The organism is Mesorhizobium sp. M0522, assembly GCF_040321085.1.
Classification (GTDB): Bacteria; Pseudomonadota; Alphaproteobacteria; order Rhizobiales; family Rhizobiaceae; genus Mesorhizobium.
This window is the reverse complement of sequence record NZ_JAMYQW010000001.1, coordinates 120,783-177,607: the sequence shown is the minus strand read 5'-3', so window position 1 is coordinate 177,607 and position 56,825 is coordinate 120,783. Positions and strand designations below refer to the sequence as shown.

At 63.3% G+C, this 56,825-nt stretch carries 51 protein-coding genes, 1 tRNA gene and 1 pseudogene (2 of these 53 cut by a window edge); 27 read left to right on the top strand and 26 right to left on the bottom strand.

From position 1 onward, the window contains the following. Nucleotides 1-820: the 5' portion of a threonine/serine dehydratase gene (locus NKI58_RS00855; RefSeq protein ID WP_352824343.1), read on the bottom strand. It extends 122 nt beyond the left edge of the window; only the first 820 of its 942 coding nucleotides appear in the window; its start codon is at nt 818-820; the stop codon falls past the left edge of the window. Nucleotides 821-883: 63 nt separating this feature from the next. Between NKI58_RS00855 and NKI58_RS00850 the strand changes: the two genes are divergently transcribed. Continuing rightward, entirely contained in the window at nt 884-1,186 is a 303-nt protein-coding gene (locus tag NKI58_RS00850) for an ArsR/SmtB family transcription factor (RefSeq protein ID WP_352467561.1), read from the top strand. A 10-nt stretch (nt 1,187-1,196) separates the two neighbouring features. On the opposite strand, the gene lysA is transcribed toward NKI58_RS00850, so the two are convergent. The 3 genes from lysA to argH form a co-directional block, all read right to left on the bottom strand. Beyond that, nucleotides 1,197-2,465, bottom strand: coding sequence for a diaminopimelate decarboxylase (lysA, locus tag NKI58_RS00845; RefSeq protein ID WP_352783363.1), 1,269 nt, complete (start codon nt 2,463-2,465; stop codon nt 1,197-1,199). A gap of 15 nt (nt 2,466-2,480) precedes the next feature. Further along, nucleotides 2,481-2,687, bottom strand: a complete 207-nt coding sequence (locus NKI58_RS00840; RefSeq protein WP_023677931.1) for a hypothetical protein — start codon at nt 2,685-2,687, stop codon at nt 2,481-2,483. Between the two features lie 71 nt (nt 2,688-2,758). Further along, on the bottom strand, nt 2,759-4,159 hold the full coding sequence (gene argH, locus NKI58_RS00835; RefSeq protein WP_023677932.1) for an argininosuccinate lyase: 1,401 nt from the start codon (nt 4,157-4,159) through the stop codon (nt 2,759-2,761). 35 nt (nt 4,160-4,194) lie between these two features. Here argH and tlpA point away from each other — a divergent pair, with 35 nt between their 5' ends. Continuing rightward, nucleotides 4,195-4,878, top strand: a complete 684-nt coding sequence (gene tlpA / locus NKI58_RS00830; RefSeq protein WP_023677933.1) for a thiol:disulfide interchange protein TlpA — start codon at nt 4,195-4,197, stop codon at nt 4,876-4,878. Between the two features lie 2 nt (nt 4,879-4,880). Here the strand turns inward: tlpA and NKI58_RS00825 are convergent, their stop codons facing one another. Further along, complete coding sequence (locus NKI58_RS00825) at nt 4,881-7,313, bottom strand: bifunctional diguanylate cyclase/phosphodiesterase (RefSeq protein WP_023677934.1); 2,433 nt, start codon at nt 7,311-7,313, stop codon at nt 4,881-4,883. 295 nt (nt 7,314-7,608) lie between these two features. On the opposite strand from NKI58_RS00825, the gene ugpB reads away from it, so the two are divergent. The 4 genes from ugpB to ugpC all read left to right on the top strand — a co-directional run bounded on the left by ugpB (nt 7,609) and on the right by ugpC (nt 11,817). Next, the gene (gene ugpB / locus NKI58_RS00820) at nt 7,609-8,919 is read left to right on the top strand and encodes a sn-glycerol-3-phosphate ABC transporter substrate-binding protein UgpB (RefSeq protein WP_352471403.1); all 1,311 of its coding nucleotides are present in this window, start codon (nt 7,609-7,611) and stop codon (nt 8,917-8,919) included. Nucleotides 8,920-9,000: 81 nt separating this feature from the next. Then, nucleotides 9,001-9,885, top strand: coding sequence for a sn-glycerol-3-phosphate ABC transporter permease UgpA (gene ugpA / locus NKI58_RS00815; protein ID WP_023677936.1), 885 nt, complete (start codon nt 9,001-9,003; stop codon nt 9,883-9,885). Between the two features lie 8 nt (nt 9,886-9,893). Further along, nucleotides 9,894-10,742 carry a sn-glycerol-3-phosphate ABC transporter permease UgpE gene (gene ugpE, locus NKI58_RS00810; RefSeq protein ID WP_352570555.1) on the top strand — a complete coding sequence of 283 codons (849 nt, stop codon included), beginning with the start codon at nt 9,894-9,896 and terminating at the stop codon, nt 10,740-10,742. 7 nt (nt 10,743-10,749) lie between these two features. Further along, nucleotides 10,750-11,817 (top strand): sn-glycerol-3-phosphate ABC transporter ATP-binding protein UgpC, encoded by a 1,068-nt coding sequence (ugpC, locus tag NKI58_RS00805; protein WP_352452447.1) that lies wholly within the window; start codon nt 10,750-10,752, stop codon nt 11,815-11,817. Between the two features lie 22 nt (nt 11,818-11,839). On the opposite strand, the gene NKI58_RS00800 is transcribed toward ugpC, so the two are convergent. The 3 genes from NKI58_RS00800 to NKI58_RS00790 all read right to left on the bottom strand — a co-directional run bounded on the left by NKI58_RS00800 (nt 11,840) and on the right by NKI58_RS00790 (nt 15,679). After that, nucleotides 11,840-12,922 (bottom strand): ABC transporter ATP-binding protein, encoded by a 1,083-nt coding sequence (locus NKI58_RS00800; protein WP_352577204.1) that lies wholly within the window; start codon nt 12,920-12,922, stop codon nt 11,840-11,842. Next, complete coding sequence (locus NKI58_RS00795) at nt 12,919-14,502, bottom strand: ABC transporter permease (RefSeq protein WP_352577202.1); 1,584 nt, start codon at nt 14,500-14,502, stop codon at nt 12,919-12,921. The genes NKI58_RS00800 and NKI58_RS00795 overlap by 4 nt, the downstream gene beginning before the upstream one ends. Before the next feature lie 169 nt (nt 14,503-14,671). Next, nucleotides 14,672-15,679 carry an iron ABC transporter substrate-binding protein gene (locus NKI58_RS00790; RefSeq protein ID WP_352577252.1) on the bottom strand — a complete coding sequence of 336 codons (1,008 nt, stop codon included), beginning with the start codon at nt 15,677-15,679 and terminating at the stop codon, nt 14,672-14,674. A gap of 202 nt (nt 15,680-15,881) precedes the next feature. On the opposite strand from NKI58_RS00790, the gene NKI58_RS00785 reads away from it, so the two are divergent. Both NKI58_RS00785 and NKI58_RS00780 read left to right on the top strand, forming a co-directional pair. After that, nucleotides 15,882-16,424: a sigma-70 family RNA polymerase sigma factor gene (locus NKI58_RS00785; RefSeq protein ID WP_352570551.1), complete on the top strand. Its 543-nt coding sequence runs from the start codon at nt 15,882-15,884 to the stop codon at nt 16,422-16,424. A gap of 1 nt (nt 16,425) precedes the next feature. Then, nucleotides 16,426-17,064, top strand: coding sequence for an NrsF family protein (locus tag NKI58_RS00780; RefSeq protein ID WP_352593919.1), 639 nt, complete (start codon nt 16,426-16,428; stop codon nt 17,062-17,064). A gap of 8 nt (nt 17,065-17,072) precedes the next feature. On the opposite strand, the gene NKI58_RS00775 is transcribed toward NKI58_RS00780, so the two are convergent. From NKI58_RS00775 to NKI58_RS00745, 7 genes are all read right to left on the bottom strand, one after another. After that, nucleotides 17,073-17,951 carry a 3-hydroxybutyryl-CoA dehydrogenase gene (locus tag NKI58_RS00775; protein ID WP_023721073.1) on the bottom strand — a complete coding sequence of 293 codons (879 nt, stop codon included), beginning with the start codon at nt 17,949-17,951 and terminating at the stop codon, nt 17,073-17,075. 114 nt (nt 17,952-18,065) lie between these two features. Further along, nucleotides 18,066-18,995: an electron transfer flavoprotein subunit alpha/FixB family protein gene (locus NKI58_RS00770; RefSeq protein ID WP_023677946.1), complete on the bottom strand. Its 930-nt coding sequence runs from the start codon at nt 18,993-18,995 to the stop codon at nt 18,066-18,068. Nucleotides 18,996-19,150: 155 nt separating this feature from the next. Then, on the bottom strand, nt 19,151-19,900 hold the full coding sequence (locus NKI58_RS00765; RefSeq protein ID WP_023677947.1) for an electron transfer flavoprotein subunit beta/FixA family protein: 750 nt from the start codon (nt 19,898-19,900) through the stop codon (nt 19,151-19,153). A gap of 208 nt (nt 19,901-20,108) precedes the next feature. Then, a complete protein-coding gene (locus tag NKI58_RS00760; protein ID WP_352570548.1) occupies nt 20,109-20,912 on the bottom strand; it encodes a rhomboid family intramembrane serine protease in 804 nt (267 codons plus the stop codon). A 25-nt stretch (nt 20,913-20,937) separates the two neighbouring features. Next, nucleotides 20,938-21,519, bottom strand: coding sequence for a cob(I)yrinic acid a,c-diamide adenosyltransferase (locus NKI58_RS00755; protein WP_352783373.1), 582 nt, complete (start codon nt 21,517-21,519; stop codon nt 20,938-20,940). Between the two features lie 29 nt (nt 21,520-21,548). Beyond that, nucleotides 21,549-21,740 carry a twin transmembrane helix small protein gene (locus NKI58_RS00750; protein ID WP_023677950.1) on the bottom strand — a complete coding sequence of 64 codons (192 nt, stop codon included), beginning with the start codon at nt 21,738-21,740 and terminating at the stop codon, nt 21,549-21,551. Nucleotides 21,741-21,763: 23 nt separating this feature from the next. Beyond that, nucleotides 21,764-22,630, bottom strand: coding sequence for an SDR family oxidoreductase (locus NKI58_RS00745; protein ID WP_352783375.1), 867 nt, complete (start codon nt 22,628-22,630; stop codon nt 21,764-21,766). 57 nt (nt 22,631-22,687) lie between these two features. Here NKI58_RS00745 and NKI58_RS00740 point away from each other — a divergent pair, with 57 nt between their 5' ends. Then, nucleotides 22,688-23,542 carry a YihY/virulence factor BrkB family protein gene (locus tag NKI58_RS00740; protein WP_031212039.1) on the top strand — a complete coding sequence of 285 codons (855 nt, stop codon included), beginning with the start codon at nt 22,688-22,690 and terminating at the stop codon, nt 23,540-23,542. On the opposite strand, the gene NKI58_RS00735 is transcribed toward NKI58_RS00740, so the two are convergent. Together NKI58_RS00735 and gluQRS are read right to left on the bottom strand one after the other, a co-directional pair. Further along, on the bottom strand, nt 23,509-24,399 hold the full coding sequence (locus NKI58_RS00735; RefSeq protein ID WP_352783378.1) for a DMT family transporter: 891 nt from the start codon (nt 24,397-24,399) through the stop codon (nt 23,509-23,511). The two genes, NKI58_RS00740 and NKI58_RS00735, sit on opposite strands and share 34 nt — an antisense overlap. A 149-nt stretch (nt 24,400-24,548) precedes the next feature. Then, complete coding sequence (gene gluQRS / locus NKI58_RS00730) at nt 24,549-25,424, bottom strand: tRNA glutamyl-Q(34) synthetase GluQRS (RefSeq protein ID WP_352783381.1); 876 nt, start codon at nt 25,422-25,424, stop codon at nt 24,549-24,551. Nucleotides 25,425-25,546: 122 nt separating this feature from the next. Between gluQRS and NKI58_RS00725 the strand changes: the two genes are divergently transcribed. Together NKI58_RS00725 and NKI58_RS00720 are read left to right on the top strand one after the other, a co-directional pair. Further along, on the top strand, nt 25,547-26,188 hold the full coding sequence (locus tag NKI58_RS00725; RefSeq protein WP_352634004.1) for a DNA-3-methyladenine glycosylase family protein: 642 nt from the start codon (nt 25,547-25,549) through the stop codon (nt 26,186-26,188). A 129-nt stretch (nt 26,189-26,317) separates the two neighbouring features. Further along, entirely contained in the window at nt 26,318-26,875 is a 558-nt protein-coding gene (locus NKI58_RS00720; RefSeq protein WP_023677956.1) for an HNH endonuclease, read from the top strand. Nucleotides 26,876-27,026: 151 nt separating this feature from the next. Here the strand turns inward: NKI58_RS00720 and NKI58_RS00715 are convergent, their stop codons facing one another. Further along, on the bottom strand, nt 27,027-27,545 hold the full coding sequence (locus NKI58_RS00715; RefSeq protein WP_352783383.1) for a disulfide bond formation protein B: 519 nt from the start codon (nt 27,543-27,545) through the stop codon (nt 27,027-27,029). A gap of 29 nt (nt 27,546-27,574) precedes the next feature. Beyond that, nucleotides 27,575-28,162 carry a YqaA family protein gene (locus NKI58_RS00710; protein WP_023677958.1) on the bottom strand — a complete coding sequence of 196 codons (588 nt, stop codon included), beginning with the start codon at nt 28,160-28,162 and terminating at the stop codon, nt 27,575-27,577. A 455-nt stretch (nt 28,163-28,617) separates the two neighbouring features. Between NKI58_RS00710 and NKI58_RS00705 the strand changes: the two genes are divergently transcribed. The 9 genes and pseudogenes from NKI58_RS00705 (at nt 28,618) to NKI58_RS00665 (ending at nt 38,317) form a co-directional block, all read left to right on the top strand. After that, nucleotides 28,618-28,702 (top strand) — tRNA-Leu (locus tag NKI58_RS00705). Between the two features lie 646 nt (nt 28,703-29,348). Further along, nucleotides 29,349-30,788 carry an NAD(P)-binding domain-containing protein gene (locus NKI58_RS00700; protein WP_352637657.1) on the top strand — a complete coding sequence of 480 codons (1,440 nt, stop codon included), beginning with the start codon at nt 29,349-29,351 and terminating at the stop codon, nt 30,786-30,788. A 24-nt stretch (nt 30,789-30,812) separates the two neighbouring features. Continuing rightward, entirely contained in the window at nt 30,813-31,988 is a 1,176-nt protein-coding gene (locus NKI58_RS00695; RefSeq protein ID WP_352637659.1) for an acyl-CoA dehydrogenase family protein, read from the top strand. Between the two features lie 13 nt (nt 31,989-32,001). After that, the gene (locus NKI58_RS00690) at nt 32,002-33,357 is read left to right on the top strand and encodes an LLM class flavin-dependent oxidoreductase (protein WP_352783386.1); all 1,356 of its coding nucleotides are present in this window, start codon (nt 32,002-32,004) and stop codon (nt 33,355-33,357) included. Between the two features lie 7 nt (nt 33,358-33,364). Then, complete coding sequence (locus tag NKI58_RS00685) at nt 33,365-33,706, top strand: DUF3088 domain-containing protein (protein ID WP_352783388.1); 342 nt, start codon at nt 33,365-33,367, stop codon at nt 33,704-33,706. A 4-nt stretch (nt 33,707-33,710) separates the two neighbouring features. Further along, nucleotides 33,711-34,892 carry an acyl-CoA dehydrogenase family protein gene (locus tag NKI58_RS00680; RefSeq protein ID WP_352783391.1) on the top strand — a complete coding sequence of 394 codons (1,182 nt, stop codon included), beginning with the start codon at nt 33,711-33,713 and terminating at the stop codon, nt 34,890-34,892. Then, nucleotides 34,889-36,244 (top strand): LLM class flavin-dependent oxidoreductase, encoded by a 1,356-nt coding sequence (locus NKI58_RS00675; protein WP_352783394.1) that lies wholly within the window; start codon nt 34,889-34,891, stop codon nt 36,242-36,244. Before NKI58_RS00680 ends, NKI58_RS00675 begins: the two co-directional genes overlap by 4 nt. Nucleotides 36,245-36,318: 74 nt before the next feature. Further along, a pseudogene (locus NKI58_RS00670) lies at nt 36,319-37,394 on the top strand (LLM class flavin-dependent oxidoreductase). Nucleotides 37,395-37,456: 62 nt separating this feature from the next. Then, nucleotides 37,457-38,317 carry an NADPH-dependent oxidoreductase gene (locus tag NKI58_RS00665; protein ID WP_352783397.1) on the top strand — a complete coding sequence of 287 codons (861 nt, stop codon included), beginning with the start codon at nt 37,457-37,459 and terminating at the stop codon, nt 38,315-38,317. 31 nt (nt 38,318-38,348) lie between these two features. Here the strand turns inward: NKI58_RS00665 and gcvA are convergent, their stop codons facing one another. Next, nucleotides 38,349-39,359 carry a transcriptional regulator GcvA gene (gene gcvA / locus NKI58_RS00660; RefSeq protein ID WP_352783399.1) on the bottom strand — a complete coding sequence of 337 codons (1,011 nt, stop codon included), beginning with the start codon at nt 39,357-39,359 and terminating at the stop codon, nt 38,349-38,351. Between the two features lie 342 nt (nt 39,360-39,701). Here gcvA and NKI58_RS00655 point away from each other — a divergent pair, with 342 nt between their 5' ends. Both NKI58_RS00655 and NKI58_RS00650 read left to right on the top strand, forming a co-directional pair. Further along, nucleotides 39,702-41,297: an ABC transporter substrate-binding protein gene (locus tag NKI58_RS00655; protein ID WP_352783401.1), complete on the top strand. Its 1,596-nt coding sequence runs from the start codon at nt 39,702-39,704 to the stop codon at nt 41,295-41,297. Between the two features lie 94 nt (nt 41,298-41,391). Next, nucleotides 41,392-42,987, top strand: a complete 1,596-nt coding sequence (locus tag NKI58_RS00650) for an ABC transporter substrate-binding protein (protein WP_352783404.1) — start codon at nt 41,392-41,394, stop codon at nt 42,985-42,987. Between the two features lie 84 nt (nt 42,988-43,071). Here NKI58_RS00650 and NKI58_RS00645 read toward each other — a convergent pair whose 3' ends face one another. Continuing rightward, entirely contained in the window at nt 43,072-44,511 is a 1,440-nt protein-coding gene (locus NKI58_RS00645; RefSeq protein ID WP_352647904.1) for an FAD/NAD(P)-binding protein, read from the bottom strand. Nucleotides 44,512-44,692: 181 nt separating this feature from the next. Between NKI58_RS00645 and NKI58_RS00640 the strand changes: the two genes are divergently transcribed. Next, on the top strand, nt 44,693-46,054 hold the full coding sequence (locus NKI58_RS00640; RefSeq protein ID WP_352684487.1) for an LLM class flavin-dependent oxidoreductase: 1,362 nt from the start codon (nt 44,693-44,695) through the stop codon (nt 46,052-46,054). Then, a complete protein-coding gene (locus NKI58_RS00635) occupies nt 46,051-47,142 on the top strand; it encodes a rhodanese-like domain-containing protein (RefSeq protein WP_352783407.1) in 1,092 nt (363 codons plus the stop codon). Before NKI58_RS00640 ends, NKI58_RS00635 begins: the two co-directional genes overlap by 4 nt. A gap of 35 nt (nt 47,143-47,177) precedes the next feature. Here NKI58_RS00635 and NKI58_RS00630 read toward each other — a convergent pair whose 3' ends face one another. Genes NKI58_RS00630 through NKI58_RS00610 form a run of 5 tightly spaced genes read right to left on the bottom strand, consistent with a single transcriptional unit; the run spans nt 47,178 to nt 53,584 of the window. Then, nucleotides 47,178-48,440, bottom strand: coding sequence for an FAD-dependent oxidoreductase (locus tag NKI58_RS00630; protein ID WP_352783410.1), 1,263 nt, complete (start codon nt 48,438-48,440; stop codon nt 47,178-47,180). A 5-nt stretch (nt 48,441-48,445) separates the two neighbouring features. Continuing rightward, entirely contained in the window at nt 48,446-49,666 is a 1,221-nt protein-coding gene (locus tag NKI58_RS00625; RefSeq protein WP_352647909.1) for an acyl-CoA dehydrogenase family protein, read from the bottom strand. Nucleotides 49,667-49,682: 16 nt separating this feature from the next. Then, nucleotides 49,683-50,720 carry an ABC transporter substrate-binding protein gene (locus NKI58_RS00620; RefSeq protein WP_352647912.1) on the bottom strand — a complete coding sequence of 346 codons (1,038 nt, stop codon included), beginning with the start codon at nt 50,718-50,720 and terminating at the stop codon, nt 49,683-49,685. A gap of 9 nt (nt 50,721-50,729) precedes the next feature. Next, nucleotides 50,730-51,914: an LLM class flavin-dependent oxidoreductase gene (locus NKI58_RS00615; protein ID WP_352783412.1), complete on the bottom strand. Its 1,185-nt coding sequence runs from the start codon at nt 51,912-51,914 to the stop codon at nt 50,730-50,732. A 59-nt stretch (nt 51,915-51,973) separates the two neighbouring features. Then, entirely contained in the window at nt 51,974-53,584 is a 1,611-nt protein-coding gene (locus tag NKI58_RS00610) for an ABC transporter substrate-binding protein (RefSeq protein WP_352783414.1), read from the bottom strand. Between the two features lie 312 nt (nt 53,585-53,896). On the opposite strand from NKI58_RS00610, the gene NKI58_RS00605 reads away from it, so the two are divergent. The 3 genes in view from NKI58_RS00605 to NKI58_RS00595 are tightly spaced (at most 2 nt apart) and all read left to right on the top strand, a layout consistent with a single transcriptional unit that may run on beyond the window. Next, the gene (locus tag NKI58_RS00605; RefSeq protein ID WP_352647919.1) at nt 53,897-54,883 is read left to right on the top strand and encodes an ABC transporter permease; all 987 of its coding nucleotides are present in this window, start codon (nt 53,897-53,899) and stop codon (nt 54,881-54,883) included. Beyond that, nucleotides 54,883-55,881: an ABC transporter permease gene (locus NKI58_RS00600; RefSeq protein WP_352621988.1), complete on the top strand. Its 999-nt coding sequence runs from the start codon at nt 54,883-54,885 to the stop codon at nt 55,879-55,881. The genes NKI58_RS00605 and NKI58_RS00600 overlap by 1 nt, the downstream gene beginning before the upstream one ends. Nucleotides 55,882-55,883: 2 nt before the next feature. After that, a protein-coding gene (locus NKI58_RS00595) for an ABC transporter ATP-binding protein (protein ID WP_352647922.1) crosses the window boundary here: on the top strand, nt 55,884-56,825 show its 5' portion. The gene runs 57 nt beyond the window's last position; only the first 942 of its 999 coding nucleotides appear in the window; the start codon lies at nt 55,884-55,886; its stop codon lies beyond the right edge, outside the window.

The window sequence follows — 56,825 nt, the reverse complement described above, 5'->3', positions numbered from 1 at the left end:
TGATTCGCACGCGGTCCCACAGCGCCGCCTGGGCGGCGATAATGTCGTCGTCGCTGACCAGGATCGAGCGCTCGACGAATGCCTCGGCGATAGGAAACATCATTTCGCCGACACGCTTTGGCGCGAGCGAATCGGCGGCGATGCCCTCCGCCGGCGCGTCGACGGGTCGGCCCGCCTCGAAGGCGCGATGAAGCGTCGGCGCACCCTCCGGTTCGACGGCGATGATCCTGATGCGGCCGGAAAACCAGGCGGCGATGCCGCCTATCAGGCCGCCGCCACCGACGGCGACCAGCAGGGTGTCGAGCTTCGGCAAGTCGGCCTCGATCTCGAGGCCGAGCGTGCCTTGCCCGACAAGCGTCTCCTCCTGGTTGAAGGCGTGGATCTGGAGCGCGCCGGATTTTTCGGCGAAGCTCTCGCTGGCGGCCAGCGCCTCGGCATAACGGGCGCCGCCGACGATCAGCTCGGCGCCGTAGCCGCGGATGCGGTCCAGCTTGGCCTGCGGGCTCACTTCGGGAACAAAGATGGTCGCCTTGTGGCCGAGCTGCATGGCGGCATAGGCGACGGCGGCACCGTGGTTGCCGCCCGATGCGGCGACGACGCCGGCCGCAGGAACCGGCCGTTCGAGGAGATTGGTGAACGCACCACGTGCCTTGAACGAGCCGGAATGCTGCAAGCACTCAAGCTTCAGGTCGACAGGCAGAGGCGGGCGGCCGAAATCGGCCATGTCGACGCGCAGCACCGGCGTGTGGCGCACGAAGGGCCGGATGCGGGGTTCTATCGCTGCAATGCGCTCGCGTGTGATCGTGTGGCCGTGCAGCATGATTTCACTCCCAGAGTTGACATTCAGAGTTGACATTACTTAGTAACTTGGCAAAGTGCCTAAATGCAAGAGGTCGATGTCTTCAAAGCAATCGCCAACGAGCGCAGGCTGCAGATCCTCGATTGGCTGAAGGACCCACGCGCGCATTTTCCGCCGCAGGCGGACGGCGATCTGGTCGAGGACGGCGTCTGCGCGCTGCTGATCGCGGAAAAGCTGGGGATCACCCAGGCGACGCTCAGCGAGCATATGCGCGTGCTCACCCAGGCAGGGCTTTTGCGCAGCAAGCGCATCAAGCAGTGGATATTCTATCGCCGGAATGAGGACAGAATCGCCGAGACCAGGGCGCTCATTCAGCACCGGCTGTAGCTGCAGAGTTCTACTCCAACCAGTCCGGCACCGAGTCCAGTCCGATCAGCTCGTCATAGGTCTGGCGCGGGCGCACAACGTGGAAGCGGTCGCCGTCGACCAGCACTTCCGGTACCAGCAGCCTGGTATTGTAGGTGCCGGCCTGAACGGCGCCATAGGCGCCGGCGGTGGAGACAGCGATCAGGTCGCCGGATTTCAGCCGGGGCAGGTCACGGTCGAGCCCGAGATAGTCGCCGGTCTCGCAAACCGGGCCGACGACGTCGACCTTCATGCGTGGTGCTGCGGCCGGCTGCTGCGCCACCGGCCTGATGTCGTGGAAAGCGTCGTAAAGCGTCGGCCGGATCAGGTCGTTCATCGCGGCGTCGACGACGAGGAAGTTCTTGGCGTCGCCCTCCTTCACGAAGATCACCTGCGAGACCAGGATGCCGGCATTGCCGACGATCAGCCGGCCTGGCTCGAACATCACTTTCAGCCCAAGTTTGGCAACATGCTTCCTGACGATCTGGGCATAGGCATCGGGCAAAGGCGGCGGGTTGTTGTCGACGCGGTAGGGAATGCCAAGGCCGCCGCCGACATCGATGTGCTCGATGGCATGACCGTCGGAGCGCAAGGCGCCGACCAGCTCCACCAGCAGCGCAAAGGCGTCGTCGAAGGGCTGCAATTCGGTGATCTGGCTGCCGATATGGGTGTCTATGCCGGTGACCTTGATGCCCGGCAGCTCAGCCGCGCGCGCATAGACCTTCCGCGCATGCTGCCACGGAATGCCGAACTTGTTCTCGGCCTTCCCAGTCGAAATCTTCTTGTGCGTCCTGGCGTCGACATCCGGATTGATGCGCAGCGAGATCGGCGCGATCTTGCCCAGCGCGGTGGCGCGGGCCGACAGCAGCTCCAGCTCCGGTTCGGATTCGACGTTGAAACAGAGAATGCCGGCCGAGAGCGCAAAATCCATTTCGCGCGCGGTCTTGCCGACGCCCGAAAACAGGATCTTGCTTGCCGGGATGCCGGCCGCCAAAGCGCGGCGCAATTCGCCCTCCGAGACCACGTCGGCGCCGGCGCCGAGCCCTGCCAGCACCCTCAGCACGGCCTGGTTGGAATTCGCCTTCATGGCATAGCAGACGAGAGCATCGAGCCCGGCAAAGGCCTCGGTGAAGACGCGAAAATGCCTGGTCAGCGTCGCCGTCGAATAACAGTAGAACGGCGTGCCGACGCTGGCGGCGATGTCTGATATCGCCACGTCCTCGGCATGCAGCGCGCCGTCGCGGTAGTCGAAATGGTTCACGAGATTGGTCCGAAATCAGAGCAGCGGGTCGAGGATGAATTTCTTGTCCTCGACAGGTTTTTCCGGCTCCGGCGGCAAAGGTTGCTTGGCCTTCTCGGCGTCCTTGCGGGCCTGCACGGCTGCCGCGTACGGCGTGTCGAGCGCAGCCTTCCTGCCGCAGGCCGCAACGGTGGCCATTGCCGCCAGCAGCGTCAGCGTCACCAAAATCCTGCTTCCGGTCATCGTGCCATCCGTCCAAAACTGTTGCCCGCAGCCGCTTCTAGCCGAGTTTTGCGGCCATTGCACCCCGCGTCTTACGCCTTGGCGAGCCGCTTTTTCCAGTAGCGGATCTGCTTGCGCACCTCGGACGGCGCGGTGCCGCCGAAGCTCGTGCGGCTCTTTACAGAATTCTGCACGGCAAGAACCGAAAACACGTCGGCGCTGATACCGGGGTGAATGGACTGCAGATCCTCCAGCGAAAGCCTGTCGAGCCCGATCTTCCTGTCCTCGGCCAGCGCCACCGCCCGGCCAGTGATATGGTGCGCCTCGCGGAACGGCAGCCCGAGCGTGCGCACCAGCCAGTCGGCGAGGTCGGTCGCAGTCGAATAGCCGGCGCCGGCCGCCTTTTTCATCGCGGCAGTGTTCACCGTCATGTCGCGCACCATGCCGGTCATTGCCGCCAGCATCAGGTCGAGCGTCTCGGCCGCGTCGAAGACGGATTCCTTGTCTTCCTGCATGTCCTTGCCATAGGTCAGCGGCATGCCCTTCATCACCGTCAGCAGGCCGACGAGGTGCCCGGTGACGCGGCCGGTCTTGCCGCGCACCAGTTCGGCAGCGTCCGGGTTCTTCTTCTGCGGCATGATCGACGAACCCGTCGAGAAACTATCCGACAGCCTGACGAAGCCGAATTGCGGCGTCGACCAGATGATGATCTCTTCGGCCAGCCGCGACAGATGCGTCGCGCAGATCGCCGCCAAGCCCAGGAACTCGAGCGCGAAATCGCGGTCCGAAACACTGTCGAGCGAATTGCGCATCGGCTCGCGGAAGCCAAGCGCCTTCGCCGTCTGGTGCCGGTCGATGGAAAAGCTGGTGCCGGCAAGGGCGGCGGCGCCGAGCGGGCTTTCATCCATCCGCTCGATGGCGTCGCGGACACGCGACAGGTCGCGTGCAAACATCTCGACATAAGCCATGCAGTGGTGGCCGAAGGTCACCGGCTGCGCCGCCTGCATGTGGGTGAAGCCCGGCATCACCGTTGCCGCATGCTCCTCGGCCCGATCCAGGAACGCCGTGATCAGGCCCTTCAGCGCCTCGGCGACACGAAAGCATTCGTCCTTGACCCACAGCCTGAGGTCGACCGCCACCTGGTCGTTGCGCGAGCGGGCGGTATGCAGGCGGCCGGCGGCGGGGCCGATCAAATCGGCCAGACGGGCCTCGACATTCATGTGGATGTCTTCCAGCCTGGTCGAGAACTCGAATGTGCCGGCCTCGATCTCTGCGAGGATCGTGTTCAGCCCGTGAGCGATTTTTTCTTGATCGGCCGCCGAAATAATGCCCGTTTGCGCCAGCATCTGGCTATGGGCGATCGAGCCGCGAATATCCTGCGCATAGAGTTTGCGGTCGAACGAGATCGACGCGTTGATCGCTTCCATGATTGCGGCCGGACCCGAGGCAAAACGTCCGCCCCACATCTGGTTGCTGGCCTTCTTGTCGTTCATCGCTATAACCCGTGCTCCGGAGCAGTTTTTCAAAAATGGCAGACGGCAATAGATTTTTCCCGGCTTTGCGTCTCATCCTCGCCGCTTTGGTTGCGGGCGTGCTGGCCGGCGCGGTCGCGGTATATGTCAGGGAAAGCAGTTCTGGCAACAAGGCGCCCGCGCAAGTGGCCGCCGGCGGCGGCAAGGACGACGTCGCCTGCGCCGCCAAGACCGACCGTGCCAAGAAGATCGCCGCCGCTGCCACCGGCCAGGTTGCCGCGCTTTTGCCGGCGGATCCGCCGCAATCGCTGAAAAGCCTTGCCTTCAACGGCCCCGACGGCAAGCCGACGACGATCGCCGATCATGCCGGCAAGACGGTGCTGCTCAATCTGTGGGCGACATGGTGCGCACCTTGCCGCGCCGAAATGCCGGCGCTCGATGCGCTGCAGAAGGAGATGGGCAGCGATGCGTTTCAGGTTGTTGCCGTCAACGTCGATGCCGGCGACGATGCCAAACCGAAGAAGTTCCTGGAGGACACCGGCGTCAAGTCGCTCGGCTACTATCGCGATGCCACGATGGCGCTGTTCAACGACGTCAAGACGCGCGGCCTGGCGCTCGGTCTGCCGGTCACCATGCTGATCGATGGGCAAGGCTGCCTGATCGCCCATATGAATGGCCCGGCCGAATGGTCGGGGCCGGATGCCAAGCGTCTGGTCGAGGCGGCGCTTCAGCCGGGATAGGCTCAGACCGTGCGCAGGCGCGGCTTGAGCACGGCAATGCTTGCGCCGCGTCGGCTGGCGGTGCGGATTGCCGGAGCGGCCACGCCCGTCAGTTCCCCGAATGTCTCGATCGGAGCCGGTTTGCCGAGGTAGTAGCCTTGCCCGATCTCGCAAGCCTCGGCGTCCAGGAACTGCAATTCACCCGGCGTCTCGATGCCTTCTGCCAGAACCGGTAGGCCGAGACCGCGTCCAAGCCCCAGCACGGCGCGAACGATCGCCGCGAACTGGGCGTTCTTGTCGACCGATTTGATGAACGACCCGTCGATCTTGATCTTGTCGAAGGGAAAGGCGCTGAGGTTGGACAGCGAAGAATAGCCGGTGCCAAAATCGTCCATCGCCACATGCACGCCAAGCGCCTTGACCTGCCTCAAGGTTGCCAGCGCGCGCGGCATGTCCTTCACCAGGGCCGTTTCGGTGATCTCCAGTTCGAGCCTGCCGGGGGCCAGGCCGGATCTCGTCAATGCGTCGTGCACCTTGCGGCTGAAGTTCGGATTGTGAAGTTGCACGGCGGAGACGTTGACGGCGACCATCAGCGGGTTTGTCCAGCGAACAGCATCGTTACAAGCCGTCGTCAGCACCCAGTCGCCTATCTGCGCGATAGCGCCACTGTCCTCGGCCACGGGGATGAAAACGGCCGGAGAAATGTCACCCCGCTCAGGGTGCTGCCAACGGACCAGGGCTTCGAAGCCGATCATCCTGCCGCCGCGGATCTCCTTCTGCGGCTGATAGACGAGGTGGAACTCCTTGCGGGCGATCGCCTGGCGCAATTCATGCTCCATCACGCGCTTGTCGCGGGCCGCGGTGCCCATGGCTATCTCGAAAAACCGATAAGTGTCCCTGCCTTCGGTTTTGGCGCGATGGAGTGCCGTGTCGGCATGGCTGATCAGGCCGGCCTGGTCTTCGGCATCCAGCGGAAAGAAGGCGATGCCGATGCTGGCCGAGACGAGGCCGGAGCCGACCGAAACCCTGTTTTCCTCCCGGATCGCCGCCAGCAAGTCCTCGGCTATCCGGCCTGCGGCCAGGGGGTCGGGGAGGTTCGGAGCTATGATGGCAAATTCATCGCCGCCGAGACGCGCGAGCATCTGTCCGTGGCGCGGGATGCCGGAAATGCAGTGCGCCAGCTTCTGCAGCATAGCATCGCCGGCCCCGTGGCCATAGAGGTCGTTGACTTGCTTGAACCGGTCAAGGTCAAGCAGCAGGAGCGCCAGATGTCCATCCTTGCCGCCACGATCCATCGAGGCGAATTCTGCTTCCAGCCGGGAAGAAAAGCTCCGCCGATTGGCAAGCCCGGTAAGCGGATCGAAATGCGCGAGGCGGAGGATCTCTTGTTCTGCCTTCTTGCGCTCACGGATGTCGCGAACGGCAAGCACCGTATGAGGCCTGCCGCAGTAGGTGATTTTCCTGGCGATCAGCTCGACAGGAATTCTCGCCCCGTCGCTGCCCCTTAACTTCGCTTCCTGCGCCTGTTCGCCGAAGCCGGACATATCGGCTGCGCTCTGTCCGTCGAAAAGCTCGCCGAATTGCATCGTGTTCAGGGTGGCTGTCGCTGTTCCGGTCAGCTTCGCCATACTGTCATTGGCGCTGACAATGCGGGTGCCATCGCAAACGATCAGACCTTCCACCGCCGCATTGGCGAGATCGTGCATGCGATCGGCCTCGAGCTTCTGGCGGCGAAAGCGCAGGTCGATCCACAGCGCGGCACCCGATAGCACAAGGATTATCAGGCTGGCGACCGCTGCGGCAAAGGCCTGGGAAATGGGCTCGATGGAATGTTCGGATATTTCAATCGAGGAATCCGGAATGATCGACACCGCAGCCATCGCGATGAAATGCAAGCTGCAAATCGCCAGCGTTAAAAGCGCGGCGCCGCCGAAAGTCGCGAGCGCTGACGGACGGCGCAAGACGACAAGGAGCGCCAGTGCCGCGAGGGTCACGCCGGCCAGAAGCGATATCGCGACAAGGAGCAGGTTCCATACGACCCGGCCTTCGACCTCGAAAGCTGCCATGCCGATGTAGTGCATCGTCGCGATGGCGCCGCCCAGAATGGCGCCACCGGCGAGGAAATGGTCGATGCCGCGGCGCAAGGTGGCGACCCACATCCCAAGCGCGGTCATGATAACGGCGGCGGCAAGCGAAAAGGCGGATAATCCCGGATTGTATGCGTTCGGTATTCCCGGCGTAAACGCGGTCATGGCGATGAAATGCGTCGCCCATATGCCGAACCCGGTCGAGGCTGCGGCGATCATCAGCCAGACAAGCCGGTTTCGCTCGGTCGATCGGCCGACATGCTTAAGGAGATTAACCGCTGAGAAGCAAGAAATTCCACAGACGAGTGCGGCAAGCGCAACCAGTCTCGGATCGTGCTGACTTACAATACAATTATAGACCGTCAGCATCCTGGTTCACTCGGTCTGCCAAAACTAACAGGGGAGGTGTGACTGATTAGTTCTTGGAGATTTTAACGAATGGTTAACCCGCGGGCCATGAGGCGGGTCTTTTCGGGGGAAAACCGACGCCGCTGCGCCGAAAAGACGGTGATGTGATTTCTTGCGCCCGGTTCGGTAGCGAGTGCACTTTAGGAAGGAATGATGTTCATTGATCCGCAATAAAACCGTTGTCCGATTGTCATCAGCGCCACATATTGGCTTTGCGGAAGTGCCCCTTTCGCCAATGACAAACGGGAGATGAAACATGAAGTTCTTCGGCTTTGCGGCCGGTATCGCCGCCACCGTGACCCTGCTTTCCACCACCTCCGCCTTCGCCGTCACGCAGATCAGCTGGTGGCACGCCATGACCGGCGCCAACGCCGAGGTCGTCGCCAAGATCTCCAAGGATTTCAACGCCAGCCAGAGCGACTATGAGCTCGTTCCGGTGTTCAAGGGCACCTATCCGGAGACGCTGAATGCCGGCATCGCTGCCTTTCGTGCCGGGCAAGCGCCCGATATCCTCCAGGTGTTCGACGTCGGCACCGGCGTGATGATGGCGGCCGAGGGTGCGATAAAGCCGGTGGCCGATGTGATGACCGGCGCCGGGATGACTTTCGACAAGAGCCAGTATCTGCCCGGCATCGTCGGCTATTATTCGAAGCCGGACGGCACCATGCTATCGTTCCCCTACAACTCTTCCTCGCCGATCCTCTACTACAACAAGGACATCTTCCAGAAGGCAGGCCTCGACGTGAACAATCCGCCCAAGACGTGGAACGAGGTGTGGGAAGCTGCCAAGAAGATCAAGACGAGCGGCGCCGCCCCTTGCGGCTATACCTCGACCTGGCTGACCTGGATCCACCTGGAGAATTTCGCGGCGTGGAATGACGTGCCTTGGGCCACCCAGCAGAATGGCCTGGCCGGCGGTGATGTCGAACTCAAGATCAATGCGCCGATTTTCGTCAACCACTTCCAGGCGCTCGCTGACCTGGCCAAGGACGGCACATTCAAATATGGCGGGCGCACCTCCGAAGCCAAGCAGATATTCCTCGCCGGCGAATGCGGCATCTTCACCGAATCGTCGGGCGGCCTCGGCGATATCGTCAAGTCCGGCATGAACTATGGCATCGGCCAGCTTCCTTACGACAGTGACGCCAAGGGTGCCCCGCAGAACACGACGCCGGGCGGTGCCAGCCTGTGGGTGTTCGGCAACAAGTCGGACGAGGAATACAAGGGTGTCGCCGCCTTCTTTGCCTATCTGTCCAAGACCGATGTGCAGGAATATCTGCACCAGAAGTCGGGATACCTGCCTGTGACGCTCGCCGCGTATGAGGCGACGAAGAAATCAGGCTTCTATGACAAGAACCCCGGCCGCGAGACACCCATCCTGCAGATGATCGGCAAGTCGCCGACCGACAATTCGAAGGGCGTGCGCCTGCCGAATCTGCCGCAGGTGCGCGATATCCAGAACGAGGAGCTGGAGAAGATGCTGGCCGGCCAGCAAACCGCCCAGCAGGCACTCGACAATGCGGTTGCGCGCGGCAACGCGGCGATCAAGGAAGCGCTGGAGAACTGACGGGATTATCTCGGTTAGTCGGTTGGAATATCGCCCACGCGAGCCGGCGTGGGCGATACCTGGATAGCGAGGGAAATCAGCCTGTCTCCACGCGTCGTCTTTCCCAACAAGATCCTGCCCTACCTGCTGGTGGCGCCACAACTCGCCATCACCCTGGTTTTCTTCTACTGGCCGGCCGGTCAGGCGCTTTACCAGTCGATGCTCAGGCAAGACCCGTTCGGGCTGAAGAGCAGGTTCGTCTGGTTTGCCAATTTCCGGAAGGTGCTGGCCGATCCGGCCTACCTCAACTCGATCAAGGTCACCGTAGTGTTCTCTCTTGCGACCGCGATCGTTGCCATGGTTGTGGCCCTGCTGCTCGCGGTCATGGCCGAGAAGGCCGTGCGCGGCAAAGGCCTCTACCGCACACTGTTGATATGGCCTTACGCCGTGGCGCCGGCGATTGCCGGCATGCTTTGGCTTTTCCTGTTCAATCCCTCGATCGGCTCGTTGGCCTATTTGCTGAGAAGCCTCGGCATCGTATGGGACCCGCTGCTCAACGGCACCCACGCCATGATCCTGCTGGTGTCGGCTGCTGCCTGGAAGCAGATCAGCTACAACTTCCTGTTCTTCGTCGCCGGCCTGCAGGCGGTGCCGAAAACGCTGATCGAAGCGGCGGCCATGGACGGCGCCGGCGAAACCAAGCGCTTCTGGACCATCGTCTTCCCGCTGCTTGCGCCGACAACCTTTTTCCTGCTGGTCGTCAACACCGTCTATGCCCTGTTCGACACGTTCGGCATCGTTCATGCCGTCACCGGCGGCGGGCCGGGCAAGACGACCGAGACGCTGGTCTACAAAGTCTACAATGACGGCTTCGTCAATCTGATCCTGGGCGATTCGGCGGCGCAGTCGGTCATCCTGATGGCCATCGTCATTGCGCTCACAGCGATCCAGTTCCGCTATGTGGAACGCAAAGTCCATTACGGCTGAGGGCAGCGATGATCGGCCAGTCCCCGCTCCGCACCTTCATCGCCCATGCCGTGCTCATCCTCGGCATATTGATCGTGGCTTTTCCGATCTACTACACCTTCGTTGCCTCGACGCACACGCTGCAAACGATCCTCAGGCCGCCCCTGCCGCTCTTGCCCGGCGGCCAGCTATGGAACAATTACAGCGAGGCGCTGTTCGGCGGCATCGGTCGTATCGGCGGGGTCAGCGTCGGCAGGCTGCTCCTCAACACCACGATCATGGCACTCGGCGTTGCGGTGGGAAAGATCTTCATCTCGATCCTGTCGGCCTACGCGATCGTGTTCTTTCGCTTTCCGCTGCGCATGACCTTCTTCTGGCTGATCTTCATCACCTTGATGCTTCCAGTCGAGGTGCGCATCCTGCCGACCTACAAGGTGATGGTCGATCTCGGCATGATCGACACCTATGCCGGCCTGATCGTCCCGCTGATCGCCTCGGCCACCGCAACGCTGCTGTTTCGCCAGTTCTTCATGACCATACCGGGCGAATTGGTCGAGGCGGCGCGTGTCGACGGTGCCGGGCCATGGCGCTTCTTTTTCGATATTCTGGTGCCGCTGTCGCGGACAAACATCGCCGCGCTGTTCGTGATCCTCTTCATCTATGGCTGGACGCAGTATCTTTGGCCGCTGCTCGTCACCAACAGCAACGACATGAACACCATCGTCATCGCGCTGAGAAAGATGGTTTCCTTCGCCGATGCCGACACCCAATGGCACCTGGTGATGGTCACGGCAATGCTGGCCATCGTGCCGCCGATCCTGGTGGTCGTGCTAATGCAACGCTGGTTCGTGCGCGGTCTGGTCGAATCCGAAAAGTGAGAAGCCGATGGCGACCGTGGATCTGAAGGATGTCAGGAAAATCTATCCCAGCGGCGTCGAGGCCGTGAAGGGTGTTTCCATCGCCATTCCCGACAAGGAGCTTTGCGTGCTGGTCGGCCCCTCCGGCTGCGGCAAGTCTACGCTGCTGAGGATGATCGCCGGGCTGGAGACGATTTCTGCCGGTACAGTCGCCATCGACGGCAAGGTGGTCAACGCCATTGGCCCGACCGAGCGCGACATCGCCATGGTGTTCCAGAACTACGCGCTTTATCCACATATGAAGGTCTACGACAACATGGCCTATGGCCTGCGCAACCGCGGCACGCCGAATGACGAGATCGACAGCAGGGTACGCTCGACTGCCAAGGTGCTGGAGCTTTCGGCGCTGCTCGACCGGCGCCCGCGCGAGCTTTCCGGCGGTCAGCGCCAGCGCGTCGCCATGGGTCGCGCCATCGTGCGCAACCCGAAGGTCTTCCTGTTCGACGAACCGCTGTCCAACCTCGATGCGAAATTGCGCGGGCAGATGCGCATCGAGATCAAGAATCTGCAGCGCTCGCTTGGCGTCACCTCGGTTTATGTCACGCACGACCAGCTTGAGGCGATGACGCTGGCCGACATCCTCGTCGTCATGAACGCCGGCCTGGTCGAGCAGACCGGCGCGCCGCTTGATGTGTACGAAAAACCGGCCTCGACCTTCGTCGCCTCGTTCATAGGCGCACCGCCGATGAATCTGCTGGCGCTCACAGGGGCCTCCCCAAGCTCGGTATTGGCGGACGGTACTGTGATTGGCTTGGCGCCTCGACAGGGCAAGGCAGTGACACTAGGCTTTCGTCCGGAGGACGCCGACATCACCTTCGCGGCAGAGGCGCCGGCCGGCGCGCTCGCGCTGCCGGCAACAGTGGAAGCGGTCGAACCGGTCGGTGCCGAAAGCTTTCTCCATTGCGTGGCAGCCGGCAGCCGCATCGTGGTGCGCGTCTCAGGCCGCGCCAGCGCCAAGCCAGGCGACCAGTTGCGCGTCGTGGCCAGGTCCGAAAAGCTGCATTGGTTCGATCAGGCGGGCAAACGGGTCGATTGAAGTCGGCCTTGCGCAAAACCGTTCAGGCAAACACATGCGCCTTGCCCGACACGGTCAGCCGGACGATCTCGCCGATCGCCGGCGCGTCCATGCCCGGCTTGCGCAGGATCAACGGCGTATTGCCGATGGCGGCGGCGTCGGGCGGATCGGGGCTGTTCAACAGACGCACCGCGATGGTGCACATCGAGCCGGCGAACTCCGATTCCGTCACCTCGCCGAACAGCATGTCCGGCGTGCCGGACATGCCTTCACGCGATGTGCGTTTCAGCAACACCTGCTCCGGCCGCAGCATGATGCGGGCGACGTCGCGCCGCTCCGAGCTGTCGACAGCGATGCGGCCGAGCGGCGAGATGGCGAAGCCATCGGCGATCCTTGCCGGCAGGACGATGGCGTCGCCAAGGAACTCGGCGACCATCCTGTCCTTCGGCTTGAAATAGAGCTCGCGCGGCGTGCCGACCTGCGAGAATTTGCCGTCGCGCATCACCGCGACCTGGCTGGCGAAAGACAGCGCCTCGGCCTGGTCGTGGGTGACCAGGATGGTGGTGATGCCGGCGGTTTCAAGGAGCTCGGCCACGGCCTTGCGCATCGAGGCGCGCAGGCCGGTGTCGAGCGCCGAGAACGGCTCGTCGAGCAGCATCAGCCGCGGCTTCATGGCCATGGCGCGGGCGAGCGCGACGCGCTGCTGCTGGCCACCGGAGAGTTCGTGCGGACGGCGCTTCAGGATACCTTTGTCCAGCCCGACGACATAGGCGAGCTCGGCGATGCGCTCACTGCGCTTTTCCTCGTGACGCCCCATGCCGAAGCCGATATTGGCGGCGATGCTCAGATGCGGGAATAGAGCGCCGTCCTGCGCCACCAGCCCGATGCCGCGGCGATGCGCCGGCACGGCCGTGTCGCCATCGGCCAGCACCTCGCCATCAAGCACGATGCGGCCCTGGTCCGGCGCCTCGAAGCCGGCGATCAGCCGCAGCAAGGTGGTCTTGCCGCAACCGGACGGCCCGACGACAGCCGTACGGCTGCCGCTGGCCACGCTGAGGTCGACGCCGGCAAGTGCTGCGACCGGCCCGTAGTGCTTGTGGATGCCGCTCAGCTCGAGAAAGCTCATCGCCCGGCCATCCGCTTCGACTGGACGTAGAGCAACCAGGTCAAAGGCAGCGACATCGCCACCATGATCAGGGCATAAGGCGCCGCCGACGCATAGTCGATCTCGCCGCTATAGGACCAGAACGCCATGGCCAGCGTGCGGGTGCCGTTGGGCGCCAGCATCTGGGTTGCGGTCAATTCGTTCATGATACCCAGCGCGACCAACGCCATGCCGGCTGCGGCGCCCGGCGCCGACAGGCGGATGGTCGTCGACCACAGCGCCTTGAGCGGCGACCGGCCGAGGCTGGAGGCGGCGCGTTCGAGCTCGACCGGCGCCTGTGCGATCGACGCCCTGAGGCTAATCAGGGCGCGCGGCAGGAACATCAGCGCATAGGCGACCAGGATGGTGAACAGGGTCTGGTAGAGCGGCATGGCGATACGCACGGCGATGGTGACCAGCGCCAGGGCGATGACAACGCCGGGCAACGCGCCGACGATATAGTTGCAGCCCTCCAGGACGCGTTGCAGCCGCCCCGGCGCGCGGATCGAAATCCACGCCATCGGCATTGCCGCGACGGTGGCGAGCAGCGCGCCGGCAATTGCTAGGAACAGCGTTTGGCCAAGCGCCAGGCCGATCTCGTCGAGCCGCCAGACATCGGCGCCGCCGGCCATGAGCCAGCGGCCGATAGTGGCGAACGGCACGCCGAGCGCCAGCAGCGTGGTAATGGCAGGCAGCAGCAGGCAAGGAATGGTGGCGCGCCCAAGGCCCGTGCGCTGCTGCTGGCGCGCAGCACCCGAACCGACGCGGGCATAGCGCTCCTCGCCGCGCACCAGCACCTCCAGCCCGAGCAGCACAAGGCAGCAGGTCACCAGCACGCCGGCCAGCATGTTGGCGGCGGGACCGTTGAAGGTCGACTGGAACTGGTCGACGATCGCGGTGGTGAAGGTGTCGAAGCGGATGAAGACATAGAGCCCGTATTCGGCCAGGAGATGCAGGCCGACCAGCAGGGAGCCGCCGCAAATGGCGAGCCGGAGCTGCGGCAGCACGACACGCCTGAACACACGCCACGGGCCGAGACCAAGGGCTGCCGCTGCATCCTCGAGAGCGGGATCGAGCCGGCGCAATGCCGCCGCCACCGGCAGATAAAGGAAGGGGAAATAGGCGATGACCGACACAAGCACGCCGGCCCACAGGCCGTGCAGTCTGGGCACCATGGTGACCCAGGCGTAACTGTGGACGAAGGCCGGAATGGCGAGCGGCGCCACCGACAGCCAGGCCCATAGGCGGGCACCCGGCAGATCGCTGCGCTCGGTCAGCCAGGCCAGCATGACCGACAGCACGATCGAGATCGGCACCGCCAACACCACCAGCAGGCTGGTGTTGACCAGAAGTTCGCCGACGCGCGGCCTGAACACCAGCGCCGCCACCGTTTCCCAGCCGGTCTGCACCGCCACCCAGACGATGAAGGCAAGCGGCAGCAGCGCGAAAAGCGAGACAAAGACGGCAGCCAACGCAATCCATGAGACCGACCAACGACGTGCCCGCACGGCCGTGGCGTCGGCCGGCAAGCCTGGGCGTGCGAGATCGATCGCGGATTGCATCAGATCAGACGTTGCGCCAGCTCCGCCCGGAGGCGGAAACGATCGGCGGCGGATAATCTCGCGGGTAGCTTGTGGTCATAGGCAAATGCCATCTTGAAAACAGAGCGCTCCTGTGGAAAGCGAATTCCCACAGGAGCGCAGTCGGTTGCCCTTTTAGGACGAACGCCGGCTAAAGCAAGCCGGCCGCCGTCATCAGGTCGGTCACCTTTTTCGAGTTCAGCGTCGTCGGGTCGACTTTCGGCGCCTGCAGATCGGCCAGCGGCACCAGCTTCGGATTGGACTCGGCGCCCTTGCCGACTGCGTATTCGAACGAATCGCCTGTTTTCAGCACGTCCTGGCCGCCATTGCCGGTGACCCATTTCAGGAAAGCCTGCGCTTCCTTCGGGTGCTTGCTCGAGGCCAGCACGCCGCCGCCGGAAATCGAGACGAAAGCACCGGGATCCTGATGCTTGAAATAGTGCAACTCGACGTTCTTGCTGTTCTCGCCGGTCTTGGCCTGATCGCCGTAGTAGTAATAGTGATAGATCACGCCGCCTTCGACCTCGCCGGCATTGACCGCCTTCATCACCGTGCTGTTGCCCTTATAGGCGGTAAAATTCTCCTTCATCGCCTTCAGCCATTCGGCCGTCGCCGCCTCACCCTTGAGCTGCAGAAGCGCGCTGACGATCGCCTGGAAATCGGCGCCGGAGGGCGAAGCGGCCCAGCGGCCCTTCCAGCTCGGATCGGCGAGATCGAGCAGCGATTTGGGCAGCTGGTCGGCGCTCAGCTTGGTCTTGTTGTAGGCAAAGACGGTGCTGCGCGCGGCGACGCCGACCCATTTGCCGCTCGCCGGCTGGTACTCCTGCGGAACCTGGGCCAGCGTCTCGGTGCCGACCGGTGCGAACAGGCCGGCCGCCTCGACTAATGCCATGGCCGGCGAATTCTCCGTCAGGAATACATCGGCGGGCGAAGCGGTGCCTTCCGCAACGATCTGATTGGAGAAATCGCTGTCGCCGCCATTGCGGACGGTAACCTTGATGCCGGTTTCCTTGGTGAATCCCTCCGCCCAGGCCTTGGTCAGGTTTTCGTGCTGGGCGTTGTAGACGACGATGCCCTCGTCCTCTGCTATTGCCGGGCCGGCGATCAGGCTGATTGCAAGTGCTGTCGCACCGGCAAGGGCGGAAAGAGCATATTTCATGGCGTCGTCCTCGATTTCGATGGTCTTTGGCTTGGCACGCTGCACCTACCAATACCTGACTGGTGCAGTCAACATTGCTGGCCCACTCAATCGCTCAAAAGGAGCAAACTTTCGTGATGCTCAGCTAATTTGCCTTGGACATTATTTCGCCGGCCCCGTAACAAATCAGCGCCGAGACGCGAATATCGGGGAGTGAACTCTTGTGAGCGGCAAGGACGAAGCCGAGCTTTCACGCCTGCTGCGGGCCGCGATCGCCGGAGACGAAAGGGCCTATGCCGACTTTCTGCACCGGATCGCCGCGCTCGTTCGTGGCTTTGCCCGGCGCAAGATCGTGCAGGGCGGGGTGGATCCCGAGGATGTCGTGCAGGAAACCTTGCTGGCCATTCATGTGAAACGACACACCTGGCGCCATGATGCGCCGGTGCTGCCTTGGGTCTATGCAATAGCCCGCTTCAAGCTGATCGATGCGTTCCGGCGGCGCGGTCGGCGGATCGAGATCGAGATCGACGAAATCGCCGAGACCTTTGCCGAGCCGGAATCGGAGACGGTGAGCGAGCGCGACATCAACCGGGCGCTCGACAGCCTGTCGCCGGCACAGCGTTCCGTCGTCTCGGCCGTATCGGTCGAAGGCCGGTCAATCGGTGAGACCGCGGCCAAATTCGGCATCAGCGAGACGGCTGTGCGGGTGTCACTGCACCGCGGGCTTGCCGCCATTGCCAAACGGTTCAGGGCGGGGCGGGAATAACATGAGGACCGAAGATCTCATCAAGGCGCTCGACGCCGATGCCCGCAGCAAGGCGCTGCCGCTAGGCACCACCTGGTGGCTTGCCACCGGCGCGGCCATCGTGATCGCGGCCGCGGTTTTCTGGCTGACGATCGGCCCGCGCCCCGACATCGCGATCGCCATGCACACGATGCGGTTCCTGTCCAAATTCGTCTTCACGATTGCTCTTGCCGCCAGCGCCTTTGTCCTGGTGCGTGGGCTGTCGACGCCCGGTGCATCGACCGGCCGGGCGGTGAGCTGGATGGTCGCCGCGCCGCTGCTGGTGATTGTGGCTGTGATTCTCGAACTCTTCGCCGTGCCTGCGTCCGACTGGGGCACGCGCCTGGTCGGCACGAACATGGTCATCTGCCTGACCTTCATTCCGTTGATCGGGATCGGCCCGCTTGCCGTCTTTCTCGCGGTGCTGCGCCATGGCGCGCCGACAAGGCCGGTGCTTGCCGGTGCGGCCGCGGGCCTGCTTGCCGGCGGGCTGGCGGCGACCTTCTATGCGGCGCATTGCTTCGACGATTCGCCGCTTTTCGTCGGCACCTGGTATACGATCGCGGTCGCCATCCTTGCCGTGCTCGGGGCGCTCGGCGGACGACTTTTTGTGCGCTGGTAGCGAGGCGATCAGCGTGTCGGAACGGGATGCTCGCCGCGATAGTCGTAGAAGCCGCGGCCGGTCTTGCGGCCGAGCCAGCCAGCCTCGACATATTTGACCAGCAGCGGGCAGGGGCGGTATTTCGAATCCGACAGCCCGTCATGCAGCACCTGCATGATCGACAGGCAGGTATCGAGCCCGATGAAATCGGCAAGCTGCAGCGGCCCCATCGGATGGTTGGCGCCGAGCTTCATGGCGGTATCGATGGCGTCGACCGAGCCGACACCTTCATAGAGCGTGTAGATCGCCTCGTTGATCATCGGCAGCAGGATGCGGTTGACGATGAAGGCCGGGAAATCCTCCGAGACGGTGATCGTCTTGTCGAGCTGCTTCACATAGGTTTTTGCCGCCTCGAAGGTCTGGTCCTCGGTGGCGATGCCGCGCACCAGCTCGACCAGCTTCATCACCGGAACCGGATTCATGAAATGTATGCCGATGAAGCGTTCCGGCCGGTCGGTCTGCGAAGCCAGCCGTGTGATCGAGATCGATGACGTGTTCGTCGCCAGGATGGCCTCGGGGTTGAGCTGCGGGCAGAGCTGGGCATAGATCTTGCGCTTGACCGTCTCGTCCTCGGTCGCTGCTTCGATCACCAGATCGGCGCCCGCAAGGTCGGCCATGGCCGGTGCCGCCGAAATGCGCGCCATCGCCTCATTGCGCAGCTTTTCCTCGAGTTTGCCGGAGCCGACCTGACGGGCCATGTTGCCGCTGACCGTGGCGATGCCCTTTTCGATGCGGTCGGGCGAAATATCGTAAACCAGCACCTTATAGCCCGCCAGCGCCGACACATGGGCGATGCCGCCACCCATCTGGCCCGCGCCGATGATGCCGATCGTCTCGATCTTGCTCATTACCCGATCCCGTCGAGGCCTTTGCGGCCCGTTTTTTGTGCAGTGCAAACTAAAAGGGCGGGGCGACTTCGTCTACCCCACCCCTCAGAATTTAATACGCTTTGGCAGAAGGCGTCAAAGCGCCTTTTGCAGTTCCGGCAGAATGACGAAGAGATCGCCGACGAGACCGTAGTCGGCGACCTGGAAGATCGGCGCTTCCTCGTCCTTGTTGATGGCAACGATCACCTTCGAATCCTTCATGCCGGCAAGGTGCTGGATGGCACCGGAGATGCCGACGGCAATATAAAGGTCGGGCGCTACCACCTTGCCGGTCTGGCCGACCTGCCAGTCGTTCGGCGCATAGCCGGCATCGACGGCGGCGCGAGATGCGCCAACCGCCGCACCGAGCTTGTCGGCGACCGGCAGGATGACCTCCTGGAACTTCTCGGAGGAGCCCAGCGCACGGCCGCCCGAGATGATGATCTTGGCCGAGGTCAGCTCTGGACGGTCGGTCTCGGAGAGCTTGTTCTCGACAAAGCTCGACAGGCCGGGATTGGCCGCCGCCTGGACCGTCTCGACCGGCGCGGAACCGCCCTCGGGTGCTGCCTGGAAGGAAGCGGTACGCACCGTGATGACCTTCTTGGCGTCACTGGACTGCACCGTCTGGATGGCGTTGCCGGCATAGATCGGCCGCTTGAAGGTGTCGGGCGACACGACTTCGATGATTTCAGATATCTGGGCGACATCGAGCAGCGCCGCCACGCGGGGCGCGACGTTCTTGCCCGACGAGGTCGCCGGCGCGATGATCGTCTCGTATGGCTCAGCAAGCGAAACGACGAGTGCCGCCAGCGGTTCGGCGAGACGCTCGGTCAGTTCGTCGGCGTCGGCGAGCAGCACCTTGGTGACGCCCTTGAGCTTGGCGGCGGCGTCCGCTGCCGGCTTGGCACCTTTGCCGGCAACCAGCACATGCACGTCCGAACCGATCTGCAGCGCCGCCGAAAGCGCCTTGGCGGTCTGGTCGGAAAGCGCAGCGTTGTCGTGTTCGGCAATCAGAAGAATAGCCATGATGTTTTCCTGACTTTCGTCTTCGAGGCTCCTGAAATCCGGTCAGGCCGAGTCGAAAACGGTTGGTTTCGAGAACCGGAGCGGAGCGTACTTCAGTACGTGAGCACCGGAAGCGGAGAAACCGGCCGTTTGCAGGCCGGCCTCATCGGATTTCCTTAGAGCACGCCGGCTTCGTTCTTCAGCTTGTCTACCAGTTCGGCGACGCTCTTGACCTTGACGCCCGCCTTGCGGCCGCCCGGCTCCTCGGTCTTGATCACTTTAAGCCGCGGCTTGACATCGGCGCCGTAATCGGCAGGGCTCTTCTCGTCGAGCGGCTTCTTCTTGGCCTTCATGATGTTGGGCAGAGACGCGTAGCGTGGCTGGTTCAGCCGCAAATCGGCCGTGACGATCGCCGGCATCTTCAGTTCCAGCGTCTGCAGGCCGCCATCGACCTCGCGCGTCACCGTGGCCTTGTCACCGTCGAGCACGATCTTGGAGGCGAAGGTGCCCTGCGCCCAGCCGAGAAGTGCGGCCAGCATCTGGCCGGTCTGGTTGGAATCGTCGTCGATCGCCTGCTTGCCGAGAATGACAAGGCCGGGCTGTTCTGCCTCGACGACGCCCTTCAGCACCTTGGCGACGCCCAGCGGCTCAGTCTGCTCGTCGGTCTTGACCAGGATGGCGCGGTCGGCGCCCATGGCGAGCGCCGTGCGCAAGGTCTCCTGTGCCTGCTGCGGCCCGATCGACACGACGATGATCTCTTCGGCCTTGCCAGCTTCCTTCAGCCGGATCGCCTCTTCGACCGCAATCTCGTCGAACGGGTTCATCGCCATCTTGACGTTGGCGAGTTCCACCGCCGAACCGTCCGCCTTCACCCGGACCTTGACGTTCGCATCCACAACCCGCTTCACGGGCACAAGGATCTTCATTTGCCTGTCACCTCTTTCACGATAGTCTCTTCACGCTCGTCGGGCGCGCTATAGCAGCGTGCACCTCTTCAGAGTTGTCGAAAGCCGACATTCCGGACGGAATTCTGGTCTTCGCCACGCCAGTAGGGTGGCGCTTCCGTAGTTGCGGCGACCCCGCGCGTCAATATCCGGGGCGCATTCGGATGCTCGGCGAAGCACTCAAATCGGTTCAGTCCGGACCGGAAACGGTCCCCCGGCCCCAGCGCGGCGCCGGCTGCGCAGGTTGTGGGTCACTTGGCGCCGGCTCCACGGCTACGGGCACCGGACCGGCGACCACGGCCGGCTCCTCGTCTGCGCCGGCGAGTAGCGGTACGCCGCGGCTGCGCAAGACAAGCACCAGCACGGCTCCAGCGATGATGCCGCCAATATGGCAGGCCCAGGAAACCTGATCCTCGCCCCCCTGGGCGAACATGAAGATCTGGAACAGGATCCACAGGATCAGCGGGATGAAGGCCGGGATGCGCAACGGGATGCGCGCGAAGACCAGCACCCATACCTTCACCCGCGGATAAAGGATCAGATAGGCGGCGACCACACCGGCGATGGCGCCCGACGCGCCAATCAGCGGCACCGGCGAATCCCAGGCAACCAGACCCTGGAAGAAAGCGCCGGCGATGGCGCAAAGCAGGTAGAAGACGAGGTAGCGGACATGGCCGAGTGCATCCTCGACATTGTCGCCGAACACCCACAGGAACAGCATGTTGCCGCCGAGGTGGAAGATATCCGCGTGCAGGAAGGAATAGGTCAGATAGCTCAGGCTCTCCGGAATGACGACAAATTGCGGAGCGAGCTCGACGCTGTCATGCACAACCGACGGGATGAAACCGAGGCCCAGCACCGCGGCGTTGGCGAAATCCTCGCCGCCCAGTGTGGTGACAAAGTAGATCAGCACGTTGAGCGCGATCAGGCTGATCGTCACATATTGCAGCTTGATGTGCCGCAGCCGGTTGGTGTCGTAAAGCGGGATAAACATCAGGCCTCTCCCGCTTCCGGCAGATTCAGCGGTTCTTGCCGGGAACCCATAGCACGTCGGCATTTCCGTTGTCATTGACCGCGCGTGCGGCGACGAACAGAAAGTCCGAGACACGGTTGATGTATCTTATCGCCTCGCGGTTGACGTGCTCGTCCGGGTCTTGCGACAGCGCCACCATGATGCGCTCGGCGCGGCGGGCCACCGTGCGGGCGAGGTGAAGGGCAGCCGCTGCCGGCGTACCGCCGTTGAGCACGAAGGATTTGAGCGGCTCAAGGTCCTTGTTGAGGAGATCGATATCCTGTTCGATGCGGTCGGTCTGCGAGGCGATGATGCGCAACGGCTCGTAGTCGAGCGGCTTGCCATTATCGGGGACTGCCAGATCGGCGCCGAGGTCGAAAAGGTCGTTCTGGATGCGGTTGAGCATCGCATCGATCGCCGGATTTACTGCCGCGGTATGAATCCGGGCCATGCCGATGCAGGCATTGGCCTCGTCGACCGTGCCGTAGGCGTCGATGCGAAGGTCGGATTTCAGCCGCCGCTCGCCAGAGCCGAGGCCTGTGGTGCCATCGTCGCCAGTGCGGGTGTAGATCTTGTTGAGCTTGACCACGGGTTACCTCCCGGCTGGTGGCTGCTGCGTCACTTACGGGTGAAATACACCGCCAGCATGATCAGCACCAAGGCCACGAACTGCAAGAGCACGCGCGTCTGCATCAGTTTGTTGGAGGTCATGCTGGAGCCGCCGCGCATCATGTTGATGAGGCCGCGGATCAGTACGATCACCACGGCGACCATAACGAGAACGGCGAGGATGTTGAAGACGGTTGCCATGGTGTGTTCCAGTTGGATTGCGTTCAGGCGCGTTTGGCGAGCAGACGGTAGAGTGCCGATGACGGCAGGATGCGTTTAAGGATCGCGCCGATCCTGGCCGGCACAGTTACCACATAATGCGGGCGCGGGCGCCTCGACAGAAGCGCATGATGCAAGGCGGAATAAACCACCTCCGGCCCGGGCTTCAGCCGCGATGTGCTGCCGCCGGCCCGCAGCCGTTTGAGTTGCGCCGCATAGGCGAGGCGATGAACGGACTTCTCGTGATCGATATTTGCCAGGAACCACGCAAGGCTGTTGCTGGCGATCTTCGATTTCACCGGCCCCGGCTCGATCAGCGAAACATGGATTCCGCTGCCGAGGAGTTCTTGGTAGAGGGACAGCATCAGCCCTTCGATAGCGTGCTTCGATGCCGAGTAGGCGCCGCGGAAAGGCACCGGCGCCAGGCCGAGGATCGACGAGCAATGAACGAGACGACCATGGCCTTGGCGGCGCATCACCGGTACGACACGGCGAGTGAGGTCATGCCAGCCAAAGACATTGGCCTCGAACTGCTGCCGTAAAGCCTCGACCGGCAGGTCCTCGACGGCGCCGGGCTGTCCGTAGGCGCCATTGTTGAAGAGCGCATCGAGCCGGCCGTCGGTCCGTTCCAGCACCGACGCCACCAGCGCCTCGATCGATCCGGACTCGGTGTAGTCCAGATAAAAGGCCTCGATGCCGTCGGCCTCGAGCGCAGCGATATCTTCGGGCTTTCGGGCCGTTGCGAACACCCGCCAGCCTTCCTTCTTAAGAGCATGGGCGCAATAGGCGCCTATACCGGAAGAGGCACCTGTGACAATGATGGTGCGCAACTCTTCTCCGGGAGGAATGGTGGTTTGACCTAGGGTTGTCATTTACCGCAAACCCTTCCCATATTCGCGGCGTCGGGACAATCGAAGGGAACGCGGTTCTTGTTGCGGAAGATCGTAGCCCTCAAACGCGTCCTCTACGACGCGCTCGGCCATTTCAACACCGACGACGGCTGGGCAATGGCCAGCCATCTGGCGATCACCGCGCTGATGGCGCTTTTTCCTTTCCTGATCTTCGCCACGACGCTGGCGAGTTTTTTCGGCGCGCAGGCTTTCGCCGACACCGCCGTGCACCTTGTGTTCGACACATGGCCCGAGCAGATCGCCAAACCGATCGCGCGCGAGGTGCTCAACGTGCTTACCGTCCGGCGCAGTGACCTGTTGACCTACGGTATTGTGCTTGCCGGATATTTCGCCTCGAACGGCATCGAGGCGCTGCGCACCTCGCTCAACCGGGCCTATCGTGTCTCGGAAACGCGCGGCATCATCTATCGGCGGGTGCAGAGCATCATCTTCGTGCTGATCGCGACGGCCGGGTTTTTGGCCATCAGCGTGCTGCTGGTCTTCGCGCCATTGCTGGCACGGCTGGCCGAGTCGCATTTCGAATGGATAAAACCCTATATGGGCACGATCACGCTGTGGCGTTACGTCATCGCCTCTGTAGTCATCATCGGCGGCCTGTTCGCCGTGCATTTCTGGTTGCCGGCCGGCAAGCGCCGCCTCGTTTCGATCGTGCCTGGCATCATCTTCACGCTGGTCGGCTGGCTCATCGGGTCGACCATCTTCGCCGCCTATCTCGATCATTTCTCGTCCTATGTGACGACCTATGCCGGCCTCGCCTCGATCATGATCGCCGTCGTGTTCCTCTATATCGTCTCAGCGATCTTCATCCTCGGTGGCGAGCTCAACGCCGCGATCAGCCGCTATTTAGAGGCGCGTGCCCGCGTCGGCGGCTGAGCCGTCGCCAGCCCGACGCCGAGCGTCGCGATCGCCATGCCGGCGATCTGGAGCGGGCTCAAGTGCTCACCGAACAATGCCCAGGCGATGACCGCGGTGACAGCCGGCACGAGGTAAAACAGCGAGGCGACCTTCGACATTTCGCCGTCGCGGATCATCACCATCAACAGGAAGATGGCGCCGATCGACAGCGCCAGCACGAGCCAGGTCATGGCGAAGATCAGCTCGCCGTTGACGATGACCGTTCGGGTCTCGAAGGCGAGCGAGGCCAGAGCCATCACCGATGCGCCGCCGACATATTGCCAGAACGTGGCAGCCACCAGATCGCCGCCGGAAGCAAAGCGCTTCTGCCAGATGGTGCCGGCGCTCATGCCGAGTACCGAGACCAGCGAGGCGCCCAGTGTCTCGGCCGTCACGCCGCCGCCGAGCGCACCGAGCTTCGGCCAAAGCACGATCACCACGCCGATCAACCCGAGGCCGAGACCGGCCCAGTGGCGCGGCAGGATGGCCTCGCCGAGAAGCCGGCCGGCGAGCACTGCCGTGATCAGCGGCTGCAGGCCGACGATCAGGGCTGAAAGTCCGGCGGGCATGCCCCGGTGGATTGCCCAGAACACGCCGCCGAGATAGATGCCATGCATCAGGATGCCGGCACCGGTCGCGTGCAGCGCCTCATCGCGGGTGGCGCGGCTCGAACCAAGTGCGGCCATCAAAGCGACAAGCAGGATTGCGGCCAGGACAAAGCGCGCGGCCAGGAACGTAAAGGGCTCCGCCCACGGCATGGCATAGCGCGCGCCGATGAAGCCGGTCGCCCACAGGACGACGAAAGAGGCGGGGATGAACCGCTTGAGGCTGTGCATTTCCGGAGGCCGCGATGAATTCGGGTGAGGGATCGACTGCGGCGACTGCTTAATGCCGTTCGGGCCGGCAAGCAAAACCAAACGGTTGATCCATAGAGTCATTTGAATTGAAGGAGCGCCGTTGATGGCCGCGAGCTCACCGGTCTAGTCTAGAGACCGACCAGCCGCTTGAGATCGGCGGGCGATGCGCCCGCCTTACGCTGGGCGGCAAGGCCGGTATCGCCAAGGCTCTTCGACAGTTTTCGTCCGTCCGGGCCGAGGATCAGGCGATGGTGAAAATAGGCCGGCTGCGGCAGGCCAAGCAGTTGCTGAAGCAGCCGCTGCACGCTGGTCGCGGAATAAAGGTCCTGGCCGCGCACGACATGGCTGACGCCCTGCAGCGCGTCGTCCATGGTGACGGCGAGGTGATAACTGGTCGGGATTTCGCGGCGCGCCACGATCACGTCGCCCCAATCCTGCGGATGGGCTTCGACACGACGCGTCGCGGAGAGCGTCTCGTTCGTGTATTCGGCCCATGACAGGTCCTTGCCGGCGCGCGCTATTGCCGCATCGACGTCCAGCCGCCAGGCAAATGGCGCATTTTCGGCGACGCGCCGCTTGCGTTCGCTCGCCGTCAACGCCTTGTCGGCGGCGGGATAGAGCGGCACGCCGTCCGGGTCGCGCGGCCAGTCGCGGCCACGCTTCTCGCTGTCGGCGATAAAGGCGCGGATCTCACTTCTGCTCATGAAGGCCGGGTAGACAAGTTCTTCCTTGATCAGCCGCTCGAGCATCGCCCGATATTCGGCAAAATGCTCGGACTGGCGGCGCACCGGTTCCTCCCAGCCAAGCCCCAGCCATTTCAGGTCGCGAAAAATGCCTGCCTCGAATTCCGGCGTGCAGCGCGTCGTGTCGATATCCTCGATGCGCAGCAGCAGGCGTCCGCCCGCCGCCTTTGCCAATTTCTGATTGAGCAGCGCCGAATAGGCATGGCCGAGATGCAGTTCGCCGTTCGGGCTCGGCGCGAAGCGGAATGTCAGCAGTGTCATTGTCCGGCGGCAATCGGGTTGTGTGGCGCTTTCGCCAATTGCTACTTTGCGCCGGTGGCGTCGTGCGTCCAGAGGGACACGTGACGAAGCGTGCGGCACTTTTGATTTTGGAACAAGCAGACATGCAACGCATCGCCAGTCTCGACGACATTGCGCAAGGGCTGGATAGGCTATGCTTACTCGACCCACGCCTGGAAAAAGTGCGCGGCATGGCCGGCGAGGTGCCGCTCAGGCTGTCGGAGCCGGGGTTCAGGAGCCTTGCCTCGATCGTCGTTTCACAACAAGTGTCCCGCGCGAGCGCCGATGCCATCTTCGGCCGGCTGACGAGACTGCTCGATCCGCTGACGCCGCAGGCGATACTTGCCGCCGACGAGGCGATCTTTCGCGAGGCCGGGCTGTCGCGGCCCAAGCAGCGCGGCCTGGTTGCCGTCGCCCGGGCGCTGGCCGAGGGACTCGACCTCGATCACCTGTGCCGGCTCGATGCAAGCGAGGCGATCGCGGCCATGACCAAGGTGCCGGGCATCGGCTCGTGGACGGCTGAAGTCTACCTTTTGTTTGCCGCCGGACACCCAGATATCTTTCCGGCGCGCGACGTTGCATTGCAGAGCGCGGTCGGCCATGCACTCGGCATCGACCCGCGTCCGCCGGAGAAAATGCTGATCCGGCTTGCCGAATCATGGAGCCCGTGGCGCGGCGTCGCATCGCGGCTTTTCTGGGCTTATTATCGCGAATTGAAGGGCAGGGATGCCGCGCCTCCGGCCTGAATCCGCAAAAAAGCATTGAAATCATGCGTTTTTGAGACCCGGCATGATCGACAATCCGCTTCACATCCCTGTCATGTCGGGCTTACAGTATCCGCGTCGACCGGTTCTAGGGTGAAGGAGGTCAACGACGTGACGGTTGCCGTATCTCCGGATGGGCTTCCAGCGCTGGTGCTGAATGCGGATTACCGTCCGCTCAGCTATTACCCCCTGTCGCTCTGGTCCTGGCAGGATGCCATCAAGGCGGTGTTCCTCGAGAGGGTGAACATCGTCGCCGAATACGAACACGCCGTCTCTTCACCGACCTTTTCGATGAAGCTGCCGAGCGTCGTCAGCCTGAAGGCTTACGTGAAGCCGTCGAGGCATCCGGCGTTTACCCGTTTCAACGTCTTCCTGCGTGACCGTTTCCAATGCCAATATTGCGGCACGCCGGACGATCTGACGTTCGACCATGTCATTCCTCGCCATCGCGGCGGCGCCACGACCTGGGAGAATGTCGTCGCTGCCTGCTCGCCCTGCAATCTGAGGAAGGGCGGCATGATGCCGGCCCACGCCAAGATGTGGCCGCTGCAGAAGCCCTACCAGCCGACGGTGCATGATTTGCATAATAACGGCCGGCTGTTCCCGCCCAACCATCTACACGAAAGCTGGATGGATTATCTGTACTGGGATGTCGAACTCGAACCATAGAGTTCGGCAGAAATCCGCCATGCCGGTCGCCTGACGCAGCTTTCTGCGCTTCCGGTGCTCACGTACTTTAGTACGCTCCGCTCCGGTTCTCGAAAGCCACGTCATGCACTCCGGCCTGACGAATTTCTGGACGAACTCTGCGTTGTGCCGATCAGTCGCGGGCGAAGGCGCTGCGGAAGGCTACGACTGCCAGGACAAAGCTGGCGATGACGTTCCAGCCGGCCAGCGACAGGCCGAGGATGCGGAGCGCCGCCTTGTCGCAGGAGGGCGGGACGAATTTGTCGAGCGCATCGAGCACGCCCTTGCCGCCGGTGTCCACCGGCCCGGCGGCTGCGGTGCAATCGGTCGGGCCTGGCCACCACGCCCATTCGACGCCGGAGTGATAAACGCCGAGATAGACGCCGTAGAGCATCAGCAGGCCGCCAATAGCCAGCAGGCCACGGCTTACCCAGGCTGGCGCGTGAAGAGCCGACGCAAGCACCGCCAGCAGCATCAAGGGCACGCCGACGTAGTAAGGCGTGCGCTGCTCGAGGCAGAGCTTGCAGGGGATATAGCCGCCGAGATACTGGAAGGCCAGCGCCGAGCCGACCGTGGCGGCCATGGCGACAGCGAGAAACAGGGCGGTGCGCAGCCGCTGGCGTCCGGTATCGGCATTCACGGTCGCTGTCATCGGACTCAGTCCATTCGGTTCGATGTCGTTCAGACGGCGTATTTGACGACGATATAGAGCAAAATCAGGGCAGCGGCGGCGGCGCCTGCAATCTGGCCAAGGCGCTTTTCGATGAAGTGGCGGATCGGCTCGCCATAGCGGCGCAAGAGCCACGCGAGAAACAGGAAGCGAGCACCGCGCGCCACGATTGCCAGCACGATGAACAGCAGCAAAGGAACACCGATGACGCCCGACAGGATCGTCACAACCTTGATCGGCGGCAGATGGGCGAGGCCGGAGGTGACCAGCATCAGGATGATGAAGCCGACACCCGATGAGACGCGCATCGCTTCGAACTCGTCATATTTGCCGTAAAATTCGAGGATCGGCCGCGCGACCGCATCATAGGCATAATGGCCGATGAACCAGCCGGCGATGCCGCCCAGCACAGAGGCGACGGTGGCGACCAGCGCGTAACGATAGGCGCGATCCGGCCGCGACAGCGCCATCGGCAGATAGAGGACGTCGGCCGGCACCAGGAACACCGAGCTCTCGACGAAGGCGATGAAGGCCAGCCACCATTCGGCCGATTTGCTCGCCGCCAGCGACAAGGTCCAGTCGTAAAGTCCGCGAAGCATCGGCACTCCTAATGCACGCCCAAACCAGAAGCGGTCTTGGGATCACGACATGTACAAACAAGACTTGGAAGCGCCCCGCATCAACCTCGTCGGACAAGGTGCGCTTCAATGACATGCGCCGCCTGTCTAGAAAGATTTTCCGCGCTGCACAATGGCAGCTGCTTCACGAAATCGAAAGGCTCGCGTCGAGCGAGACCGGTTCTCAGGATTTGGCCAGTTGACGAACAGGCCTCCAGCCGTATAGTCCGCGCGCATCCAGGCCGCCCGGCCTGAGCCCCTATGGCGGAATTGGTAGACGCGCTCGACTCAAAATCAGGATGCGTCTACCGTCAGCCTGCAGGGTAATAGGATTGGAGGTCAATAGGTTAGGAGTTAAGGGCCGCTTAATTCTCGAACTGCCACCCTCTACCTAGGTGCAGCATGAGAGCGTTGAGAGGTAAATGAGTTAGCGCCTTGCGGGTGTGGTGAAACTGGTAGACGCGCTGGATTCAAAATCCAGTTCCGAAAGGAGTGTCGGTTCGATTCCGACCACCCGCACCAACTATCGGCCAACGAACTTTGAGAACGGCGATCATTTCACTGTCGCACGTAGTTCGAATCGTGTCTGCCGCCCCACCTGTACCAAGATACTCCGCAATGTCCGGTGATGGATGGGACAGATCAATAAATAAAATCAATATGTTATGAGAGATCGTGTGCAAAAACTGCACACGAAAGTTCCGCTACTCTTCTGTTTTCGTTCCTGCGATGGAGTAGCCGACGGGCCTCTTGGGACGCCTGTTGAATAGCTGCGCTGTCCTATCCTGCGAGGACCGTTGCTGGTGTATCCGCGATCTGCCGTCTGTCAGATGGCGGACGCCACACATGTCGGTCGACCAAGATCAAGCTTGATCCCGCTGACCACGCGACGCCGCTGATGTGCTCGACACCAATGCCCGACTGCATCGGCGTATTGCGCGTGAGCCGTAAGAAATAAAAATGACCAGTGCGCTTGCGCCCGCTGCATTATCAAAAAAGATGCTCCGGCTTCAGGGAGGCCACACGCACCGCCCATTCGTCGGCTGTGAAAGCGCGTCGTTGCAATGCAAGTGAAAAAAACTACCGGGCAATCAAAGCAGACATTTCTGGACTGTTTGCCGACTGGGGCGGAGTTTGGCGCGACGCTTGAACTTCAGCCGGAGCCCAAATGGCTTTACCATCCGATCCAGATTTCCACGCCCATGAAACACTTCGGCTGATCGGCCCTGATCCGCAGAACTGGGTGCCGGACCGCGAGGGCATCAACCACAATGTCTTCATCGTCGGCGGCGGGCAGACGGGCGCCACCTTTGCCTTCGCGTTGAGGCGCGCCGGCATCGGCAAGGTTACGGTCATCGATGCCGCGCCGGACGAGAGCAAGGCTGGCATCTGGCTCTCCCATGCGCGGATGAACCGGTTGCGAACGCCAAAGGGCTTGCCGGGGCCGGAACTCGGCTTGCCGGGCTTGAGTTTTCAGTCCTGGTACGAAGCCCGCCACGGTGCGGAAGCCTATGCCGGTTTCGACCGCATCGTACGGACGGATTGGGCGAACTACCTGAAATGGTATCGCGACTTTCTCGGCATCGGCATTCGTTACGGCACACGTCTCATTCGCATCGAGCCGGCTGGCGGGCATTTTCGCCTGCACCTCGAAGCCGACGGCACGCCATCGGTCGAAACGGCGCGCAAGATCATTCTGGCCAATGGATTTGGCGGCAGCGGCGGTCCAGTGATACCGGCGGTACTTGCCGCCTTGCCGCAGGGCCTTGTCGCACACAGTTCGGCGGCAATCGATTTTGCCTCGCTCAAGGGAAAGGCAATCGCTGTCGTCGGGTCGGCGGCTTCGGCATTCGATGCGGCCGGAGCTGCCCTTGAGGCCGGCGCGAAATCGGTGCGTCTGTTCGCCAGACGCACCAGCATCGCCAGCGTGCCGATCAACCGCGTGCGCGGCTATCCCGGGGCCTATGACAATTATCCGCTGCTGCCCGTTGCGGTGCGCTGGCGCCAGGCGCTGCGCTTCCGCGAGGCCGGTTCGACGCCACCGCTCGATGCGGTGGAGCGGGCGGTGCGGCACCAGAATTTTCATCTCCATCTCGGTGCCCCCTGGACAAATGCGGATGTCGAAGACGGCAAGGTCGTCACCGAGATCGCCGGCGAAACATTTGCCTTCGACTTCGTCATCGCCGGTACCGGCTATTTTGCCGACCCGACCCGCAAGCCGGAACTTGCCGATTTCGCCACCGCCATCCGGCTATGGCGCGACCAGTACGCGCCGTCGGAAGCAGAGCGGGATGAGTTTTTCGGCGCCCATCCTTATCTCGGCCTCGGCCATGAATTTCTCGAGAAGGCGCCGGGGGAGGCGCCATTCCTGAGGAATATCCATGTCTTCAATCCCGGCGGCTTTGTCAGTTTCGGCCTGCCGATCGGCGATGTGCCGTCGATCAGGCGCGATGTGCCGGCTGTGGTCGCGCGCATCAGCCGCGATCTCTTCCTCGCCGATCTCGACAGCCATGAGAGTCGCATAACCGGGAGCCATCCGGCCGAGTTCGGCGAAGACGCCTATGCCGCTTCCGTCTGGCGGCCGGCGCGGACCATCGCGGCGGAATAGACGCATTTCCATGGACAAACGCCGATGACCTTCAGCCCTGACCTTTCCGACCCGTTCGTCGCCACGGCGGTCGAACTGCGCGATATCTTCGATCGGGATGCCGTGGCGCGCGACAAGGCCGGCGGGCGGCCGGTCGAGCAAATCCGTCTGCTGAAGGAAAGCGGCCTGCCGTCGGCGCAGATTCCCAAGCGCTATGGCGGCAAGGGCGCACCCTGGCTGTCGGTGCTGCGCGTCGTGCGCGAATTCGCCCGCACCGACGGCTCGCTCGCCCATCTCTACGGCTACCATCATCTGCCGCTCAACGGCGTGCTGTTTCGCGGGACCGAGGCGCAGAAGGACCGACTGCTGAAACGCTCGGCAAGGGAGAACTGGGTCTGGGGCAATTCCGGCAACGCCATGTCGAAGACGTCGACGGCCAGGCGCAACGGCACGGGCTGGATCCTGAGCGGCTTTCGGCCCTTTTCTTCCGGTTCGCACATCGCTGACTATATCCAGGTCGCCTGGGAGGACGGTCAGGACCGGCTGGCAGCCGCAATCCCGGCTGACCGTGAGGGCATCGTCATTGAGGACGACTGGGACGGCGTCGGACAGCGCCAGACGGGTTCCGGCAAGGTCACCTTCAAGGACGTGCATGTCGGTGATGACGAACTGATTGGCTCGCCAGCGGTGCCGCTGACGCCGTTCCAGACGCTGACGTCACTGTTCCAGCAGGCGGTCCTGCTCAACCTGTTCGTCGGCAGCGCGCAAGGAGCGCTGAGCGAAGGCCGCGACTATACGGTGTCGCAATCGCGCCCCTGGGTCTATTCCGGCTATGAGAAACATACCGACGATCCGTTCGTGCAACGCAAATATGGCGACCTCTATATCCGCACGCTCGCCGCGGCCGAACTGGCCGATATAGCGGCATGCAGCCTCGATGCCGCCTATGGCCAGGGCGAGGCGTTGACCCTGGAGCAGCGCGGGCAGACGGCGATCGATCTCGCCACCGCCAATGTCTACGCCGGACAAATCGGCCTCGATGCGTCGAGCGAGGTTTTCGAGGTGATGGGCGCCCGCTCAGCCACCAAGGCCAACGGCTACGACAGGTTCTGGCGCAACGTGCGCACGCACACGCTGCACAATCCGGCCGAATACAAGAAGCGCACGATCGGCACCTGGTTGCTGACCGGGGAATTCCCGGTCGGCGGATTGTATCGCTGAGGAGGCGCGGAACATGGCCAGCCGCAAGGACAAGCTCAAGCTTGGAGCCTTTCTTCTCTTCACCGGCCACCATGTCGCAGCCTGGCGCCACCCGGAGGCAGGAGAAGGGACCAGCCTCAACGACTATGTCGAGCTGGCCCGGCTGGCGGAAGCAGCCAAGTTCGACACGATCTTCTTCGCCGACGGCGTGGCGGCGCGGCTGAAGGATCTGGAGGCCGCCAGCCGCAAGGCGCATAGCGGCGTCTATCCGTTCGAGCCGATCACGCTGCTGTCGGCACTGTCGGCTGTGACCAGGAATATCGGCCTCATCGCCACGGCGTCGACCAGTTTTTCCGATCCCTACAATCTGGCCCGCCAGTTCGCGTCGCTCGACCATCTGAGCGGCGGGCGGGCCGGCTGGAATCTGGTCACTTCGTCCGATCCGGAGGCAGCGTTCAATTTCGGTCACGAGACGCATATCCAGCATGGCGAGCGCTACGACCGCGCCGAGGAATTCGCCGATGTCGTGCTCGGCCTGTGGGACAGCTGGGAAGATGACGCCTTCCCGCGCGACAGAGCAAGCGGGCGCTATTTCGACAAGGACAAACTGCATGTGCTGAACCACAAGGGCCAGCACTTCAAGGTGCGTGGTCCCCTGAACACGCCGCGAACGCCGCAAGGCCATCCGGTCGTGGTCCAGGCCGGGGCGTCGGGTCCGGGCAAAGAGCTGGCGGCTCGTACCGCGGAAGCGATTTTCGCGGCGCAGATCACGCTCGACGAAGCCACCGCCTTCTATGCCGACGTCAAGGGCAGGCTCGGCAAATATGGCCGCTCGGAGGATGACCTGAAAGTCCTGCCAGGCATTTTCCCGGTCGTCGGCCGCACCGAAGCCGAGGCGCGGGAGAAGTTCGAACAGCTGCAGGATCTCATCCAGCCGGAAGTCGGCCTCGGTCTGGTCTCGGCGCTGGCCGGCGGCTTCGACCTCAGCGCCTATCCGCTCGACGGGCCGGTGCCGGATTTGCCGGAGACCAATGCCGGCAAGAGCCGGCAGGCTCTGGTGATCGATCTGGCGCGACGCGAGAATCTGACGATCCGGCAGCTCTATCTGCGCATCGCCGGCGCCCGCGGCCACTGGCAAGTGGTCGGCACGCCGCAACAGATCGCCGACATCATGGAAGAGCGGTTCGAGAATTACGGTGCCGACGGCTTCAACATCATGGCGCCGATCATGCCCGGCGGCCTGAAGGATTTCATCGAGCTGGTGGTGCCGGAACTGCGCCGCCGTGGCCTGTTCCGCGATGAGTATGAGGGCAGCACCTTGCGCGACAATCTCGGCCTGAAGCGGCCGGCAAACCGCTTTTCGCGGCATGCCGCGGCGGCTGCGGAGTAGGCCGGCAATGGCGCGCGACACGCTCTTTCTCATCCAGCCGGGTTTCGCCGACCCAAAGCAGCCGGGCCAGACGTTCGTCTGCCCCTATTGCAACCAGGTTGAGGGATTGCTCGCTGCCTTTCCCGATCTCGCCAGCAGACTAGACGTCGAACGCGTCCCGTTCGCAAGGCCGAGGGGCAAGGTGATCGACGCGCTCGGCGAACGGCACCAGTCGCTGCCGGTGCTGATCATCGGCAGCGATCCGCCCGCCGACTTGCCGACGGCCAAGGGCAAGGTCTTCGCCGATGACACCAGGCGCATTCTCGCACTGCTTGCCGAGCGCCACGGCTTCCCGCATCTGCATGAGTGAGACGATGACCTTCGATCCCGATACGTCCAATCCATGGATCGCCAAGGCGGTCGAGCTGCGCGACATCTTTGCCCGCGATGCGGTCGAGCGCGACCAGCTTGGCGGCAGACCCGTCGAACAGATACGGATGCTCAAGCAAAGCGGCCTGCTCACCATCGTCATCCCCAAGGAATTCGGCGGCGCCGGCGAACCCTATTCGACAGCGCTGAAGATCGGCCGCGAGTTCGCCAAGGTCGACGGCTCGATCGGCCATATCTACGGCTACCATTTCAGCGCGCTGATCGCCGCCAGGCTCAATTCGGACGAACCGCGCTCAGCCGATCTGCTACGGCGTTCGGCTGCCGGCGACTGGTTCTGGGGCAACACCGGCAACAGTTTTTCCAAAACGCTGTTCGGCCGCAAAGATGGCGAGTGGACGATCGTCAACGGCTTCAAACCCTTCGCCTCCGGCTCGCATGTCGCCGACTATCTTTCGACCTCGTGGGAAGACGAGGTCAGCGGCGAGAGGAAATTCGCGGCGATCCCGGCGAACCGCGAAGGCATCACCGTTCTCGACGACTGGGACGGCATCGGCCAGACGCAGACCGGCAGCGGCAAGGTCGCCCACAAGGACGTCAGGATCCACGACAGCGAGTTGGTGCGCGGTTGGGTCGACGCGTCGTTGCCAATCCGCACCATCGGCCCGCTGCAGCAGCAGAGCGTGTTGCTCAATGTCTTTGTCGGCACGGCCCAGGGCGCGCTGCTGGCGGCGCGAGATTATACGCTCAATAGTTCGCGGCCGTGGATGTATTCCGGCGTCGAGCGCCATATCGACGATCCATGGATCAAGCGGCAGTATGGCGAGCTCTGGGTCAAGACGCGGGCGGCGACGGCGCTGGCCGATCGCGCGGGGGCGGCGATCGATCATGCGATCGCGCGCGGCAAGGCGCTGACCGAGCAAGAACGCGGTGAGGCGGCGGTTGCCGTCGCCGCGGCCAATGTGCTGGCAGGCGATGTCGCGCTCGAAGTCACGACCGAGATATTCGAGGTGATGGGTGCCCGCTCCGCAGTGCGCAAATACGGCTTCGACCGCTTCTGGCGCAACGCACGCATTCACACCTTGCACAACCCTGCCGAATACAAGACCCGCACCGTCGGCACCTGGTATCTGACCGGCGCTTATCCCGAGCCCGGCGTCTTTCGATGAGCGGCCGGCAGCTCCATCTCAACGTCAACATCCTGCATGCCGGCTTCTCGCCGGCGGCATGGCGGATGGACGGCGTCGACCCCTATGCCGCCTTCACCGTCGACCACTATGTGCAGGTGGCGAAGATCGCAGAGCGCGCAAAGCTCGACGCCGTATTCCTTGCCGACCAGGCGGCGATATCGGACCGCATTGACTATCGTCCGATCACGTCGCTGGAGCCGACCATCGTGCTGGCGACGGTAGCCGCCGCAACCGAGCGCATCGGCCTGATCGCCACCGCTTCAACCAGCTTCAACGAGCCCTACAATATCGCCAGGCGCTTCGCGACGCTCGACCATGTCAGCGGCGGACGCATCGGCTGGAACATCGTCACCACGGCCGATCCCGCCTCGGCCCGCAATTTCGGCCTCAACGGTGCCATCGATCACGGCCGGCGCTACGAGCGGGCGGCGGAATTCGCTGACATCGTCAAGGCATTGTGGGACAGCTGGGAGGACGATGCCTTCATCGGTGATGTCGCCAGCGGGCGCTTCGTCGATGCCACCAAGGTTCACGCCATCGACCACAAGGGCGCACATTTCTCGGTGCACGGGCCGCACAATGTGCCGCGTTCGCCGCAAGGGCATCCGGTGGTCGTCCAGGCCGGCGGGTCCGATGACGGCAAGGACCTCGCCGCCCGCCACGCCGAAGCCGTGTTTTCCGCATCGCAATCTTTCGAGGAAGCGCTCGGCTATGCGCGGGAACTTAAGGCGCGTGCCGTCGCCTATGGCCGCACCGGCGGCGTGCCGCTCAACCTCGCCGGCCTAGCCACCATCATCGGCAGCACAGAGGCGGAAGCGGAGCGGCGGCAAGAAGAGCTGTGGGATCGCATTCCGCTCGACTACAGCCTTGGGCGGCTGTCCGGCGTGCTCGGCATCGACCGCGAGCGATTGAAGCTGGACGAGAAGTTGCCGGAAGGGACTCAACTGCCCCCCAACGGCGGCCACACCTTCTTCAAGGCCACGCTCGCGCTCGCCCGCAGCAATGATTTCACGGTTCGCCAGCTGATCCGGGCGCTGAACGGCAGCACTGGCCACCGCACCATCGTCGGCACGCCGGAGCAGATCGCCGACGATATCGAAAGATGGTTTGTCGCCGGCGCCGCCGACGGCCTCAACCTGATGCCGGACGTGCTGCCGACCGGACTGGAGGTCTTTGTCGATACGGTGGTGCCGATCCTGCGCCGGCGAGGGCTGTTCCGAACGGAATATGAAGGGCGCACGCTGCGCGACCACCTCGGCCTTATCAGGCCCGAAAGCCGCTTTGCACCGCAGCCGAGCAAGGCGCCAGGGCTGCTAGGGGCAGCCCTTTGAGTGATCATCAAAATGCAGCTGAGCGGAAGGTCCTGCCATTGACCTCCATGCCCGACAAAAATACAGGCCCGAGAATGAGCGCTGATACCGAGTTTCTTTGGTACATCCCGAACCAGGTCGATCCCGGTCATCGCGGCGAGCCGGCCGTCGAGGACCACAACAGCCTGGAGACGCTGACCAGCCACGCGAAGGCGCTTGAGGAACACGGTTGGAAGGGCGCGCTGATCGGTACCGGCTGGGGGCGGCCCGACACGGTCACCGTCGCCGCCTCGCTCGCCGCGCGGACCACCTCCTTCGAGCCGCTCATCGCGATCCGCCCCGGCTACTGGCGGCCGGCGCACTTCGCATCCGCCGTAGCCACGCTCGACCAGCTGACCGCCGGTCGCGTGCGTATCAACATAGTGTCAGGCAAGGACAACCTCGCGGCATATGGCGATAGCGAAGGCGACCAGATACATCGCTATGCCCGCACCAGAGAGTTCATGCGGCTGGTTCGCAGACTTTGGACCGAAGAGAACGTGACCTTTGCGGGCGAGCACTTCCGGGTCACCGGGTCGACCGTCATGCCCCGCATCCATGTCTGTGGCGATCGTCGCCATCCCAAGCTCTACTTCGGCGGCGCGTCGGAGGCGGCCGAGTGGGTGTCGGCCAGCGAGGCGGATGTCCAGCTCTTCTGGGGCGAGCCGCTCGACGGTGTCCGGGAGCGGATGGAGCGGCTCAAAGCCTTGAGCAGCGAACTCGACCGAGACCTCCCGCCTCTGGAATTCGGGTTGCGGGTCACCACGCTGGTCCGCGACACCACTGGCCAGGCCTGGGCGGACGCCGAGGCGAAGGTCGAGGAGATGGCCAAGGGCCAAGGCGCCGGCTGGAACGATCACGGTCGGGCGGTAGCGGTGGGCCAGCAGCGTCTGCTTGATCTGCACGCGCGTGGCGAGGTGCTGGACGACAACCTCTATACTGCGCCGGGCAAATATGGCGGCGGCGGTGCCGGTACCACCTGGCTGGTCGGCTCGGCCGCCGACGTCGCCCACTCGCTCGGCAGGTACCGGGATCTGGGCATCACGCATTTCGTGCTCTCGGACACGCCGTACCTTTCCGAGATCAAGCGGCAAGGCGATCGTTGCTTCCGCTATTGCGCAATGGGGCCTAAGCCGCGCTTCTTGAACCGGCAAGGGCCGGCGAGGGAAGCCAGATTGCCAAGTAGGGAAGACGATGTCACAGCCGGCCGCCTTCAGCATCCGCCCTTCCGACGCCGACCTGCGTGGTGAAGCGGCGCTGCGGCGGCGTTACCGGGCGCCGCAACATACGCACACCGGAAACTGGAACGAAGCCCTCGAGGCGATCCTTTCGCATCGCTCGGTCCGCAACTATCTCGCCAGGCCTCTGCCCGAAGGAATGCTCGAACTGATCATCGCGGCCGCCCAGTCGGCACCGACCTCGTCCAATCTCCAGGCGTGGAGTGTCGTCGCCGTCGAGGATCCGGCGCGCAAGGCGCGGCTTGCCGGACTGGCGGCGATCAATCGCCATATCGAGCAGGCGCCACTGCTGCTGGTCTGGCTGGCCGACCTGTCGCGGCTGCGCGCCATAGCCGAGGCAAACGGCCGGGAGGGCGAGGGGCTCGACTATCAGGAGAGTTTTCTGCTGGCCGTGATCGACGCCGCACTTGCCGCGCAGAATGCCGTGGTGGCGATCGATGCGCTCGGGCTCGGCTCCTGCTACATCGGCGCCATGCGCAATCATCCGCAGGAGGTGGCACGCGAACTCGGTCTGCCGCCGGAAACCGTGGCGGTGTTCGGCCTGACCGTCGGCTATCCCGATCTCCTGGCTGCGACTGACATCAAGCCCAGACTGCCGCAGGCTGTGGTGCTGCACCGCGAGCGCTATCGATCAGAGCCCGATCCGGACGATCTTGCAGCCTACAACCAGAGGCTTCGTTTATTCCAGCAGGAGCAGGCGATGCCTGTGGTGGACTGGACAGAGTTGCTTTCGAACCGCATCGGCAGCAAAGCAGCGCTGAAAGGCCGTGATCGCCTGGGCGAAGTGCTGAAGGCCCTGGGCTTCAAGCTCAAATAGGCGCGCGCCTGCTCGCGAGACCGAGGCGGGGCTATTCGGCGGCGATGATGGCGATGCGCGCCGGCAGCGCCGCCGGCGGCGTGAAGTCGAGCGCGCCAAGCCTCCGCGCCTCGGCCTTCAGCCAGCCATGGAAGCGCTCGACTGTCGCCAGCTTCGCCTTGTGCGGTGTCGTCGCGAAATAATAGGAAAACTCGACCGGCTGCGGCGAGCCGAACGGACTGACCAGCCGCCCTGCGGCAAGGTCAGGCTCGGCCAGCCGGAATTTGCCGAGACCGATGCCCTTGCCGGCAGCAGCAGCGTCGAGCACCAGTGACGATTGGCTAAGCCGTATACCGCCCTCGACAAAGCGGCCAGACAGGCCGTTGGATCTCAGCCAGCCCTTCCAGTCAGGGCAGCTTGGATCGCGTTCCGGACCGTCCTCATGCAGGATCGGTGCGTCACGCAGCCCCTCCGGCCCGCGATAGAGACCGTGCATGCGGGCAAATTCCGGGCTGCAGACGGGGAGCACCGCTTCCGAAAAAAGCCGTTCTGTCAGCAGGCCGCTATAGGCGCCCGACCCGTAGCGGATGACGCAGTCGACGTCTTCGCTGGCAAAGTCGGCAAGTCTGGTCGATGCGTCGACCAGCACTTCTAGGCCGGGTACCGCGTCGCGCAGTGCGTCGAGGCGCGGGATCAGCCATTTGCTGGCGAAGGAGGGCGCGACCGACACTTTGATCGGCGCATCCTCCTCGTCGCCGGAAATCCGCGCGACCGACTCGACAACGACGTCGAAAGCCTCGGTGAGGCCGGGCATCAGCGCCTGGCCGGCCGACGTCAGCAGAAGCTCGCCGCGGTTTCGATGGAACAGCGGTTGACCGAGGTGATCCTCGAGCAGGCGGATCTGCTGGCCGATGGCGGCAGGCGTCACATGGAGTTCTTCGGCCGCCCGCGTAAAGCTCAGGTGGCGGGCGGTTGCGACAAAAGCGCGAAGCGACGTCAGCGGCGGAAGCCTCGCCAGCGTCGGCCGCAGCTTCCTTGATTTTGCGCGACTGAGATCGACCATGGAGCGCATTCAACACGTTCAGGCCGGGCGCGACGAGGGCGGGCTTTGCGCCAAAGTGCCCGGTGGAAAATTTCGTTTGCCGCAGCGTCGCGGCAGCGGGAACGGAAATCTAAAAAATCGTAATGTCTACAATTCTTGTAGAAATAAGATCGGAGCGCTGATTTGGGCGTCGAGCAGCTTTGCCAGATCCTGGAATGAAACGGTCGTGCGAAGCGGTGCTTTCGGCAGACGATAGAAAATCATTCTTCCGGTTTTGCGGCGTGGCAGAGATCATCGCGTCGAGGCGCCGGAGTGTGTTCGGCCGCCGGATGCCATCGAAGCCGTTTTCCGGAGCTCAAGGCCATGTCTGTCAATCGTCGTCATTTCAACCAGCTCTTGCTGCTTGGCGGTGCGAGCTTCGCATTGCCCGGTCTTTCCTTTGCCGCCGAAGGCACGCCGGTTCAGGGCGGTACGCTCAACTGGGCCTACTATCCCGACCCCACGTCGCTGATCGCCATCAACACCTCGTCGGGCACCGGCCAGGCGATCGGGCCCAAGGTCAATGAGGGCCTGCTGGATTTCGACTATGATCTCAACCCGAAACCGCTGCTGGCGACGGAATGGTCGACCAGCGATGACGGCCTGCGCTATACCTTCAAGCTGCGCGAGGGCGTCAAATGGCACGATGGCAAGGATTTCACCTCGCAGGACGTTGCCTTCACCATCTTTCGGCTGAAGGAGGCGCATCCGCGAGGCCGCATCACCTACCAGAACGTGACGGCGGTAGAGACGCCTGATCCGCACACCGCCATCATCGTGCTTTCAAAGCCGGCGCCCTATTTGATCACGGCGCTGAGCAGTTCGGAATCGCCGATCGTGCCGAAACACGTCTATGAAACGTTCAAGCCGGCGGAGCAGCCCAAGCTGGAGCAGACGATCGGCACCGGTCCCTTCGTGCTCAAGGAATGGGTGCCCGGCAGCCATCTGATCTTCGACCGCAACCCGGACTATTGGGATGCGCCCAGGCCCTATCTCGACCGTGTCGTGCTGCATGTCATCCTCGACCCGGCCGCACGCTCGGCGGCTCTTGAAACCGGCGAGATCGATATCGGCGCCAATCCCGTGCCGCTGGCCGATATCGAGCGGCTGAAGGCAAACCCAGCTCTGGTCGTCGACACCAACACCTACGCCTATTCCGGCCCGCAGCAGCAATTGTTCTTCAATTACGAAAACGAAATCCTGACTAAGCGCGATGTGCGCCTAGCCATTGCCCACGCCATCGACCTGCAGAAGCTGGTCGACATCGCGCTCTATGGCTATGCGCAGGTGTCGCCAAGTCCGATCAGCACGGCACTGCCAAAATGGTATGACCCCAGCATCAAGGCGCGCGAGCCCGATACCAAATTGGCGGAGAAACTGCTCGACGACGCCGGCTATCCGCGTGGCGCCGATGGCACGCGCTTCAAGCTGCGGCTCGCCTATAACGCGTTCCTGCCAGCGTCCTATGCCGATTTCATCAAGCAGTCGCTGGCAGTGGTCGGCATCGACGCCGAGATCCTGAAGCTCGACCTGTCGACGTTCCTGAAGACCGTCTACACCGACCGCGCCTGGGACCTGGTGGTCGAGTCGCTCTCGAACACCTTCGATCCGACGCTCGGTGTTCAGCGCGCCTACTGGTCGAAGAACTTCAAGATCGGCCTCGTCTTCTCCAACGCCAGCCACTATGCAAACCCCGAGGTCGACCAGATCCTCGAAGCCGCCGCCATCGAGCCCGACGAGACCAAGCGCCGCGAGCTCTGGTACAAGTTCCAGCACATCATCCATGACGACGTAGTGTCGGTCGATCTCGTCGCGGCGGGCGCCCAGATTGTTGCCAACAAGAAGGTCAGGGATTTCGCGCCCGGCGCCCAAGGCATCAACAACAGCTTCGCGCAGATCTGGCTCGCGCCAAACGCATAGGCGTTCGGATCGCCTTGGCTGGGATCGGCGCGTGAAACCGCCGATCCCGACTTTTCCCCATGAAAGACAATCGCGCAAACGCGGAGTACCGACCATGACCATCAACCGACGCCTGTTCAATCAGTTCCTGCTGCTGGCCGGCGCGAGTACCGCGCTTCCCGCCGGGGCCTTCGCGCAAGAGGCAAAGCCGGTGGCCGGCGGCACGCTCAACTTCGTCTACTATCCCGAGCCCAACCAGATCGTTTCCATCAACACCAGCGCCGGCGGACCGGCCACCATCGGCCCGAAGATTTTCGACGGGCTACTCGCCTACGACTACGACCTCAATCCAAGGCCGCAACTGGCCACCGAATGGTCGATCAGCGACGACGGGCTCGAATATATCTTCAAGCTGCGCCAGGGGGTGAAATTCAGCGACGGCAATGATTTGACATCGCAGGACGTGGCCTTTTCGATCTCGCGGCTGCGCGAAGCCCATCCGCGCGGGCGCATCACCTTCCAGAATGTCACCGACATCGACACGTCCGACCCGCACGTGGTGAAAATCAAATTGTCGAAACCGTCCGCCGCGCTGATCTCGGGCCTGGCCGCGACGGAATCACCCGTCGTGCCCAAGCATATCTACGAGAAGCTGAAGCCGGCCGACGATCCGTCTTTCGAGCAGATCATCGGCAGCGGACCATTCGTGCTGAAGGAATGGGTGAAGGGCAGCCACATCATCGTTGAAAAGAACCCGACCTATTGGGATGCGCCCAAACCCTATCTCGACCGGATCATTTTCCGCTTCATCACCGATCCCGGCGCGCGCGCCGCGGCATTGGAAACGGGCGAGGTCGACATCGGCCCAAACCCGGTGGCGTTTGCCGATATGGAGCGGTTCAAGGCGCTGCCGCAATTCGTCGTCGATAGCACGGTCTTCGCCTATAGCGGCCCGCTGCACCAGCTGATCATCAACCTCGAAAACCCGATCCTGAAGGAGAAGAAGGTCCGTCAGGCAATCGCGCATGCGATCGACCTCGACGCGGTCAACGCCATCGTGTTTTACGGCTATGGGCAGGTGTCGCCGACGCCGATCAGCGTCGTCAACAAGAAGTATTTCGATCCCGATGTGAAAGCCGCGACCGTCGATACGGCGCTGTCGGAGAAACTGCTCGACGAGGCCGGCTTCAAGCGGGGAGCGGACGGCATCCGCTTCAAACTCAGGCTCACCAACAACCCGTATAACCCGTGGGGCTATGCCGACTTCCTCAAGCAGGCCTTGGCGAAGATCGGCATCGACGCCGAGATCCAGAAATTCGACTTCGGCACCTATGTCAAAACCATCTACACCGACCGGAGGTGGGACCTGTCGACAGAATCCTGCGGCAATATCTTCGATCCGAGTGCCGGCGCGCAGCGGCTCTACTGGTCGAAGAACATCAAGATCGGGCTGCCGTTCTCAAACGGGGCGCACTATGAAAACCCGGAGGTCGACCGGCTGCTGGAAGCCGCTTCCGTTGAACTCGACGAGGCCAAGCGCAAGCAGCTCTTCTTCAAGTTCCAGGAGATCATCGCCGACGAGTTGCCGATCATCAATCTGATTGCGCCGCCGACCATCATCATCGCCCGCAAAACCGTCAAGAACTACGCACCGGGTGCCGAAGGCCTGTCGGCCAGTTTCGCCGACGCCTATATCGATCCGAACGCCTGACCCTGCAGGGCAATCGGAATGAGAAAGGGCTGCATCTCGATGCGGCCCCTTTTTGTGTTTCTGTCGCCTTGATGTGCAGCATGCTCAGGCCAGAGCACGCAGCCTTGGGCTGGCCTTGACCAGAAGGTCGGCAAGGGCGATGGCCTGAGCCAGCTGTTCGCCGATGGAACTCGATTCCCAGGCAACGCCGCGCAGCGGATGGCCGACGGCAAACAGATTGCCGTGGGTCCTGCCGTTACGGGAAATTACCTGACCTTCGCGCGTGGCATCGATGCCGAAGCTGGTCGCATGCGGCCTAACGATGCCGTTCTCGAGCAGGCTTTGGACGAATGGATCGGCGATCCGCCGCCAGTCGTGCTCCTGATGGCCGCGGCAGTTGACGACACCATCGAAACGCAGGCGTTCGACCGCGCCGCTATCGCGCCAGCGGATCTCGGCGGCAATGCCGTCGGCTTCCGGATTGAGCGCCAGCACCCGTCCCGCTCCACCCGTCCAACGGCCTTGGCTTCGCGCCAGTGCCACGCGCTCAAAGCTCGGTGGCGCCGCGCGGTGCGCGGTGACATCCCAGAAGGCGCGCAGATGGCGTGCGAACTTCAAGCGCTCCCTGTCGGTGGCGCCTTGCCACAAGGCCAGGATCCACGGCCGGATCGTCAGTGGCAGCCCTTGCCAGTCCAGGCCGGTGGTTTCGATTGCCCGGCGTTCGGCCTTGACCAGTGCGAGAAGCGCCCTGGTGGTTTTCGGCAGCGGCCGCCCGGTGAGGAAATCGCGCCACGCTTCCGCGTTGCGCCGAGGTTCGACGATCTGTCCGCGCCGCGACACGACGCGATAACCGCCCTTGAAGCCGCGCGCTTCCATGCTGGCGACGACGTCGACCATGCTGAGGCTGGAGCCGATCAGCAGCAGTTCCTTGCTGCCGGCGAGCCGATCGAGCGCCGCCGAATCCCAGGGATTGGCGACATAACGGGGATCGCTGACGACGGCTGCTTCCGTGGTGGACGGCTGGCTCTGGAACACCCCGGTTGCCAGCACGGCCTCATCGGCCAGCAATTGCTGGCCGTCGCCGGTGCCGACGCATACCCCTGACGGGCCGGTCAGCATGTCGACGGCGGATGCCTTGATGTGGCGCAGCGACGAACGCCCGTCTGCTTCTCTGATCGCTCTCGTCAGTTCGGACTGGACATAGCTGCCGAACAGCCAGCGCGGCGGGCTTGAGTCCGGGACATCCTCGGGCGGTGTCCAGCCGTGCTCCGGCCCATTCGCCATAAGCCAGCGAACGAGGTGATCGGGATCGTCCGGATGCAGCGAGAAGATGCGCGCCGCGCCGTTGACGAGGTGTTGTGGATCGACGGTGCTATAGGCAACGCCGCGACCGAGCTCGGCCCGGCGCTCGATGATGGTGATTGCCAGCGGCTCAGTTGAACGGTCGAGCAGCTTGATCGCGGTAACCGCGCCGGCAAAGCCGCCGCCAACGATGATGATTGAACGAGGGATCGAGCGTAGCGGGGAGGAAGGGGTATGAAGCATCAAGAACCTTTGCGACGCCGGTGGTCGTGGCTCTAGCCCATCGCCCCGGCAACGATCATCGTGCTTTCCCGTAACCCGATGTCAAAAAACAATAATTGCCAGCTGGCGAAAGGCATTCTTTCACTCAGCGGGTTTGGCAGGCGCTAGATAGGAACGCCCTTTGCGACCAGCCCGAGAACCGCTGATGACTGAAAATCGAAAGATAAGGCTTGGAGCCTTTGTTCGCGGACCGGGCCATCATGTCGCTGCCTGGCGCCATCCCGATGTGCCTGCCAATCCGGGCCTGAGCTTTCAGCACTATGCGGACGCCGCGCGCACTGCCGAGCGTGGCCTGTTCGACATGGTGTTTCTGGCCGACAGTCTCAGCGCGCGCAATGGCGAGCAGCCGATCGAGACCTTCGAGCGCACCGGCCATGTCGTGCATTTCGAGCCGCTGACGCTTTTGTCGGCGCTCTCGACCATCACGCAAGGGATCGGGCTCGTTGCGACCGCCTCGACCACCTATTGGGAGCCGTTCCACTTGGCGCGGCTGTTCGCTTCGATCGATCATCTCAGCGGCGGCAGGACAGGCTGGAATGTCGTCACCTCAGCCGATGCGCCGGCGGCGGCGAATTTCAGCCTCGACCAGCATCCCGTTCATGCCGACCGTTACGCCCGCGCCGAGGAATTCGTCGCTGTCGCGCAGAAGCTTTGGGACAGCTGGGACGACGATGCCTTCGTCGCCGACAAGGCTTCGGGGATCGCCATCGACCGGCGCGGCATCCACGCCCCGGACCATGCCGGCCGGCATTTCCGCGTCAAGGGACCGCTCAACGTCGCTCGCCCACCGCAGGGCCATCCCGTCATCGTCCAGGCGGGCTCGTCCGATGCCGGCCAGCACTTGGCGGCGCGGACGGCGGAGGTGGTTTTCACCGCCCACCAGACCATCGAATCGGCGCGCGGCTTTTACGGCGAACTGAAAGGCCGGCTGGGCTCGTTTGGCCGCTCCGCCGACAGCTTGAAGATCATGCCCGGTGTCTTCCCGGTCGTCGCGCCGACGCGCACGGAGGCCGAGGACAAGTTCGATGCGATCCAGCGCCTGGTCGATCCTGTGGTTGGTGTGGCGCTGGTTTCAGGATTGCTCGGCGGTGTCGATCTTTCCGGCCATTCACTCGACGGACCGTTGCCGGAACTGGGCAGTTCCGATGCCGTGAAGAGCCGCCTGAAAGTCGTTTCCGAATTGGCCGCGAGCCGGAACCTGACCATCCGCCAATTGTATCTCGCCGTTGCCGGCGCGCGCGGCCATTTCCAGATCGTCGGCACGCCAAAGGATGTGGCCGACATGATGGAGGAGTGGTTCGCCGGTGGCGCGGCGGACGGCTTCAACGTCATGCCGCCGATCCTGCCGACGGGCCTCACCGATTTTGTCGACCTCGTCATTCCGGAGCTGCAGCGGCGGCGTCTGTTCCGGACTGCTTACGAAGGCGGGACGTTGCGCGAGAACCTCGGCCTTGCGCGTCCGATCCGTGGCGCCGCTGAACAGCAAGAGAGGAAAGCATCATGAGCGACAGGACGATCGATTCGAAAATGTTTCGCCAATGGCTGGCGGATGGCGAAGAACTGGCGGTGCTAGACATTCGCGACAGCGTGCCTGTCGGATACGCATCGCCGCTGTTCGCCACCAACCTGCCCGCGACTCAGGTCGAGGCCGAGATCGACCGCTTCATCCCGCGCAAATCGGTGCGCACCGTGCTGGCGGACGACGGCAGCGGCGTTGCCGAGCAACTTGTCGAACGACTGGTGGGGTATGGCCGTACCCAGCTGTTTTCGCTGAACGGTGGAATTCCGGAATGGACGCAAAGCGGCGTTGAAGACCTGCCGACCTTCGATACGCCGGGCGTCGATTTTTCGCTGGCGATCCGCGATGAGAAGGGGACGCCGGTCATTACCGCTGAAGAACTCGCGGCGCTCAAGGACCAAGGCGCCGACGTGATCGTCCTCGACAGCCGAACGGTGGCGGAGTTCGACAAGGACCATGTGCCGGGCGCCGTCAGCGTGCCGGGCGCCGAGCTGGTGCTGCGCTTCGCCGACCTGGTGCCGTCACCGGAGACGCAGGTTGTCGTCTCCTGCGCCGGCCTGCCGCGCGCCATCATCGGCGCGCAGACGCTGATCGACGCCGGCGTGCCCAACAAGGTTGCCTATCTGCACGACGGCACCAACGCGTGGCGAGAGGCCGGTCTTGCGCTCGAAACCGGCAGGACCGCCGCCTATGGTCCGGCAAGTGAGGATGCGAAGCGCTTCGCCAGGGAGCACATCGCAAAACTTGCCGATGGCGACAGCTTTCCCCGCATCGATGCGGCGACGGCCGCAGCCTGGGCGAAGGACGACAAGCGGACGACCTATCTGCTCGACGTGCGCACGCCGGAGGAATTCGCGGCAAGCCACATTCCGGGCTCGATCGCATCGGAGGGCGGGCAGCTGCTCGGCGTCGCCTACCGCACCATCGCCGTGCGCGGCGCTCGTGTCGTGCTGATCGACGATCTGCTCGGTGTCCGCGCGGCGACGACGGCGCATTGGCTGCAGCGGCGCGGCTTCGAGATCGCGATCCTCTTGTATGACTTCCAGTCGGCCAGCCTGGTGGAAGCGGCGTAGGGCAGGAGCACTGTCAGGCGATTTTTTCGGGGCCACTATTCGGCGGCTTCCGATTGGCGGCGACGGCCCGCCAGCACGTTCTTCTGCATCGCCGTCAGCGAAGACCGTACGGCTTTGGCGCCGTGCTCCAGCATCTTGGCCTCATACTCCGACAGCGCTTGGAGAAGCGGCTTGTCGCCGCGTTTGGCGGCCACCAGCTCTGGCACCAGCAGCCCGGCGTCGTAGATCGCGGTGTTGCCGCCAAGCGCGCGAAAATAGGTCATGGCGTGGATGGCATCGCCAAGCAGCGTCACCGGTTTCGTCGGCCAGGGATCGACAGGTTCGGAGCTGTGGACATGAAGCAGCGCCACCGTCGATGGGTCGGTGTAGCGGATGAGGTTGAGGATTTCCGGGTGCCAGTGGGCGATCTTCGAGATCAGCAGGTCAATCAGTTCTGAACCGGAGAGCCTTGCCAGCGCGTCGTCCGTGGCAAGTTCGTCCTTTTCAGAGGCGGTGTTCCACCAGACATAGCTGGTGGTGTTGTTGAAATGGAAACCGGAAAAATCCTTGTGGGTGGCGTCGTCCAGCCCGATCAGTCCATGCTTTCGGAATGCGTCGACATTGACCCTGTGGCTGGTGACCATAAGCCCATGACCTTCGGTTGGCCTGACGCCGGCATTGTAGTCGAGTAGCAGCGGCGAGATTTGGTGAAGGGCTGCCGCATGAAGCGTCATCTTGCCGGCCAGGCGCCTGACGCCTGTGTCGAAGCTCCTGGCATGCGGCGCCAGCTGCTGACGCACGCGCGAGCGGGCGCCGTCGGCTCCGACCAGGACATCGGCATGGATTGCCGAACCGTCCTCGAAATGCGCGACGACCGAACCATCCGGCTGCTCGTCGTAGCGTGAAAAGACCTTGCCATAGCGCATGATGCCGTCGAGGCCGGAGAGCAGCACCTGGCGCAGCGTGATACGGCTTACCGATTTTTCGATATGCGTGTCGTCGGCCTCGCCCGGCGCGTTGCCGCCGCCCCAGGCATCCTCGCCCAGGATGTTGAAATTCTCGTCCAGCAGGATGTTGCGATCCGGCGCCTGGCCGAGCGTGGCGACAAAAGCGTCGTAGAGTTCCGGCGGCAAATTGGCGATCAGCGAATCGATGCCGCGCTGGCGGATGCGCAGACGAAAACCCTGGACATAGTCGGTGCGGGCGCGGTCCTTCTCGAAGACCGCGACACTGATGCCGTTCTTCTTCAGGCCTTGCGCCAGTGTCAGGCCGCCGGGGCCTCCGCCGATGATGGCGACTTCGACATGTTCTGTTGTCATGGCGCTCAACCGACCGCCGCGAGCTTGGGCTTGCCAGCGGCAATAGCCGGTGTCTCGGCCAGCTGCCGGGCGGTATGGCGGCTGAGCGTCGCCTTGGCGGCGATCGTGCGGATCATGTGGTTCTGCGGTGCGTGGGAACGGGCGGTCAGCGCATCACGGTGGTGGCGCTCAAGCTGGAAATCTCTGTTAAGGCCTGGATTGCCGGCAAGCTCCAGCGCCAGCGAGGTGACGGCAACGGCATTGTCGATGACGACATGCCTGACCGTCATGCCGTCGGTGCCCACAGGCCGGCCGGCGTCGACATCTTCGGCGAGCGAACGCAGCAGCCGCGTGCTGCTCGCAAGCCTGACCTCGATCTCACCGAGCCCTGCCTGGATGTGCGGCACGGTCGACAGCGGCGCACCAAGACTTGCCGGCGCGTGCGTGCTGACAAAGGAGACAAGCCGGTCACGGGCAGCACGGGCGGCACCGTGGTAGACAGCGCCGATCAGTGAAAAGAAGAACGCCGTCGCGCCTTCCTCGCGCCTCAGCGGCTCGGATGCCGGCTGCGCCTCGGTGATGTCTTCGGCAGGAACCGCAACATTATCCAGAATGATGTCGTCGCTGGCCGTCGCCCGCATGCCGGCGGCGTTCCATGTCTTTTCGACGCGCAATCCGGGCGCGTCGGTCGGCACCAGGAATGAAGCCAGACGCGGCTGCGGCTCGTCGGTCAGCGCCAGCAAGTTCACCCATTTCAGAATAGGAATGCCGGTGACGTAGTTCTTGTGGCCGGATATCCGCCAGACATTGCCGTCGCGCCGGGCAATGGTTTCGGGCGGCTTGCCATGGGCGGGCGAGCCAATCCGCGGCTCGGCTTGCGCGGCGTTGATCAAAGCAGGGCCAAGACGGCCGGCCTCTACAATCCGCTGAACCAGATGGCGCGGCCATTTTCCGGATTTCCGCATCGCATACTGGCTGTTGTAGTGCATGGCCAGCACCAGCGCCGTCGACGGCTCGCCACGGCCAATCTCGGCGATCACCGCCTGTGCTTCCGTCAGCCCGCCACCGAAGCCGCCATGTTCGCGCGCCGTGACCAGGCCAAGCAGCGCCGCCTGGTGAAGCCGGTCGAAATTGGCGAATGGGAATTCCCCGGTCGCGTCGTGATGCGCGGCGGTCAGCGCGAGATTGTCGGCAAGGCTGGCCACTCTGTCGAGGAGTTCCGGAAATCCTGAAATCGTGGAGGTCATGATGCTGGCTTTCCTCTCAGGCGGCGGCGCGCGTATCGACCAGATCGAAGGGTCGTCGATCGACCCAGGCCTCGACGTCGAAGTCGCCGGCGAGGAAGCCCCAGTCGCGCAGGAAATCCTTGTAGTGGGAAATCGCGCCGACCAGCTCAGGCTGCAGTCCGAGGCCGAGATGTTTGTGGACATCCGGGCCGTTGGCGGCCAGCACCTGCTCCTCGGTGGCACCGGCTTCGCGGGCGACGAAGCGCCTCGTCTCTTCCGGATGCGCCTCGGCCCAGGCGCTGGCGCGCAGGATGGTCTCGATCAGTCGCGCGACCAGATCGGGGCGTTTCTCGGCCAGCAGGTCATCGACGGTCAACACCCGCGGCGAACCGGAATTGATGCGGATGTTCGGGTCGGGGTGGAAGCCGAATTCGGCGACCTGGATGGCGCCGATCAGATTGGCGACGTTGATGCCGGCCGTGCCCTTCACATAGATGGCGTCGACCTCGCCCCGGATCAGGGCTGCGGCTTCCTCGCCATAGGCCTGCTTGCGCTTGAGGCCGAACAGCGACGGTCCTTCCTGGCTGTCGAGAACGCTGTCGGCCAACGCTATGTCGACGATCTCGACGTCGCCATGGCTGAGGGCTTCGAGCGAGAGGGCCGAGACCAGGCCCTTCAGCGCCGTCGCCCGCATGAAGTCGACGATGCCTTCGGGGCGCCGGGCGATGCCGAAGCGGCGGCCTTTCAGGTCCTGGGTTGTCCTGATGCCGCAACCGGGCAGGGCGATAATTGCCTGGAATTCGTCGGTCCAAGTGATGCCGACGAGACGCGTCTTGCGCCCTTCGGACCGCGCGCGGATCGGCGGCACGTTGCCGCCGTGGCGGAACGACCAGTCGAGCGTGTGGTTGAAATGGCTCTGGCGGATGTCGCGATTGGGCGAATCGATGATCGACTTCAATTCGATCCCCTCCTTGCGAAAGGTCTCGTGGAGAAGCCCGAGCTGTGCGGCGAGCCCGACAGGCGTCGGCACCGGGCAGCGTGTGTACCAGATTTCGGAGATCCCAGTCGCGGTCATGATGGCTCCTTAGGTGTTGCGCAGGCCAGCCTGCTTCATCAGCGGCAGGATGTTCTCGCCGAAGAATTCGAGGTCAGGCTTGAAATCGAAGAAGGACAGCTGCAGGCCGTCAATGCCGGCGTCCTTCAACTTGACGAACTGGTCGACGATCTGTTCGGGCGTGCCGATGAGGTAGATGTTGCCGCCGACCTTGGCGTAGGGGTCCTCGCGGCCTTCGCGTCCTTTCCAGGCCTGGGCGTCGCTGTTGAAGGTCTGGAAGCCTTTCGGCGTGCGGCTGTCGGCATGGGCGACGATCTCATCGGCGACCGCCCAGGCTTCCTTCTCGGTCGGCCGGCTGATGATCAGCGGATTGAGCAGAGTGCGCACGGTGCGGCCGACACCAAGGGCCGCGTCCTTCACTTTCTCCGTATGCGCCGGCAGCGCCTCCAGCGCGCTGGCGATGTCGGAGCCGGCCGGGCTGGTGACGAAGACGATGTCGGAATAGCGGCCGGCAAAGGAAATGCCGGCATCGGAGCCAGTGGCGTTGACCAGGATCGGCCTGCCGTAATTCGGCTTCGGCGTGACGAAGCCGCCATTGAGCTTCCAGCTCGATTCTCCGGAGAAGGAGAAATTCTCATCATCCTGCCACAGCCGCTGCAGCACTTCGACGAATTCGGCGGCGAGTTCATAGCGGCGGTCATGCTCGATGCGGTTCCAGCCGAACATTTCATGTTCGACAGCGCGATGACCGGTGACCACGTTGATGCCCCAGCGGCCGCCGGAGATGTGGTCGAGCGTGGCGCCGAACTTCGCCAGATGCAGCGGATGCCACGGGCCGTAGAGAACATGCATGGTCGAAATCAGCATGATCTTCTTGGTGATCGCGGCCATGGCCGCCACGGACACAAAACTGTCCAGCGCCTGGCCGTTGAAAACGCCGCCATAGCCGCCCTTGGGCAGCCATTGACTGAGCGCGAAGACGAGGTCGAAGCCAAGCTCCTCGGCCTTCAACGTCAGATCGCGATTGTAGTCGAAGCGCCAGTCGGTCGAGCGCGGCAGCGTCGAGTTGGTCCAGCCACCGGCCTGGATCGGCAGGAACAGCCCGAGCAGCACCGGCTGCTGAAGTGCTTTCGACAGCGGGCTGTCCGGATAGTCGGTCGGCGCCTTGAAGAAGGGCGTGCCGACGATGGAACCAGGCTTGTGGGCGAGCGTCATGGCGAACTTTCTCGGGTGGAGGAAGGGAACCCGTGCGAAGGACCGCGCACGGGTCAGGCTCAGGCGACGATATGGGCGGTTGCGAGGGAGCCGGCATTGCCCTCGGCGCCCACCGTGTGACCGGCTATGCGCCTGTTGTAGAGGGTGATTTCCGGTTGGCTGACGATGCCGATGTCGGGCAGGTCCTCGACAAGGATCTGCTGGATCGCGGCCCATTGCTCGAAGCGCTTTTCGTGGTCGACCTCGACGGCGGCCGCTTCAAGAAGTTCGTCGACCTTGGCATTGCTGTATTTCGAACCGTTGGAGAACGGCACGCCGGGCTTGAAGTTCTTCGACCAGTAGAGCCGCTGTACGCCTACCGTCGGGTCGAACAGATTGCTCATGCCGTTGAAGGTGAAGTCGAAATCGCGGTCGGTGTAGATGCGCTTGGTGTAGGTGGCAAAATCCTGGCTGCGCACGGTGACCTCGATCCCGACCGCGGCCAATGCCTGCTTGATGTAGTCGGCGCCGCGCTTGTAGGTTTCGCCGCTCGGGACATAGTCGTGGACAAGCTTGAGCCGGGTACCGTTGGCGTCGCGCGGCAAGCCTGCTTCGTCGAGCAGTTTCTCGGCAGTGGCAATGTCGACCGGATAGGTCTTCAGGTCGGCGACGTACCACTTCTTCAGATTGGGGTTGATCGGGCCTGGAATGGTCGCGCCATAGCCATAGTTGATCGTCTCGCGGATGACGTTGCGGTCGATAACATGGGCGAAGGCACGGCGGACGCGAACATCCTGGAAATAGGGTTTCTCCAGGTTGAACTCGACCCGGCTGATGCCATTGGAATACTGATAACCCTGCTTCTCGAAGCCGATATGCGGCAGCGTTTCGAAGCGCTGCAAATCGCTGTACGGAATCGGCGTGGCCGGCGCCAGATCGATCTCGCCTGTCTCCAGCGCCAATGCGCGCGCCGAAGCGTCAGGGATGAAACGGACAATCAGCCGGTCAAGGTAGGGGCGCGGCGCGTCCCAATAGTCGGGATTACGTTCGTAGACGATGTGGCTGCCGCGGACCCATTCCTTGAAGACGAAAGGGCCGGTGCCGACCGGCGCGACGTTGACCGGATTTTCGGCTGCCTTTGTGCCGTCATAGAGGTGCTTCGGCACGATCGGCGTTTCGGCCGCGGCCAAGGCCGTGATCAGGTAAGGCGCCGGCCTCGACAGAACCAGCGTCACGGTCAGCGGATCCGGCGTCTGGATGTCTACAAGGTTGAGGAAGGTGTTGCGGCCGCGCGGATGAACCTCTCTGATCGTGGTGATCGAATAGGCGACGTCGGCGGCGGTGAACGGCTGGCCATCATGCCACTTCACGCCTTCGCGCAGCTTGAAGGTGTATTGCAGCCCATCGTCACTGACCGACCATTGTCTGGCCAGGGATGGGCGCGGCGTGAGATCGAAATCATAGGTCAGCAGGCCCTCGGTGGTCTTTGCCGAGACGTAGACCGAATTGAATGCCGTGTGGGCGATGGTCGTCAGCACAGGCGGCTCAGCCGAGAGCACCAGCGTCGCCATTCCACCCTGTTTCGGCTCGGCGGCGTAGGCGCTGCGCGATGCAGGCAACAGCGTCGCTCCGAGTGCGGCTGCCGAGATGCCGAGGAACCTGCGGCGGTTCGGAATGAGGAAATGAGACATCGCGCCCTAGTCCTTTTTTGCTGTCGCCCCCGATCGGCCGATCCTCGGCCACCGAGTTAAAAATCTATTGTTCCAAGAGCGGGCCCGTTTGCGAAAAGATTTGGCCGACCCGCTCCCGCGCTTAAGATTTCATGCCTCAAACCGCTAATTTCGTAGCATGAAATAAAATTCTATTCTGCAAAGTCGCCATTTGCAGGATAAAATTTCTTAAATCGGTTTGACAATGTCTATAAATTTTGTCAACTAAAAGCACGAAACTTTCCGGGAAACAGCAAACCCGCATCGTCAGCCACAGCCGGGATAGCGAAAACGATGTCGACCCTGACGCGCATTGGCAGAACGTTTCGACGCACCGCGATACAGGCGGTGCCGACCGTTCTGGGCATCGTGATCCTGAATTTCTTTCTGCTGCAGCTCGCGCCGGGCGATGCGGCCGACGTCATGGCTGGCGAGGCTGGTTCGGCCACGGTGGAGACCATGGCGGCACTGCGCCAGCGCTTTGGGCTCGACAATCCGCTGCTCGTCCAGCTGTTCAACTATCTCTACAATCTGGCGCATTTCAGCCTCGGCTTTTCGCCGCGCTACGGCATGCCGGTTGCCGACCTGATCGGCCAGCGGCTGCCCGGCACGCTGGTGCTGATGGCGGTGGCTCTGGCCGTCGCCATTGTGCTCGGCCTCGCCCTTGGATCGGTGATGGCGGTGTTTGCCGGGCGCCTGCCGGATCGTCTGCTCTCCGTTATTTCGCTGCTGTTCTATTCAATCCCGGGTTTCTGGATCGGCTTGATGCTGATCGTGTTGTTTTCGGTCAAGCTCGGCTGGCTGCCCAGCGGCGGCTCGGGAACCATCGGCAGCAACCTGACCGGCCTTGCCGGGCTCTGGGACAGGGCGCGCTACATGATCCTGCCGGCACTGTCGCTGGCGCTGTTCTACGTGGCGATCTATGCGCGGCTGACACGAGCGGCGATGCTGGAGGTCCAGTCGCAGGACTACGTGCGCACCGCCGCAGCCAAGGGTCTGCCGCCGGCCATAATCACCATTCGCCATGTCCTGCGCAACGCGCTGATCCCCATTACCACCATGGCCGGCATGCATGTTGGCGGCATGCTCGGCGGCGCCGTCGTTGTCGAGACCGTCTATTCCTGGCCCGGCCTCGGGCGTCTCGCCTTCGAAGCGGTCATGGGCCGCGATTTCACCGTGCTGCTCGGCATCCTTCTGTTGTCGTCGCTGCTGGTCATCATCGCCAACGCGACCGTCGATCTTCTGCACGCCTGGCTCGATCCCCGCATCGGAGTACGCTGATGGCTTCCACCGATTTCGCCGCGGGCGATGCCCGTTCCCGCCGTCTCCATGCCGATGCCCGCGGGCCCGCGGCACCGCCTGAGCCCGAGGCAAAGAGCTGGAGCAATCTCCACGCGCCCGACGCACGCTCCGCTTCGGCAGCGTCGGTGCCGATAGCCGTTGGAGGGCGTGCGCTGAAGGTTTTCCTGCGCAATCCCAACGCCATGTTCGGCGTGGTGTTCCTGTCGTTGGTCGTGCTGGCCGCACTGCTAGCACCAGTCCTCTATCCGGCCGATCCGCTATCGATGGTGGCGCGGCCCTTCCTGTGGCCGGGCCAGAACCCAGCCTTCCCACTGGGCACGGACTCCATGGGCCGCGATGTGCTTTCCGGCATTCTGCATGGCGCGCGGATTTCGCTGTTCGTCGGCCTGGTGGCGACCGCGCTCGGTCTCGGCTTCGGCATCCTGGTCGGCGCCGCCGCCGGCTACTTCGGCGGCTGGATCGACGATCTGCTGGTGCGCCTGATCGAGATCTTTCAGACCATACCGAGCTTCGTGCTTCTGGTCGTCATGGTGGCGATCGCGCAGCCGACCGCGCCTGTCGTGACAGTGGCGATCGCCGTCATCACCTGGCCGACGGTGGCGCGGTTGACCCGCGCCGAATTCCGGGCCATCCGCGAGAAGGATTTCGTCATGGCCGCCCGCAGCCTCGGCTACGGCCATGCCCGCATTATCTTCCGCGAGATCCTGCCCAATGCGCTGCCGCCGTTGATCGTGACCTCGTCGGTGATGGTGGCGACCGCGATCCTGATGGAATCGGCGCTGTCCTTCATGGGCCTCGGCGATCCCAACGTCGTCAGCTGGGGCTCGATGATCGGAGCGGGCAGGGAATTGATCCGCACCGCTTGGTATCTGACAGCGCTTCCGGGACTGGCGATCGTCTTTACCGTGCTGGCGCTCAACCTGATCGGTGACGGCCTCAACGACGCGCTCAACCCGCGCTTCTCACAGGAGCGCTAGAGATGGCGGCTCCTTTGCTCAGGATCGACAATCTGACGGTTCGCTTCCCGAACACTGAGCCGGTCAGCCGGCTGAGCTTCGAGGTCGGTGAGGGCGAGACGCTGGCGATCGTTGGTGAATCAGGCTCCGGCAAGTCGCTGACTGCGCTCGCCCTGATGCAGCTTCTGCCGCGCTCGGCGAAAATCCCCAATGGCCGGATCGAATTCGCCGGCAGGGACCTGCTCGGTCTCGACCAGAAAGCGATGCGCAACTTGCGCGGGCGCGAGATCGCCATGATCTTCCAGGAACCGATGACATCGCTGAACCCGGTGCTGACCATCGGCCGGCAGATCACGGAGGTGCTGACGCTGCACGAAGGCATACGCGGCAAGGCAGCGCGGAACCGTGCCATCGAGCTTCTCAATCTGGTTCGCATTCCCGATCCGCAGCGGCGTATCGACGACTATCCGCACCAGCTTTCCGGCGGCATGCGCCAGCGCGTCATGATTGCCATCGCCGTTGCCTGCCGGCCGCGCCTGCTGATTGCCGACGAACCGACGACGGCGCTCGACGTCACCATCCAGGCGCAGGTGCTCGATCTGCTCGATACGCTGCGCCGCGAACTATCGATGGCTGTCGTGCTCATCACCCACGATCTTGGTGTCGTCGCACAATGGGCCGACAAGGTCGTCGTCATGTATGCCGGCCGCAAGGTTGAACAGGCGCTGCCCGGCGTGCTGTTCAGAACACCCCTTCACCCCTATACGCGCGGCCTGCTGGCGGCGTCGCCGCGGCTGAAGACCAATCTCCACTACCGCGACGCCAGGCTGACGGAGATTCCCGGCAGTATCGTCTCGGCCGCCGGCGAAAAGGGCTGCCCGTTCCGCCCGCGCTGCGCGGTGGCGCGCGACAGCTGCGCCCATTTCGTACCCGCCCTCGTCGAGGTGAGCGAGGATCGTCTAGTC

Bases quoted from the DNA above. Each gene is read 5' to 3' on its own strand.
- NKI58_RS00850 (WP_352467561.1), top strand. From the start codon at position 884: ATGCAAGAGGTCGATGTCTTCAAAGCAATCGCCAACGAGCGCAGGCTG.
- NKI58_RS00840 (WP_023677931.1), bottom strand. From the start codon at position 2,687: ATGACCGGAAGCAGGATTTTGGTGACGCTGACGCTGCTGGCGGCAATG.
- argH (WP_023677932.1), bottom strand. From the start codon at position 4,159: ATGAACGACAAGAAGGCCAGCAACCAGATGTGGGGCGGACGTTTTGCC.
- tlpA (WP_023677933.1), top strand. From the start codon at position 4,195: ATGGCAGACGGCAATAGATTTTTCCCGGCTTTGCGTCTCATCCTCGCC.
- NKI58_RS00825 (WP_023677934.1), bottom strand. From the start codon at position 7,313: ATGCTGACGGTCTATAATTGTATTGTAAGTCAGCACGATCCGAGACTG.
- ugpB (WP_352471403.1), top strand. From the start codon at position 7,609: ATGAAGTTCTTCGGCTTTGCGGCCGGTATCGCCGCCACCGTGACCCTG.
- ugpE (WP_352570555.1), top strand. From the start codon at position 9,894: ATGATCGGCCAGTCCCCGCTCCGCACCTTCATCGCCCATGCCGTGCTC.
- ugpC (WP_352452447.1), top strand. From the start codon at position 10,750: ATGGCGACCGTGGATCTGAAGGATGTCAGGAAAATCTATCCCAGCGGC.
- NKI58_RS00800 (WP_352577204.1), bottom strand. From the start codon at position 12,922: ATGAGCTTTCTCGAGCTGAGCGGCATCCACAAGCACTACGGGCCGGTC.
- NKI58_RS00795 (WP_352577202.1), bottom strand. From the start codon at position 14,502: ATGCAATCCGCGATCGATCTCGCACGCCCAGGCTTGCCGGCCGACGCC.
- NKI58_RS00790 (WP_352577252.1), bottom strand. From the start codon at position 15,679: ATGAAATATGCTCTTTCCGCCCTTGCCGGTGCGACAGCACTTGCAATC.
- NKI58_RS00780 (WP_352593919.1), top strand. From the start codon at position 16,426: ATGAGGACCGAAGATCTCATCAAGGCGCTCGACGCCGATGCCCGCAGC.
- NKI58_RS00775 (WP_023721073.1), bottom strand. From the start codon at position 17,951: ATGAGCAAGATCGAGACGATCGGCATCATCGGCGCGGGCCAGATGGGT.
- NKI58_RS00770 (WP_023677946.1), bottom strand. From the start codon at position 18,995: ATGGCTATTCTTCTGATTGCCGAACACGACAACGCTGCGCTTTCCGAC.
- NKI58_RS00765 (WP_023677947.1), bottom strand. From the start codon at position 19,900: ATGAAGATCCTTGTGCCCGTGAAGCGGGTTGTGGATGCGAACGTCAAG.
- NKI58_RS00760 (WP_352570548.1), bottom strand. From the start codon at position 20,912: ATGTTTATCCCGCTTTACGACACCAACCGGCTGCGGCACATCAAGCTG.
- NKI58_RS00750 (WP_023677950.1), bottom strand. From the start codon at position 21,740: ATGGCAACCGTCTTCAACATCCTCGCCGTTCTCGTTATGGTCGCCGTG.
- NKI58_RS00745 (WP_352783375.1), bottom strand. From the start codon at position 22,630: ATGACAACCCTAGGTCAAACCACCATTCCTCCCGGAGAAGAGTTGCGC.
- NKI58_RS00735 (WP_352783378.1), bottom strand. From the start codon at position 24,399: ATGCACAGCCTCAAGCGGTTCATCCCCGCCTCTTTCGTCGTCCTGTGG.
- gluQRS (WP_352783381.1), bottom strand. From the start codon at position 25,424: ATGACACTGCTGACATTCCGCTTCGCGCCGAGCCCGAACGGCGAACTG.
- NKI58_RS00725 (WP_352634004.1), top strand. From the start codon at position 25,547: ATGCAACGCATCGCCAGTCTCGACGACATTGCGCAAGGGCTGGATAGG.
- NKI58_RS00715 (WP_352783383.1), bottom strand. From the start codon at position 27,545: ATGACAGCGACCGTGAATGCCGATACCGGACGCCAGCGGCTGCGCACC.
- NKI58_RS00710 (WP_023677958.1), bottom strand. From the start codon at position 28,162: ATGCTTCGCGGACTTTACGACTGGACCTTGTCGCTGGCGGCGAGCAAA.
- NKI58_RS00700 (WP_352637657.1), top strand. From the start codon at position 29,349: ATGGCTTTACCATCCGATCCAGATTTCCACGCCCATGAAACACTTCGG.
- NKI58_RS00695 (WP_352637659.1), top strand. From the start codon at position 30,813: ATGACCTTCAGCCCTGACCTTTCCGACCCGTTCGTCGCCACGGCGGTC.
- NKI58_RS00690 (WP_352783386.1), top strand. From the start codon at position 32,002: ATGGCCAGCCGCAAGGACAAGCTCAAGCTTGGAGCCTTTCTTCTCTTC.
- NKI58_RS00685 (WP_352783388.1), top strand. From the start codon at position 33,365: ATGGCGCGCGACACGCTCTTTCTCATCCAGCCGGGTTTCGCCGACCCA.
- NKI58_RS00680 (WP_352783391.1), top strand. From the start codon at position 33,711: ATGACCTTCGATCCCGATACGTCCAATCCATGGATCGCCAAGGCGGTC.
- NKI58_RS00675 (WP_352783394.1), top strand. From the start codon at position 34,889: ATGAGCGGCCGGCAGCTCCATCTCAACGTCAACATCCTGCATGCCGGC.
- NKI58_RS00665 (WP_352783397.1), top strand. From the start codon at position 37,457: ATGTCACAGCCGGCCGCCTTCAGCATCCGCCCTTCCGACGCCGACCTG.
- gcvA (WP_352783399.1), bottom strand. From the start codon at position 39,359: ATGGTCGATCTCAGTCGCGCAAAATCAAGGAAGCTGCGGCCGACGCTG.
- NKI58_RS00655 (WP_352783401.1), top strand. From the start codon at position 39,702: ATGTCTGTCAATCGTCGTCATTTCAACCAGCTCTTGCTGCTTGGCGGT.
- NKI58_RS00650 (WP_352783404.1), top strand. From the start codon at position 41,392: ATGACCATCAACCGACGCCTGTTCAATCAGTTCCTGCTGCTGGCCGGC.
- NKI58_RS00645 (WP_352647904.1), bottom strand. From the start codon at position 44,511: ATGCTTCATACCCCTTCCTCCCCGCTACGCTCGATCCCTCGTTCAATC.
- NKI58_RS00635 (WP_352783407.1), top strand. From the start codon at position 46,051: ATGAGCGACAGGACGATCGATTCGAAAATGTTTCGCCAATGGCTGGCG.
- NKI58_RS00630 (WP_352783410.1), bottom strand. From the start codon at position 48,440: ATGACAACAGAACATGTCGAAGTCGCCATCATCGGCGGAGGCCCCGGC.
- NKI58_RS00625 (WP_352647909.1), bottom strand. From the start codon at position 49,666: ATGACCTCCACGATTTCAGGATTTCCGGAACTCCTCGACAGAGTGGCC.
- NKI58_RS00620 (WP_352647912.1), bottom strand. From the start codon at position 50,720: ATGACCGCGACTGGGATCTCCGAAATCTGGTACACACGCTGCCCGGTG.
- NKI58_RS00615 (WP_352783412.1), bottom strand. From the start codon at position 51,914: ATGACGCTCGCCCACAAGCCTGGTTCCATCGTCGGCACGCCCTTCTTC.
- NKI58_RS00610 (WP_352783414.1), bottom strand. From the start codon at position 53,584: ATGTCTCATTTCCTCATTCCGAACCGCCGCAGGTTCCTCGGCATCTCG.
- NKI58_RS00605 (WP_352647919.1), top strand. From the start codon at position 53,897: ATGTCGACCCTGACGCGCATTGGCAGAACGTTTCGACGCACCGCGATA.
- NKI58_RS00600 (WP_352621988.1), top strand. From the start codon at position 54,883: ATGGCTTCCACCGATTTCGCCGCGGGCGATGCCCGTTCCCGCCGTCTC.